Source organism: uncultured Maricaulis sp., assembly GCF_963975345.1.
GTDB lineage: Bacteria > Pseudomonadota > Alphaproteobacteria > Caulobacterales > Maricaulaceae > Maricaulis.
The window spans coordinates 1-55629 of sequence record NZ_CAXBGE010000010.1; the positions used below are offsets into that span (position 1 = coordinate 1).

60 protein-coding genes (1 of these 60 only partly in view) are annotated in these 55629 nt (G+C 61.9%); 36 read left to right on the forward strand and 24 right to left on the reverse strand.

The features are described 5' to 3' along the window. The first annotated feature begins 264 nt into the window (after positions 1 to 264). Positions 265 to 1380, forward strand: a complete 1116-nt coding sequence (locus AAC029_RS11420; RefSeq protein ID WP_339747750.1) for a beta-ketoacyl-ACP synthase III — start codon at positions 265 to 267, stop codon at positions 1378 to 1380. Here AAC029_RS11420 and AAC029_RS11425 read toward each other — a convergent pair. Continuing rightward, the gene (locus AAC029_RS11425; RefSeq protein WP_339747753.1) at positions 1377 to 2600 is read right to left on the reverse strand and encodes an ammonium transporter; all 1224 of its coding nucleotides are present in this window, start codon (positions 2598 to 2600) and stop codon (positions 1377 to 1379) included. The genes AAC029_RS11420 and AAC029_RS11425 overlap by 4 nt on opposite strands. Positions 2601 to 2802: 202 nt before the next feature. On the opposite strand from AAC029_RS11425, the gene AAC029_RS11430 reads away from it, so the two are divergent. Together AAC029_RS11430 and AAC029_RS11435 are read left to right on the forward strand one after the other, a co-directional pair. Then, entirely contained in the window at positions 2803 to 3945 is a 1143-nt protein-coding gene (locus AAC029_RS11430; protein ID WP_339747755.1) for a beta-ketoacyl-ACP synthase III, read from the forward strand. Continuing rightward, positions 3945 to 4964 carry a hypothetical protein gene (locus AAC029_RS11435; protein ID WP_339747758.1) on the forward strand — a complete coding sequence of 340 codons (1020 nt, stop codon included), beginning with the start codon at positions 3945 to 3947 and terminating at the stop codon, positions 4962 to 4964. Before AAC029_RS11430 ends, AAC029_RS11435 begins: the two co-directional genes overlap by 1 nt. Positions 4965 to 4973: 9 nt before the next feature. Here the strand turns inward: AAC029_RS11435 and AAC029_RS11440 are convergent, their stop codons facing one another. Further along, positions 4974 to 5348, reverse strand: coding sequence for a hypothetical protein (locus tag AAC029_RS11440; RefSeq protein ID WP_339747760.1), 375 nt, complete (start codon positions 5346 to 5348; stop codon positions 4974 to 4976). Between the two features lie 179 nt (positions 5349 to 5527). Between AAC029_RS11440 and AAC029_RS11445 the strand changes: the two genes are divergently transcribed. From AAC029_RS11445 to AAC029_RS11480, 8 genes are all read left to right on the forward strand, one after another. Beyond that, complete coding sequence (locus tag AAC029_RS11445; protein ID WP_339747763.1) at positions 5528 to 6145, forward strand: HD family hydrolase; 618 nt, start codon at positions 5528 to 5530, stop codon at positions 6143 to 6145. Next, positions 6145 to 7107 carry an NAD regulator gene (locus AAC029_RS11450; RefSeq protein WP_339747766.1) on the forward strand — a complete coding sequence of 321 codons (963 nt, stop codon included), beginning with the start codon at positions 6145 to 6147 and terminating at the stop codon, positions 7105 to 7107. The genes AAC029_RS11445 and AAC029_RS11450 overlap by 1 nt, the downstream gene beginning before the upstream one ends. A gap of 5 nt (positions 7108 to 7112) precedes the next feature. Further along, positions 7113 to 7787, forward strand: a complete 675-nt coding sequence (locus tag AAC029_RS11455) for an RluA family pseudouridine synthase (protein ID WP_339747769.1) — start codon at positions 7113 to 7115, stop codon at positions 7785 to 7787. 91 nt (positions 7788 to 7878) lie between these two features. Then, on the forward strand, positions 7879 to 8217 hold the full coding sequence (locus tag AAC029_RS11460) for a RebB family R body protein (RefSeq protein ID WP_339747772.1): 339 nt from the start codon (positions 7879 to 7881) through the stop codon (positions 8215 to 8217). Between the two features lie 160 nt (positions 8218 to 8377). Next, positions 8378 to 9517, forward strand: a complete 1140-nt coding sequence (nadA, locus tag AAC029_RS11465; protein WP_339747775.1) for a quinolinate synthase NadA — start codon at positions 8378 to 8380, stop codon at positions 9515 to 9517. A 3-nt stretch (positions 9518 to 9520) separates the two neighbouring features. Then, positions 9521 to 11065 (forward strand): L-aspartate oxidase, encoded by a 1545-nt coding sequence (locus AAC029_RS11470; RefSeq protein ID WP_339747778.1) that lies wholly within the window; start codon positions 9521 to 9523, stop codon positions 11063 to 11065. An 8-nt stretch (positions 11066 to 11073) separates the two neighbouring features. Continuing rightward, on the forward strand, positions 11074 to 11922 hold the full coding sequence (gene nadC, locus AAC029_RS11475) for a carboxylating nicotinate-nucleotide diphosphorylase (RefSeq protein WP_339747781.1): 849 nt from the start codon (positions 11074 to 11076) through the stop codon (positions 11920 to 11922). A gap of 41 nt (positions 11923 to 11963) precedes the next feature. Then, positions 11964 to 12356 (forward strand): VOC family protein, encoded by a 393-nt coding sequence (locus AAC029_RS11480; protein WP_339747783.1) that lies wholly within the window; start codon positions 11964 to 11966, stop codon positions 12354 to 12356. A gap of 39 nt (positions 12357 to 12395) precedes the next feature. On the opposite strand, the gene AAC029_RS11485 is transcribed toward AAC029_RS11480, so the two are convergent. Continuing rightward, positions 12396 to 12986, reverse strand: coding sequence for a hypothetical protein (locus AAC029_RS11485; protein ID WP_339747785.1), 591 nt, complete (start codon positions 12984 to 12986; stop codon positions 12396 to 12398). A 382-nt stretch (positions 12987 to 13368) separates the two neighbouring features. Here AAC029_RS11485 and AAC029_RS11490 point away from each other — a divergent pair, with 382 nt between their 5' ends. Both AAC029_RS11490 and AAC029_RS11495 read left to right on the forward strand, forming a co-directional pair. Then, complete coding sequence (locus tag AAC029_RS11490) at positions 13369 to 13611, forward strand: ribbon-helix-helix protein, CopG family (RefSeq protein WP_339747788.1); 243 nt, start codon at positions 13369 to 13371, stop codon at positions 13609 to 13611. Then, positions 13608 to 13889 (forward strand): type II toxin-antitoxin system RelE/ParE family toxin, encoded by a 282-nt coding sequence (locus AAC029_RS11495; protein WP_339747791.1) that lies wholly within the window; start codon positions 13608 to 13610, stop codon positions 13887 to 13889. Before AAC029_RS11490 ends, AAC029_RS11495 begins: the two co-directional genes overlap by 4 nt. 3 nt (positions 13890 to 13892) lie before the next feature. Here AAC029_RS11495 and AAC029_RS11500 read toward each other — a convergent pair whose 3' ends face one another. Next, on the reverse strand, positions 13893 to 14447 hold the full coding sequence (locus AAC029_RS11500; protein ID WP_339747794.1) for a phosphoribosyltransferase family protein: 555 nt from the start codon (positions 14445 to 14447) through the stop codon (positions 13893 to 13895). A gap of 155 nt (positions 14448 to 14602) precedes the next feature. Here AAC029_RS11500 and AAC029_RS11505 point away from each other — a divergent pair, with 155 nt between their 5' ends. Further along, a complete protein-coding gene (locus AAC029_RS11505; protein ID WP_339747796.1) occupies positions 14603 to 15613 on the forward strand; it encodes an alpha/beta hydrolase-fold protein in 1011 nt (336 codons plus the stop codon). Between the two features lie 9 nt (positions 15614 to 15622). Here AAC029_RS11505 and AAC029_RS11510 read toward each other — a convergent pair whose 3' ends face one another. From AAC029_RS11510 to AAC029_RS11530, 5 genes are all read right to left on the reverse strand, one after another. Next, on the reverse strand, positions 15623 to 16267 hold the full coding sequence (locus AAC029_RS11510) for a hypothetical protein (protein ID WP_339747798.1): 645 nt from the start codon (positions 16265 to 16267) through the stop codon (positions 15623 to 15625). Between the two features lie 178 nt (positions 16268 to 16445). After that, on the reverse strand, positions 16446 to 16805 hold the full coding sequence (locus AAC029_RS11515; RefSeq protein ID WP_339747801.1) for a hypothetical protein: 360 nt from the start codon (positions 16803 to 16805) through the stop codon (positions 16446 to 16448). 128 nt (positions 16806 to 16933) lie between these two features. Next, positions 16934 to 17404 carry a response regulator gene (locus tag AAC029_RS11520; protein WP_339747803.1) on the reverse strand — a complete coding sequence of 157 codons (471 nt, stop codon included), beginning with the start codon at positions 17402 to 17404 and terminating at the stop codon, positions 16934 to 16936. 444 nt (positions 17405 to 17848) lie between these two features. Then, positions 17849 to 20179 (reverse strand): ATP-binding protein, encoded by a 2331-nt coding sequence (locus AAC029_RS11525; protein WP_339747805.1) that lies wholly within the window; start codon positions 20177 to 20179, stop codon positions 17849 to 17851. Between the two features lie 121 nt (positions 20180 to 20300). Further along, positions 20301 to 20771, reverse strand: a complete 471-nt coding sequence (locus AAC029_RS11530; RefSeq protein WP_339747807.1) for an NUDIX domain-containing protein — start codon at positions 20769 to 20771, stop codon at positions 20301 to 20303. A gap of 187 nt (positions 20772 to 20958) precedes the next feature. Between AAC029_RS11530 and AAC029_RS11535 the strand changes: the two genes are divergently transcribed. Then, on the forward strand, positions 20959 to 21945 hold the full coding sequence (locus tag AAC029_RS11535; protein ID WP_339747810.1) for a calcium/sodium antiporter: 987 nt from the start codon (positions 20959 to 20961) through the stop codon (positions 21943 to 21945). On the opposite strand, the gene AAC029_RS11540 is transcribed toward AAC029_RS11535, so the two are convergent. Next, positions 21946 to 22347: a dihydroneopterin aldolase gene (locus tag AAC029_RS11540; RefSeq protein ID WP_339747812.1), complete on the reverse strand. Its 402-nt coding sequence runs from the start codon at positions 22345 to 22347 to the stop codon at positions 21946 to 21948. It abuts the gene before it with no gap. A gap of 5 nt (positions 22348 to 22352) precedes the next feature. Beyond that, complete coding sequence (locus AAC029_RS11545; RefSeq protein WP_339747814.1) at positions 22353 to 23111, reverse strand: SDR family oxidoreductase; 759 nt, start codon at positions 23109 to 23111, stop codon at positions 22353 to 22355. On the opposite strand from AAC029_RS11545, the gene uvrC reads away from it, so the two are divergent. The 4 genes from uvrC (at position 23110) to AAC029_RS11565 (ending at position 27744) form a co-directional block, all read left to right on the forward strand. After that, complete coding sequence (gene uvrC, locus AAC029_RS11550; protein ID WP_339747817.1) at positions 23110 to 25020, forward strand: excinuclease ABC subunit UvrC; 1911 nt, start codon at positions 23110 to 23112, stop codon at positions 25018 to 25020. The two genes, AAC029_RS11545 and uvrC, sit on opposite strands and share 2 nt — an antisense overlap. A gap of 4 nt (positions 25021 to 25024) precedes the next feature. Further along, a complete protein-coding gene (locus AAC029_RS11555; protein ID WP_339747820.1) occupies positions 25025 to 25636 on the forward strand; it encodes a CDP-alcohol phosphatidyltransferase family protein in 612 nt (203 codons plus the stop codon). Positions 25637 to 25715: 79 nt separating this feature from the next. Beyond that, positions 25716 to 26417 carry a response regulator transcription factor gene (locus AAC029_RS11560; RefSeq protein WP_339747823.1) on the forward strand — a complete coding sequence of 234 codons (702 nt, stop codon included), beginning with the start codon at positions 25716 to 25718 and terminating at the stop codon, positions 26415 to 26417. Between the two features lie 7 nt (positions 26418 to 26424). Further along, positions 26425 to 27744: an ATP-binding protein gene (locus AAC029_RS11565; RefSeq protein WP_339747826.1), complete on the forward strand. Its 1320-nt coding sequence runs from the start codon at positions 26425 to 26427 to the stop codon at positions 27742 to 27744. 145 nt (positions 27745 to 27889) lie between these two features. Here the strand turns inward: AAC029_RS11565 and proC are convergent, their stop codons facing one another. The 3 genes from proC to AAC029_RS11580 form a co-directional block, all read right to left on the reverse strand. Next, a complete protein-coding gene (gene proC, locus AAC029_RS11570; RefSeq protein WP_339747829.1) occupies positions 27890 to 28732 on the reverse strand; it encodes a pyrroline-5-carboxylate reductase in 843 nt (280 codons plus the stop codon). Positions 28733 to 28740: 8 nt separating this feature from the next. Beyond that, positions 28741 to 29244, reverse strand: a complete 504-nt coding sequence (locus AAC029_RS11575) for a YbjN domain-containing protein (RefSeq protein WP_339747831.1) — start codon at positions 29242 to 29244, stop codon at positions 28741 to 28743. A 94-nt stretch (positions 29245 to 29338) separates the two neighbouring features. Further along, positions 29339 to 29662 carry an accessory factor UbiK family protein gene (locus tag AAC029_RS11580; protein WP_339747834.1) on the reverse strand — a complete coding sequence of 108 codons (324 nt, stop codon included), beginning with the start codon at positions 29660 to 29662 and terminating at the stop codon, positions 29339 to 29341. Between the two features lie 105 nt (positions 29663 to 29767). Between AAC029_RS11580 and lgt the strand changes: the two genes are divergently transcribed. The 6 genes from lgt (at position 29768) to ychF (ending at position 35338) form a co-directional block, all read left to right on the forward strand. After that, positions 29768 to 30697, forward strand: coding sequence for a prolipoprotein diacylglyceryl transferase (gene lgt / locus AAC029_RS11585; RefSeq protein ID WP_339747836.1), 930 nt, complete (start codon positions 29768 to 29770; stop codon positions 30695 to 30697). Between the two features lie 2 nt (positions 30698 to 30699). Next, positions 30700 to 31788, forward strand: a complete 1089-nt coding sequence (locus AAC029_RS11590) for an SAM-dependent methyltransferase (RefSeq protein ID WP_339747839.1) — start codon at positions 30700 to 30702, stop codon at positions 31786 to 31788. A gap of 68 nt (positions 31789 to 31856) precedes the next feature. Beyond that, the gene (locus tag AAC029_RS11595; protein ID WP_339747842.1) at positions 31857 to 32789 is read left to right on the forward strand and encodes a ribose-phosphate pyrophosphokinase; all 933 of its coding nucleotides are present in this window, start codon (positions 31857 to 31859) and stop codon (positions 32787 to 32789) included. Positions 32790 to 32946: 157 nt separating this feature from the next. After that, on the forward strand, positions 32947 to 33585 hold the full coding sequence (locus AAC029_RS11600) for a 50S ribosomal protein L25/general stress protein Ctc (RefSeq protein ID WP_339747845.1): 639 nt from the start codon (positions 32947 to 32949) through the stop codon (positions 33583 to 33585). A 32-nt stretch (positions 33586 to 33617) separates the two neighbouring features. After that, a complete protein-coding gene (gene pth, locus AAC029_RS11605) occupies positions 33618 to 34202 on the forward strand; it encodes an aminoacyl-tRNA hydrolase (protein ID WP_339747847.1) in 585 nt (194 codons plus the stop codon). A gap of 38 nt (positions 34203 to 34240) precedes the next feature. Beyond that, complete coding sequence (gene ychF, locus AAC029_RS11610; RefSeq protein WP_339747850.1) at positions 34241 to 35338, forward strand: redox-regulated ATPase YchF; 1098 nt, start codon at positions 34241 to 34243, stop codon at positions 35336 to 35338. Positions 35339 to 35387: 49 nt separating this feature from the next. Here the strand turns inward: ychF and AAC029_RS11615 are convergent, their stop codons facing one another. The 3 genes from AAC029_RS11615 to AAC029_RS11625 all read right to left on the reverse strand — a co-directional run bounded on the left by AAC029_RS11615 (position 35388) and on the right by AAC029_RS11625 (position 37882). Beyond that, on the reverse strand, positions 35388 to 36761 hold the full coding sequence (locus tag AAC029_RS11615; protein ID WP_339747852.1) for a HAMP domain-containing sensor histidine kinase: 1374 nt from the start codon (positions 36759 to 36761) through the stop codon (positions 35388 to 35390). Then, on the reverse strand, positions 36761 to 37480 hold the full coding sequence (locus tag AAC029_RS11620) for a response regulator (protein ID WP_339747855.1): 720 nt from the start codon (positions 37478 to 37480) through the stop codon (positions 36761 to 36763). The genes AAC029_RS11615 and AAC029_RS11620 overlap by 1 nt, the downstream gene beginning before the upstream one ends. Before the next feature lie 180 nt (positions 37481 to 37660). Further along, positions 37661 to 37882, reverse strand: a complete 222-nt coding sequence (locus AAC029_RS11625; protein WP_339747857.1) for a hypothetical protein — start codon at positions 37880 to 37882, stop codon at positions 37661 to 37663. On the opposite strand from AAC029_RS11625, the gene AAC029_RS11630 reads away from it, so the two are divergent. From AAC029_RS11630 to AAC029_RS11665, 8 genes are all read left to right on the forward strand, one after another. Then, positions 37881 to 39812 (forward strand): TonB-dependent receptor, encoded by a 1932-nt coding sequence (locus AAC029_RS11630; RefSeq protein ID WP_339747860.1) that lies wholly within the window; start codon positions 37881 to 37883, stop codon positions 39810 to 39812. The genes AAC029_RS11625 and AAC029_RS11630 overlap by 2 nt on opposite strands. A 157-nt stretch (positions 39813 to 39969) precedes the next feature. Then, entirely contained in the window at positions 39970 to 40302 is a 333-nt protein-coding gene (locus tag AAC029_RS11635) for a zinc ribbon domain-containing protein YjdM (protein ID WP_339747862.1), read from the forward strand. 115 nt (positions 40303 to 40417) lie between these two features. Next, positions 40418 to 41128, forward strand: coding sequence for a DUF4197 domain-containing protein (locus tag AAC029_RS11640; RefSeq protein WP_339747864.1), 711 nt, complete (start codon positions 40418 to 40420; stop codon positions 41126 to 41128). A 32-nt stretch (positions 41129 to 41160) separates the two neighbouring features. Then, positions 41161 to 41544: a group III truncated hemoglobin gene (locus AAC029_RS11645; protein ID WP_339747866.1), complete on the forward strand. Its 384-nt coding sequence runs from the start codon at positions 41161 to 41163 to the stop codon at positions 41542 to 41544. Between the two features lie 92 nt (positions 41545 to 41636). Continuing rightward, the gene (locus AAC029_RS11650; RefSeq protein WP_339747868.1) at positions 41637 to 42890 is read left to right on the forward strand and encodes a multidrug effflux MFS transporter; all 1254 of its coding nucleotides are present in this window, start codon (positions 41637 to 41639) and stop codon (positions 42888 to 42890) included. 81 nt (positions 42891 to 42971) lie between these two features. Further along, positions 42972 to 43850 (forward strand): enoyl-CoA hydratase-related protein, encoded by an 879-nt coding sequence (locus AAC029_RS11655; protein WP_339747871.1) that lies wholly within the window; start codon positions 42972 to 42974, stop codon positions 43848 to 43850. 78 nt (positions 43851 to 43928) lie between these two features. Beyond that, positions 43929 to 45413, forward strand: a complete 1485-nt coding sequence (locus AAC029_RS11660; protein WP_339747874.1) for a hypothetical protein — start codon at positions 43929 to 43931, stop codon at positions 45411 to 45413. Between the two features lie 202 nt (positions 45414 to 45615). Next, positions 45616 to 46575, forward strand: a complete 960-nt coding sequence (locus tag AAC029_RS11665; protein WP_339747876.1) for a DUF6624 domain-containing protein — start codon at positions 45616 to 45618, stop codon at positions 46573 to 46575. Positions 46576 to 46598: 23 nt separating this feature from the next. Here the strand turns inward: AAC029_RS11665 and AAC029_RS11670 are convergent, their stop codons facing one another. Together AAC029_RS11670 and rlmJ are read right to left on the reverse strand one after the other, a co-directional pair. Then, positions 46599 to 47504, reverse strand: a complete 906-nt coding sequence (locus tag AAC029_RS11670; protein WP_339747879.1) for a PhzF family phenazine biosynthesis protein — start codon at positions 47502 to 47504, stop codon at positions 46599 to 46601. A 20-nt stretch (positions 47505 to 47524) separates the two neighbouring features. Then, positions 47525 to 48454, reverse strand: a complete 930-nt coding sequence (gene rlmJ, locus AAC029_RS11675; RefSeq protein ID WP_339747882.1) for a 23S rRNA (adenine(2030)-N(6))-methyltransferase RlmJ — start codon at positions 48452 to 48454, stop codon at positions 47525 to 47527. A gap of 108 nt (positions 48455 to 48562) precedes the next feature. On the opposite strand from rlmJ, the gene AAC029_RS11680 reads away from it, so the two are divergent. The 3 genes from AAC029_RS11680 (at position 48563) to AAC029_RS11690 (ending at position 52626) form a co-directional block, all read left to right on the forward strand. After that, the gene (locus tag AAC029_RS11680; protein WP_339747885.1) at positions 48563 to 49339 is read left to right on the forward strand and encodes a hypothetical protein; all 777 of its coding nucleotides are present in this window, start codon (positions 48563 to 48565) and stop codon (positions 49337 to 49339) included. Positions 49340 to 49418: 79 nt separating this feature from the next. After that, on the forward strand, positions 49419 to 50903 hold the full coding sequence (locus tag AAC029_RS11685; RefSeq protein WP_339747888.1) for a peptidase S10: 1485 nt from the start codon (positions 49419 to 49421) through the stop codon (positions 50901 to 50903). Between the two features lie 241 nt (positions 50904 to 51144). Further along, positions 51145 to 52626: a peptidase S10 gene (locus AAC029_RS11690; RefSeq protein ID WP_339747891.1), complete on the forward strand. Its 1482-nt coding sequence runs from the start codon at positions 51145 to 51147 to the stop codon at positions 52624 to 52626. Between the two features lie 3 nt (positions 52627 to 52629). Here AAC029_RS11690 and AAC029_RS11695 read toward each other — a convergent pair whose 3' ends face one another. The 5 genes from AAC029_RS11695 to AAC029_RS11715 form a co-directional block, all read right to left on the reverse strand. Continuing rightward, on the reverse strand, positions 52630 to 53289 hold the full coding sequence (locus tag AAC029_RS11695) for a hypothetical protein (protein ID WP_339747894.1): 660 nt from the start codon (positions 53287 to 53289) through the stop codon (positions 52630 to 52632). Positions 53290 to 53373: 84 nt separating this feature from the next. Beyond that, a complete protein-coding gene (locus tag AAC029_RS11700) occupies positions 53374 to 53901 on the reverse strand; it encodes an adenine phosphoribosyltransferase (protein WP_339747897.1) in 528 nt (175 codons plus the stop codon). 33 nt (positions 53902 to 53934) lie between these two features. Continuing rightward, a complete protein-coding gene (locus AAC029_RS11705; RefSeq protein ID WP_339747900.1) occupies positions 53935 to 54576 on the reverse strand; it encodes a glutathione S-transferase family protein in 642 nt (213 codons plus the stop codon). A gap of 1 nt (position 54577) precedes the next feature. Continuing rightward, the gene (locus tag AAC029_RS11710; RefSeq protein WP_339747903.1) at positions 54578 to 54976 is read right to left on the reverse strand and encodes a lysozyme inhibitor LprI family protein; all 399 of its coding nucleotides are present in this window, start codon (positions 54974 to 54976) and stop codon (positions 54578 to 54580) included. Positions 54977 to 55080: 104 nt separating this feature from the next. Next, on the reverse strand, positions 55081 to 55629 hold the 3' portion of the coding sequence (locus tag AAC029_RS11715) for an S-methyl-5'-thioadenosine phosphorylase (protein ID WP_339747906.1). 327 nt of this gene lie beyond the right edge of the window; only the last 549 of its 876 coding nucleotides appear in the window; its start codon lies beyond the right edge, outside the window; the stop codon is at positions 55081 to 55083.

Sequence of the window (55629 nt, forward strand, 5' to 3'; positions counted from 1 at the left end):
CGGGGTGGAGACAGCCCGAGAAAACTGCACGTGTGGGACGTCTCGGATGTCACACCTAAATCATACGCGTTACCCGGCATTCGCCGGCGTCCCACACCCTCCCATCCCTCCAGCGGCAAGCCGCGTGGAGATTTTGGTGCGGGTGGCAGCCGCCAATCCGTCACAACCGCCATCCCCACGTGACGCCACCGCCGCGCGCGACTAAGTTGCCGCGCTTGTAAGGTTCGAGTGCGGCCATGACTGGCCCCGTCTGGAGTTGCTCACATGAATGCGGTTATTCGGTCCACCGGCCTGTGGGTCCCCCAAGACACAATCTCGAATGAAGAGCTGGTCGAGTGCTATAACAGGCACGTCGAGCTTTATAATGCCGAGCATTCCGACGCGATCAAACGCGGCGCGGTAGAGCCGAAAAACCCATCCTCATCCGGCTTCATCGAAAAAGCCTCCGGCATCAAGTCGCGCTATTCGATCGACAAGGCGGGCGTGCTCGACGTCGACCGCATGCGTCCACGCGTCGCGCCGCGCCCGAATGATGAGATTTCCATGATGGCCGAAAGCGGCGTCGCCGCCGCCCGCCAAGCCTTGTCGAATGCCGGTCGCGATGCGGCCGATGTCGATGCGGTGATCTGCGCCGGCACTGCGATGCAGCGCACTTATCCGTGCATGGCAATCGAGATCCAGGACGCGCTGGGCATTGAGGGCTTTGCCTTCGACATGACCGTCGCCTGTTCCTCGGGCACATTCGCCATCATCAATGCCGTCAACATGATCAAGAGCGGCATGGCCAAATCAGTGCTGGTGGTCTGTCCGGAACTGACGACGGCGCAACTCAATTTCCGTGACCGCGACAGTCATTTCATCTTCGGCGATGTCGCTGTGGCGATGCTGATCGAGGCGGAGGATGTCGCCAATGGCGATGGCTGGCGCATTCTCGGCACCCGTATGATGACGAAATTCTCCAATAATATCCGCTCGAATTTCGGCTTCATGAATGCCTGCGAAGTGCCCGAACCGGCCTTTGAAGACCGCTATTTCGTGCAGGAGGGCCGCAAGGTTTACAAGGAAGTCTGCCCGATGGTCGCCGAGATGATCCTCGAGGACCTTGCCGCGATCGATCTGGCGCCGGCCGACATGAAACGGCTCTGGCTGCACCAGGCCAATATCAACATGAATATGATGGTCGCGCGCAAAGTGCTCGGCCGCGATGCCGAGCTGGAGGAAGCCCCGGTCATTCTCGACGAATTCGCCAATACCGCAGGCGCCGGCTCACTGGTCGCCTTCCACCGCCATCATGACGGCTTCACCGCCGGCGAGAAGGGCTTGATCTGCTCCTTCGGCGCCGGCTATTCAGCCGGAACTGTGTTCGTCGAAAAGCTCTAGGCGACGGATTCGCCGTGCAATGTGGTGTCGAGGCCGTTGATCTCGTCCTCTTCACCGACGCGCAGCGTCATGAATTTCGACAGCCCGAACAGGATCGCCCAACTCATCGCGCCGCAATACAGCGCCGCCGCCAAGGCGCCCCAGCTCTGAGTGAAGACCTGCATCGCATTGCCCTCGATCGCACCCGGCGCGCCGCCGATCGCCTCAGAGGCAAACACGCCGGTGAGGATGGCTCCAATCAGTCCACCAACGCCGTGCAGGCCGAAGGCGTCGAGCGTATCGTCCCACTGGCCCCAGCGCTTCAGCGAGGTGACGCCCCAATAGGCCCCCGCCGCACCGGCACCGCCGATGATGAAGGCTGCCCAGGCCGGCACGAAACCCGCAGCCGGGGTGATTGCAACCAGACCGGCAATTGCCCCTGAGGCGGCGCCGAGCACGCTGGCCTTGCCGCGTCGCAGCCACTCAATTCCAATCCAGGTGAGCAGCGCTGTCGCCGCCGCAAGTTGCGTCGTGACGACGGCGTGCGCCGCCGCACCATTGGCCGCCAGGGCAGAGCCACCATTGAAGCCAAACCACCCGACCCAGAGCAGGCCGGCACCGACCACCGTGAGCACCAGGTTGTCCGGCATCATCTGTGCGCCGGGATATCCGCGGCGCGGGCCGAGAAATTTCGCCAGCACCAGACCGGCGACACCGGCATTGATGTGAACCACCGCGCCGCCAGCGAAATCGAGCACGCCGGCTTCGGCGAGGAAACCGCCGCCCCAGACCCAGTGGCAGATCGGCGCGTAGACCAGGATCAACCAGATTGAGGCAAAGATCATGAAGGCAGAAAACCGGATCCGCTCAACGGCCGCACCGGCAATAATCGCGACGGTGATGATGGCGAAGGTGAGCTGGAAGATGAAGAACAGGTTTTCCGGCAAATCGCCCGCCATGGTCTCCGGCATGATGCCGCTCAGGCCAATCCGACTGAAGCCACCGACAAAGGCATTGAGCCCGCCGCCATCGGAGAAGGCCAGGCTATAGGCGATCAGGGCCCACAACACCGTCACCGCCGCCGTCGCGCCAAGGCTCTGCATCAGGGTCGAGAGCACATTCTTGCGCCGCACCATGCCGCCATAAAACAGGGCGAGTCCGGGAATTGTCATCATCAGGACCAAGGCGGTCGCGGTCAGTATCCACGCGATATTACCTGTGTCGATGCCAGCGTCTTCCATCGCGCCTCTCCAGAATGTTGCAGCGCATCATTGCTAGGCAAGCACAGGCGAGCTTGTCGATATCAAGACAAAATTTTTCTGCATTTCAGCTGTTCACGCCGCATGATGGTGCAGACATGCCCGATTGAGTGGCATTGACACACATTTCTGCCACGGTGCAGCGCCGCATTGATTAGACGCGTCCATGTATTAGGTTGGAAAGATGGATAGCAGGGATGAGGTCGGGATCGTGCAGACCAGCATTATTCGTTCTACCGGATTCTGGGCCCCGCCCGACGTCATCACCAATGCTGAGTTGGTGACAAGCTATAATGCCTATGCGGCGCGCTTCAACGCCGACAATGCCGAGGCCATCACTGCCGGCGAGATCGAGGCCGTCCCCCTATCCAGCGCCGAATTCATCTCACACGCCTCGGGCATAGAACGCCGGCATGTGTTCGAAAAATCAGGCATTCTCGACATCGACACTCTCGTGCCGCGCATCCCGCCGCGTGGATTCGATGACATTTCCGTACAAGCCGAATTTGCCATGCGTGCCGTCCGGCCCGCCTTGGAAAAGGCCGGCGTGGATGGCTCGGAGATCGATGGCGTCATCGTCGCCTCCTCGGCGCAGCAACGCAATTTCCCCGGCCTGTCCTGTGAGATCCAGAATCTGATCGGCGCGTCCGGCTGGTCCTTCGATCTGACGATGGCCTGCTCTTCGGCGCTGTACGGGCTCAATATCGCCAATGCGATGATCCGCTCCGGCCAAGCCAAGCGCATCCTGGTCTGCTCGCCGGAAATCATGACCTGCATCAATGTCCACTCACGCCGCGATGTGCATTTCATTTTCGGCGATGCCGCCTCTGCCATGCTGGTCGAGGCCGATGACGGCACGCCGGGCGGCTGGGAGGTGTTGGGCACCCACACCCAGAACAAATTCTCTAACCATTTGCGCTCCGATTACGGCTTCATCAATATCGCCGAGTGGACCGTCGATCCGGAGTTCAAGCCCGGTCTCGATCAGGACGGGCACCGCGTGTTCAAGGACGTCGTCTCCTTCGCCCCGATCGTGGCCCGCGATCTGATGGCGCAGCTGGAGCTGGAACCGGAGGCGGTCCGCCGCGCCTGGCTGCACCAGGCCAATATCCGCATGGTCGATCTGATCGCCAAACGCATTCTCGGCCGTGATCGTACAGAAGAGAATGCGCCCTCCATCCTCGAGGAATACGGCAATACCTCGTCCTCGAGCGTGGTGATGAATTTCGAGATGAATTCCGACGATATGAAGCCGGGCGAAACCGGCATTATGTGCGCCTATGGCGCCGGCTATGGCGTCGGTGCTGCGGCGATAAGGAAACGCTGATGCGCCAATTTTTCGCCCTCGCTGCCGCCGCAGGCCTGATCGCCTGCTCACCGCCTGAAACCGAGGCCCCGGCCGAGCGCGATGCGCCGGTCATCCCGGTCACCATGACCGAAACGGCCCCGGTTGCCGCCGACGAGGAAGAGGCCGGTCTTCCGGGTACCGACATCCACATTTTCGCGCTGAGCTGGCTCGATGGCCGTCCTGTGATCGGCGCCGCCTCTGGCGGGGTGATCCGGCCCGGCTATGACAATCAGCCTTTCTTCACGCCCGATGGCGGCGGCCTGCTCTACACCGCTGGCGACGAGACAGGCGAAACCGATATCTGGCACCTTGATCTGGCCAGCGGCGAGACCGCACCCATCACCCGCACGCCGGGCGAAAGCGAATACTCGCCACGCGTTCCGCCGGGTGAGGCGGCACTGTCCTACATTTACCAGCCACCCGGCGGCTATGCCGGCAATGCCTATCTCGCCAATGCGGATAATTCAGACCGCCATGCCGCCGAAGACTTGGCACCGGTCGGTTACTATCTGTTCAGCGGCGATATGCGTCAGGTCGTCACTTTCGCACTCGGCGAACCCAATTCGCTGCAGCTGATCGACCGGATGATGGATCCGCAAGAGCCAGTGCATGTCGCCGACAATCCCGGCCGCTCCTTCGCACGCACCCAGACCGGCGACGGTGCCTGGGTCACGTTGGAACGTGGGGATGGCGGCTATGCCGTCCACCGGCTGGATTTCGCCTCGGGCACCCTGCGCGATGGCTTCGATCTGCCCGGCGACAGCCAGGATTTCGCCAGCCTTGCCAGCCCGATGTCCGGCATGTTCGTCTTCGACGGGTTTTTCACGTCATCCAATGGCACGCTGTATTACGGCACAGTCTCGTCCGACCCATCCGCAACGACGCTTTCGCCCGCCTGGTTGGAAATTGCCGACCTTGGGGCGCTCGGTCTGTCGGATGTGACCCGCATCGCCGTCAGCCGGAATGCCGACCAGATCGCCTTTGTCACGGCTGAATAGAACGGCCTTCTAAAGGGAGGTCGCTTCGGTGATCTTATAAGTTAGATCATCGCCATCAGCTTCATGGATGGTGAGGTAGTCGCCGATCCGCATCGAATGGTCGCCAAGACGGTAGACCGGCTCGTCGGGGCCTTCCTCCTCCTCGTCATAACGGAAGAACCAGCGCGTCGCGCGGTGGGAGAGCCAGCCATCGGCGGCCTCGGTCGCGTCCGGCGAAAACCGGTTGACCGTGCAGGCCTCCTTGTTGGCGCGCCAAAGCTCGACGTCGAGTTTGCCGTCTGCATCGAGCGGAGCAATGACAACATAGCCATGATGATCGTCTCCATCGGGAAAGCCGGCATCCGGATTGCGCCCGAGGCGCATGACAACACGTGTAAGCGACATGGAATTCTCCCTTTATCCACCGCCATGCCATCCTGTAACCGGTCATGGGTCAATGCCCGCACGACTCATTTGGTTGTGACATGAGAGCGCATGCAGCTGTGGACGAATTTGCCACGAGAGTGGCGAAGCCACGGTCGGTCTGCTATTTCCGCAGCCCGCCGTGCCAAGAGGTCCCGACAATGCCGCCAGCCGCCAAGACCAAAAAGAAAGAGCCGCGCGCCTGGCAGCGCATGATTTCCGGGCGCCGGCTGGACCTGCTCGAGCCCTCACCCTTTGATGTCGAGATCGAGGATATCGCCCACGGTCTCGCCCGCGTTGCACGCTGGAATGGCCAGACGAAGGGCGATCACGCCTTCTCCGTCGCCGAGCACAGCGTCGTCGTGTTGGAGATTGTTGATCGCCTCTATCCGGGCCTCGATCACAAATGGCGCCTCGCCGCCCTGCTGCATGATAGCGCGGAATATGTGATCGGCGACATGATCAGCCCGTTCAAGGCGGCGCTGGGTGTCAATTACCGCGATTTCGAAGACCGGCTGGAAGCCGCGATCCACCTGCGTTTCGGCTTGCCGCCGAAGGCTCCGGCCGAGATCAAACGCAAGATCAAGCGTGCCGACATCATCTGCGCCTATTTCGAAGCGACTCAAATCGCCGGTTTCTCGCATGATGAATCCGTGAAATTCTTCTGCCGTCCGCCCGCTGGCCTGGAGATCGCCATCAAACCCCTGCCCGTCAAACAGGCCCAGATCCTTTTCCTCGACCGGTTCGAGACCGTGTTGTCGCAGCTCGAGACACGCTGATGCCGACGGCCGGGCAATCGATTGTTGTCGGCCTCAACGCGGTGATCCTCGCCGCCGATCCGGATCAGCCGCAAGTACTGATCGTGCCGCAAAAGGACAGCGATGTCGCTTTGCCCTTCGGCCCGTTTAACCCGGCCGAAGATCGCACATTCGAAATCGGCTTGCGGCGCTGGGTTGCCGAACAGGCCCGCTTCCAGCTCGGTTATGTCGAACAGCTCTACACCTTTGGTGATCGCGGCCGCGAGGCGCCGGTTGCGGCGATGTCAGGCCAGGAGAATTCGCGCATCATCTCGGTTGGTTATCTCGGCCTCACCCCGGTTGCAGCCCCGCCACCTGAAGGCGGCGGCCAATGGCGTGACTGGTACCGCTTCTTCCCCTGGGAAGACTGGCGCAATGGCAAGCCGGACATGATCGATTCCGAGATCGTCCCCCGCTTGCGGGCCTGGGCCGACGAAGCCGGGGCGCCCGGTGGCCGCGCATCGCGCCATGACCGGCTCAAACATGCTTTCGGCCTCGATGACGCCAACTGGAATGAACAACATGCGCTCGACCGCTTCGAACTGCTCTACGAGGCGGGGCTGGTCGATGAAGCGGCGCGCGATGGCCAGACCGAGGGGCCGCCGCCAGGACCCAAATTGGGGCAGCCGATGGCATCCGATCATCGCCGCATCCTCGCGACCGCTATTATGCGGCTGCGCGGCAAGGTGCGCTATCGCCCGATCGTGTTCGAATTAATGCCCGAATTCTTCACGCTCTCGGCGCTGCAACAGGTTGTCGAAGGCATTGTCGGCTATCGCCTGCACAAGCAGAACTTCCGGCGCGCCCTGGACCGGACCGGGTTTGTCGAGGGCACGGGCCGGATGGAAGTCAAGACCGGCGGACGCCCGGCTGAACTGTTCCGCTATCGCCGCATTGCGCTGGCCGGCCAGCCCTCGCTGGGCCTGGCAACGCCGCGGCTTTGAATAATATGTCCGGGCCGGCCAGTCCCAGGCCCTATACCTACAACCCGCCACCCGCCGGCCCGCTGCCTATCCTGCATGTCGATGACCACATCCTGGTGCTCGACAAGCCGGCCGGCCTGCTGACCGTGGCCGGCAATACGCCCCAGCTTGCCGACTGTCTCGAGGCCAGGGTCTTGGCCGAATACCCCGGCGCGACCATGATCCACCGGCTCGACAAGGATACGTCGGGCATCATCGTGCTGGCACTCAATGCGAGGGCCCACGCCCATATTGGCAAGCAGTTCGAGAAGCGCATGACGCGCAAATCCTACATGGCGCTGGTCTGGGGACAGATGGCGCAAGCGTCGGGCCGCGTCGACCAACCGATGAAATCCGACTGGCCCAACCGCCCGAAACAGCATGTCGATCCGGTGAATGGCCGCCCGGCGATTACCGACTGGCTCGTGCTGGAAACCGGCACTGACCGCACACGGGTCCAGCTTGCGCCGCTGACAGGACGGACGCATCAATTACGTGTCCACATGGCCTGGCTCGGCCATCCGGTGCTGGGCGATAATCTCTACGCGCCGGAGGAGGCCCTGACCGCCAGCGACCGGCTTTGCCTGCATGCCGAAACGCTGGAATTCCGCCATCCAGATGGCGGCGAACCGGTCAGCTTTCGCAGCCCGGCACCCTTCTAGCTCTCCCCGCCCGATCCCGGCAACGCACCCACTTAATCCCCGGGCAAGCTTCGCGCCCTTACAATCACAGTCCATCCAGCGGGAGTTCGCCATGCGCGCGTCATATCTGATTGCATCCAGCTTCATTCTTCTTGCAGGCGTCAGCGCTGCGGTCTGGGCCCAGGACACGGTCAATCCACAGGTCACCGATGCGGGGACCCAGGCCAATGTCGAAGAACTCGGCGATGCCCCCGCCCTGTCGGAGGGCGATCTCTACCAAGCGGAAAGCCAGGCGCTCAGCAATGCGGCGCACAATGCGACGGTCTCACAGCAGCAGACGAATGTAACCGCCCAGGCCGCGACCACGATGGGCGTGCCGACGCTGGAATCGGTCGACACAGAATCCACCGGGACGGCAACCGAGGAGATGTTCGGCTCTGCGCCCAACTAGTGCCGCGCCGACCCATCATTCGCTATTCCCTTGCCATGTGCTCAGTGTGAGCATATAAACACACCCTAGATAGGCTCATTTAGAGCAAAAGGTGATTTCAACAGACTGGAATCGCCCTTTATCAGGCCTCTGAAATGCTCATTTCGAGCAAAAGTGAGTGATGATGGAAATTCTTGATTTCACCCAAAGCCGCGACCGCCAGACTGGCAGTGACGGCTTCAGCCCGGCGATCAGCGATCGCCCTGCCCTGCCCTATACGGCAGAGGTCAAGGCCGCGACGGATCATCTTTATGAGCGTGTGAAAAACTTCGTCTCACCGCTGGAATGGCCGGCCAAGGCGCCGCTGATCCATGCGATCAACCAGCTGAAAAAAGAGAAGAAAGCCGTCATCCTGGCGCACAACTACATGACCGCCGACATCTTCCATTGCGTTGGCGATTTGATGGGCGACAGCCTGTCGCTGGCCCGAATGGCCGCGACCAGCGATGCCGAAATCATTGTCCAAGCCGGCGTCCACTTCATGGCCGAGACCGCCAAGATCATGGCGCCGAACAAAAAGGTTCTGATCCCCGATACGGAGGCTGGCTGTTCGCTCGCGGCCTCGATCACTGGCGAAGATGTGCGCCGGATCCGCGCCGCCTATCCCGGCGTTCCGATCGTCACCTATGTCAACACCTCCGCCGAAGTGAAGGCCGAGTGCGATATCTGCTGCACCTCGTCGAACGCCGTCCAGGTCGTCGAAAGCCTCGGCTCCGACACCGTCATCCTGCTGCCCGACGAATACCTGGCCAAGAATGTCGCGGCCCAGACCGATATCCGCATCCTGACCTGGAAGGGCTCGTGCGAAGTGCACGTGAAATTCACCGCCGAGGACGTGCAGGATCTGCGCGACGCCCATCCGGGCATCGTCATCATCACCCATCCGGAAAGCCCGCTGGAAGTGGTTCAGGCCGCTGACTTCGCTGGCTCAACGGCGGCGATGGCCGACTGGGCCAAGAAGAGCGGCGCCAAACAGGCCGTGCTGCTGACCGAGTGTTCGATGTCTGACAATGTCGCCATCGACGTGCCGGAAATCGAATTCATCCGCCCGTGCAATCTCTGCCCGCACATGAAGCGGATCACGCTGGAAAACATCTATGATGCCCTGCGTCTGGAACAGCATGAGATCCACACCGACCCACAGATCGCACCCCGCGCCCGCGCCGCCGTCCAGGCCATGCTCGACCTGCCCAGCCCGAAGACCCCGGCCCATTTCGACCCGGCCAAGCCGGCCAAATTCGTCGAGATTGTCTCGGTCTAGACGATGACCCGCCCCGTCCTCATCATCGGCGCCGGCATTGCCGGTCTCTGGGCCGCGCTGAAACTCGCACCGCGCCAAGTGATTTTGCTGACGGGTTCGCCGCTCGGTGAAGGTGCCGCGTCTGGCTGGGCCCAGGGCGGGGTTTCTGCGGCGCTGGCAGATGATGATACGCCGGCCTTGCACGCCCACGACACGATCGCGGCCGGTGCCGGTCTGGTCGATGCCGAGGCCGCCCAAGCGCTGGCCGCTGGCGCCGCCAAGCAGGTGCGCGAGCTGGCAGCGCTGGGCGCGCCGTTCGAACGCGAAGGTGACGCCTGGTCCCTCTCCCGCGAGGCCGCCCATTCACGCCACCGCGTCGCCCGTGTGACCGGCGACGGGGCTGGCGCCGCGATCATGCAGACCTTGATCGCCGCCGTGCGGGCCGCCGGGCATGTCGAGATCCGCGATGGCTGGGCAGCGGCGGGCTTGATCCCCGGCGAGGATGGTGATTGTGCCGGTGCGATCGCGCGCTCCCCCACGGGCGAAACGGTTGAAATCCAGGCCGATGAGACCATCCTCGCCATGGGCGGGGCTGGCGGTCTGTTCGCGCTGACCACGACGCCTGCCGGGGCTCAGGGCCAGGCGATGGCGATGGCCGCGCGGCTCGGTGCCGAAATCCAGGACCCGGAATTCATCCAATTCCACCCGACCGCGCTCAATGCGGGCCTCGACCCGGCGCCCTTGTGCACCGAAGCCCTGCGCGGCGAGGGGGCGATCCTGATCGACCGCTCTGGTCACCGATTCATGAAGGCGATTCATGACGATGCCGAGCTGGCGCCGCGCGATGTCGTGGCCCGTGCGGTACACCGCCAGAACCTTGCTGGAAAACAGGCATTACTTGACTGCAGGACTGCTATTGGTGAGGCCTTCCCCTCTCGTTTCCCTGCTGTTTTCGCCGCCTGTATGAGCGCCGGCGTCGATCCACGCACCCAGCCCATCCCGGTCGCGCCGACGGCGCATTATCACATGGGCGGCGTCGCGACCAATATTGATGGACGCACCTCGATCGCCGGCCTTTGGGCGATCGGCGAATGCGCCTCGAGCGGACTGCATGGGGCCAACCGCCTCGCCTCCAATTCACTAGCCGAGGGTCTGGTGAGTGCCGCGCGCGTGGCCGACGTGCTGAAAAAGGCTCCGCTCCGTCTCGCTGCGAGAGACACCGCCCCCAGTGCCCGTCGAGGCGTTATCCCGCCTGCTCTGCCGCCGCTGGCCCTGACCCGTTTGCGTCAGGCGATGAGCCGGCATTGCGGCGTCGAGCGCACCGGTGCCGGGCTGACGGAACTCGCTGGCCTGATCGACGACATGATCGCACGTCATGGCGAGGCCGATGCGCTGATCGCGGCGCGTTTCATCACCGCGGGCGCGCTGGCCCGCAATGAGAGCCGCGGCGGCCATTTCCGCAGTGATTTCCCGCAGACCAATGCTCTCGCCCGGCATACCCGCCTGTCGCTGGCCGATCTGGCCGGCACAACAGCCGACGCGCTCGCCCACACCATGCCCGCCGAATAGGACACGCCATGCCCGTTTCGCCGCTATCCGATTTCATCGTCAAGGATGCCGTCACCCGCGCCTTGGCCGAAGACCAGGGCGGACGTGGCGATATCACCTCGCTGGCCTGCATCCCGGCCGGGCAGGAGGCCAAATTCTACTTCAAGGCCCGTGATGCCGGCGTGTTGTGTGGCCTGCAGCCAGCCGTCGAGGCGATCTGGCAAATGGATCCCGACGCGATGATCAAGCTCCACATGGCCGATGGCGATGCTGTCGCGCCCGGCGACATCATCGCCACCGTCAATGGCCAAGCCCGCGCCTTGCTGGCGGCGGAACGGATCGCACTCAATTTCCTCGGCCGGATGAGCGGCATCGCCACCTTCACCCGCCGCTATGTCGACGCCGTTGAAGGCACCAAAGCCCGCATCGCCCACACCCGCAAGACCACACCAGGACTGCGCGCCTTCGAACTCCAGGCCGTCCAGGCTGGCGGTGGCGCATTGCACCGTTTCGGGCTCGATGACGCCATCCTGATCAAGGACAATCACGTCGCCGTCTGCATCAGTGTCGGCGCCGCCGTCCGCGCCGCCCGTCAACATGCCGGCCACATGACCCGCATTGCCGTCGAAGTTGACCGGCTGGATCAACTCGGCGAAGCCATCGAGGCCGGCGCCGAGAGCGTCCTGCTCGACAATTTCTCACTGGCCGATCTGCGATCCGCCGTTGCCCAAGCCGGCGGCAAGGTGACGCTGGAAGCTTCCGGCGGCGTCAATCTCGACACCGTGTCGGGGATTGCCGCGACCGGGGTCGATGTGATCTCGGTTGGCGCACTGACCCACTCGGCACCGAATTTCGACATCGGGCTTGACTGGGACTGATCCCGGCCCGACACGCGCTTAACTCAGGGAAGGATACCAGCATGTTCAATCACATCATGGTCGGTGCCAACGACATCGAAAAGTCCAAGACTTTCTATGACGCCTTGCTCGCCACGCTGGGAGCAGGCGAGGCTATCCGCAATGTCTCGGCGACCGGGCATGTCCGCTATTTCTACCGGCATGACGGCAATACATTCGGCATCACCGAGCCGATCAATGGCGAGCCTGCGAGCTGCGCCAATGGCGCCACCATCGGCTTCAAATGCGACAGCCCTGAGCAGGTCAAAACCTTCCACGATGCCGGCGTCGCCCATGGCGGCACCTCGATCGAGGACGCGCCCGGCCCGCGCACCAGCAGTGTGGGCGTGATGCACCTCTCCTATGTCCGCGATCCGGACGGCAACAAGTTGTGCGCGCTTTATCGGGAAAAATAGGCACGGCTTGGACGGTCTGCGGGGCGGGTGATCCCGCCCCTACCCGCCGCGACGCACTACCATCATGGAATAGCGACCGGTTTCCCAGCTAACGCCTTCGTCACGGGAAATCTCGGAATACATCCGGAAACTGTCGGCGGTGATGTCGGTATAGGTCTCGCGATTCAGCATCGGGCCCTCGGCGTCAATGCCCTCAATGGTAACGACCATCGCCTCATCGCTGCGCAGCGCCGTCGTCGGGCGCCAGCCATTGGGCAGGGTCGGGTAGATATTATAGCCCTCCCAATGCCCTTCTCGGAGGTTATAACCGCGGAACTCGGCGCCGGTCGCATAGGGCCCGCGCCATTCCTGCATCACGGCCAGACCGTCAAGAATCCAGTGATTATGCCAGCGCGCATCATAGGTGAAAGCTTGGCCATTGGGCGGCGTGAAGGTGATGGACACATCCCAGTCGCCGATGACGAAATCGAACTCGGCCAGTTGCGCCGGCCCGGCGGGATTGCGTGTGCCAATCGGCGAATCCGGATCGGGTTGATACTGGATCGGCGGCATCGTGTTCTGCGCCAAAGCGGGCGCGGCGCCAAGGGCCAGCACACTGAGCAGGCTGGCAGCGGCAAAAAGCGTTTTCATCGATGTCCCCTTGAATTCGGATCGGCAGCCATCGGCCACCGAAGGTTACCGGACCATAGATTCCCACCCGGTTCGCTCAACTCACAAAGCCGACAGGAAAATGAAAGGTCGGACAGGATCACATTCCCCCAAAGGGGAGATGGCCATCGGGCCTGGGCCACGGCCCGCCCTGAAACCCTTGCCAAGCAAGGCGCCAGACTGGAATTGTCTAGTCAAGGGTCCTGACCGCGGAGCGGCGCTTCGCGCCCTTGACTAGACAATTCCAGTCTGGCCGGAGCTCGGCATGGTTTTCAGGGCATGTTCTGCCCGGCGGGGCGGGGCCGTTTTTAGCTTCAATCATTCCGTGTTAAACTGTCCGCACAGTGAATACGGAATCATTTTTATGAGAAACATCTCCATACGCCTCGATGAAACAACGCGCGAGAAACTCGATGCGCTGGCGCAGAGCCAGGACCGGTCGCGCTCCTGGGTCGTCAATGATGCGATCCAAGCCTATTTCGAGCATCAGGACTGGATTGTTGAAGCGATCAAGGTCGGAATTGCCGACGCCGATGCGGGCGATTTCATCGAGCATGACGACCTGATGGCCGAGCTCAAGGCCCGCAATCTCGCCGCAAGAAAATGAAACGCGTCCGCTGGTCCAGCCGAGCCGGGCGGGACATGACCGAGGCGCATGATTTCATTGCGCAGGACGACGCGGATGCGGCACTGCGGATGATCCTGACTGTCGAGAGCGCGACGGAATATCTACTCACCTACCCTTCGATGGGGCGTCAAGGCCGACTCAAAAATACCCGCGAGCTCGTGATTCCGCATTTGCCCTATCTGATCGTATATCGAAGCGCTTCCTCCGAAGTCGAAATCCTGCGCCTGCTGCACACCTCGCGCGACCGGTCGAAATAGCCCTCACTCCCCCAGCGCCACCTTCCCCGCCTCGCCCTTCGCCGCGATTTCCTCCGGCGTCAGACCACACAGCTCGTGCGGGAAGACGAGCCAGTCGTCGGTTTCGTGCAGGAAATAGTCGGGCTTCAGATCGGTCTTGTTGCGGACAGGCTTGAAATAGACCGTGGCGATCTTTGCTTCGGTGGGGAAATTATTGCGGCATTTGGCGCGCAAGATTTTCAGCAGGGCCTCAATCGAACGGCCTGAATCGAACACATCATCGACGATCAGCAATCGGTCACCGGCATTGAGCGTGTCGACCAGATAGCCCTCACCAAACACCTTGACCTCGGCCTGCTCGCCAATGCCGGTATAGGAGGCCGTGCGGATCGCGATATGGTCTGTATCGAGGCCGCGATAGTCGAGATATTCCTGCACCGCAATGCCAATCGGCGCCCCGCCGCGCCAGACGCCGACGATATGGGTCGGCCGGAAACCGCTCTCATAGATCTGCCGGGCAAGGCGGAAACTGTCGGCGAGCAAGTGGTTGGCATTGAGATATGTTTTGAAAGTGGCCATGCCGGATGCTGGCGTGATTTGGGGGGCGGGCTCAAGAGGGATGCGGGCACGAAAAGGGGACAGGTATAATTAACGCAGCACTGACAGCTGCCGGCTCGCAAACGGCGCGAATGGCGTTAATTATACCTGTCCCCTTTTCGTCAGGAGTCCCCGCCATGCACAAATCCCACACCTGTCCCCGAGGCCGCGTCGTCCAGCACTGGATCGACTCCAAGGCCGTTGCCAACAACATGCTCGGCGATCCGACGCTGCGGCGGGTTGATGTCTATATCCCGGCGGGACATGACGGGTCTGGTCTGCCCTTGCTGGTCGATGTCGTCGGCTTTACCGGCGGTGGGCCCTACCATACGGCTTGGAAGAATTTCGGCGAGAACCTGCCTGAGCGGGCCGACCGGCTGATCGCGTCGGGCGAGATGGCGCCGTGCGTGATTGCCTTCCCCGATTGTTTCACCCGGCTGGGCGGCAATCAGTATGTGAACTCGATCGCGATGGGCAATTGGGATGATTTCCTGACCACCGAAGTGCTCGGTTTTGTCGAGGGCGAATATGGCTGCGGCGGGGCTGGCAAGCGCGGTCTGTTCGGCAAGAGCTCGGGCGGTTATGGCGCGATGATGCATGCGCTGATGCATCCCGATATCTGGTCAGCGGCGGCGAGCCATTCCGGCGATGTCGGCTTTGATCTGATGTTCGCGACCGATTTCGCCCACACCCTGCGCCGCATCGCCAAGCATGGTGGTTCCGTTGAGAGCTTCATGGCTGCCTTCGAGGCCAATCCGAAACCAGCCGGCGACGATATTCACGCGCTGATGATCCTGGCGATGGCCGCGACCTATGACCCCGACCCGAACGCTTTCCTCGGCATCAATCTACCGGTGACGATGGACACGTGCGAAATGGATCCGGTCGCCTGGAAACGCTGGAAGAAATGGGATCCGCTGGAGCTGGTCGAGACGCGTGGAGAGGGCCTCAAGACGATGAAGGCGCTCTATATCGATTGCGGCGATATCGACCAGTATAATTTGGTCTATGGCGCCCGGCGGATGACGAAACGGTTGACCGAAATGGGCGTCAAACACGTCTATCAGGAATTCCCCGATGATCACTCATCGGTCGATTACCGGATGGACGTCTCCCTGCCGATCCTGTCGAAAGCCCTGTCTGACTAGACGGGTTGGCTAGGTCCGCACCAGTTTTTCACGCCCGCTGCCGGTGACCGAACGCCAGGCCGAGCCGAAACTGGTCGCGAAGACGACGATCAGGGCGCGGGCGATGATGGTGAAGAACAAGAGCAGGATCTTGTCGTCGGAAACGACGAAGCGGACGCCAGATCGCCAGCGGCCGCCAATTGGCAAATGCGCCAGCTTGTCCTCGACCCAGTCGGAGGCATTGAGCATGTAGTGCAGGCCTGCCTCCCAGAACAGGGCGATGGCGGAGACCATCAGGATGGCGATCACGAAGGCGAGGAAGAGGGTCGAGATGGTCGAACCAATCTGGCCGAGAATTCCCTCTTCTGCGACTTTGACCTTCGGCTTCGGCATCACGGCGGTGAAGGCCTTGCCGACGAAGGCGAGCATGACGCGGGCGATAATGGTGAAGATCAACAGCACGATCTTGTCGTCGCTGGCGTAGATGCGAACCAGATTATTGATCTTTTCCGGCAGCGGTATCGCGGCGACGCCGTCCTCCAGCATGTCGGCCCCGTCCTGCACCCAGGAGAACCATTCCGGCAGGTAGAACCAGAGCGCGGCGAGCATCACCATCGCCAGGATCATCGACACGAACAGTGTCGCGGAAATTTTCCACAATCGCATCGCCAACATCACTCATTCCCCCCAAGGCGTGCCGCAAACTGCTGCACCCTTCCCGAAGGCTTATAGTGTGTGAATGCGGCAAGGTCTTGGCAAGACACGCCTCAGGGGAAATCCGACGCAAAAGGGCGGCGCCGCTGGCACCGCCCTTTGCCTGTTTTCAGCTGATCTTCACAGGCGCCGTTCGCGTCTACTGCGCCGCAATGATCTCAACCGTGATCGCAGTGCCGTCATCGGTCCAGCCAGTCGTGCTCCAGCTTTCACCGGGTTGGAGCGCGGAATTCCACGGTCCGCAGTTTTCCTGTGGTCCGGTTTCGGCCTGGACCGTAATGCATAATTGCTCGCCAACAGACCAGCTTCCGGTGATGCCGCGCGTGTCGGAATAGGCACCGCCTTCGACAAAGGTCGCATCGAAACTGGAGTCAGGACCGGTGACGCGGACAATATGGCCGTAGGTATTGGACATGTCGCCGTCGGCAAATGCGGCACCGGACAAGGCCAGCAGCGCTGCCGCAGCGACGGTCATGCTCTTGATCAGAGTGTTTTTCATGGAATTTCCCCGTTTCATGGCCCGTATCGGAGTCCGTATCGGGCCGACGCCCCCGGCGTAAAGCCAGATTACAAAATTCCCTCATTGAGGGAAACCAAATTCGGTGAGGACAGGGAAATCGCGCCGAATCAGTCGATCTCAGCCTGCGGTGTTCCATTGGGAACTTCGACGATCTGGACCCAGTATTCACCGATCGAATTGACCACCCGCATCAGCCGGTCGAGCGAAACCGGTTTGACGATGTAGGACGAGGCGCCGAGCCCATAGCTCGACAGGATATCATTCTCGTCCTTGGAGGTGGTCAGGACGATGATCGGAATATGGCGCAGCGCAGCGCTGGCCTTGATCTCCTCGAGCGCCTCACGGCCATCCTTGAGGGGCATGTTGAGGTCGAGCAGAATGATGCCCGGCAATGGCTGACCGTCAAGCTTGGCATAGGGGCCAACCCGGTTGAGATAATCGACCAGCTGCTCGCCATTCTCGAGGAATTCGACCGGGTTGCGCAGCCTGACTTCCTCGCAGGCTTCGCGGAACAGCATGCGGTCATCGGGGTCGTCATCAACCATCAAAAATGTGAACAGACGGTCTTCATTGCTCATGTTGAATAGCCTCATCACGGCTGCCGCGTGATCGCGACCGTTCCTTGGTGCGAGTTTCTCGCGTCACAGGAGCAAGATCAAGGTGAATACAGCGCCAGCCACTGCATCGATGGCCCGTGCAACCGGTTTGCCACGCCTATCGGCTGGCGCAAGGGACGACACCCCAGACGTCGGAAAGCGTAAGTCCGAGCGGAAAGGAGCGGGCGCGCGAGGGCCGGAGCGTCGATTTCTGACGCGTCACCAAATACGCAACGCTATGGTATATATAGCGATATTGTGTCGTCGCGACTCCGTTCGCCGCGACAGCATCCGAACCACCGGTCATCGGAAGGCTTAACGGTGCCGCGCCCAATGTCGGGCCTTTTTCACCGACCCGTTGACACAAACTCACAACTGCAACGTGTTTTGCCTTGCCAGCAATTCAGCCCGCTTTTGCCGTCAATCTCAGGCGTCAACGGTCTGACGAATCGGCAGCACGATGGTGAACACCGCGCCCGCATCGGGCTCGCCCCAGGCGGTCAGCGTGCCAGAATGGTGTTCGACGATTTTGCGGCAGGTCGCAAGGCCAACGCCGGTGCCGTCATACTCCTCGCGGCCGTGCAGCCGTTCAAACATGCCGAAAATCCGGTCGGCATGGCGCGCTTCAAAGCCAATGCCGTTATCAGTCACCGCGATGCGGGCCACGGCACCGGCATCGCCAACCTCAACACTGCCCTCGATCATGATCGAGGGGGCAATCCCGACGCGATGGAATTTGATTGAATTGGTCAGCAGGTTGAGAAACAGCTGATGCATCTGGCCGGAATCGGCCTCGACGGCGGGTAGTATGCCGACCTTTAGCTTTGCACCCTCGGCCGCGATTCTCGGTTCCAGATCGGACAGGACATCGGCCAACACGCCGGACAGGTCGACGGGCTGGAAACGCGTCGTCTTGGAATTGACCCGCGAATAGCTGAGGAGATCGTCAATTAGTCGCCGCATGCGCGTCGATGCATCCACCATTCGGTCGAGATAATGTTGACCGGTCTCGTCCAGATTAGCGTGGTATTTCTTGTTCAGCCGTTCGCCAAAAGCCTGGATTTTACGCAGGGGCTCCTGCAGGTCATGGGATGCGGCATAGGCAAATTCCTGCAGTTCCGCGTTGGAGCGCTTCAATTCCTGCGCATGGCGCAGCAGGGCCAGGTCGTCACGTTTGCGCTTGGTGATGTCACGAAAGGTGACGACGATGCCGGCGACGGGGTCGGCGGCATTGACCGGCGATTTCGAGAACTCGATCGGAATGCACTCGCCAGCCTTGGTCCAGAAAATATCCTCAACCCCGTCGGGCGGCGTCGCCACCGAGCTGAAAATTGGACATTCGTCGCCGGGGCAGGGCGAGCCGTCGCGGCGGGAGTGGTGGATAATCGGGTGCAATGGCTTGCCGATCAATTCGTCCTCGCCATAGCCGAGCATCTCGCAAGCGCGCGGATTGATGAAGGTGACAATGCCGTTGCCATCAAAGCCAAATATACCTTCGGCGGCCGTCATCAAAATCTGGCGAAACCGCAGTGTCGCCTCAAGCGTCTCGCGTGCGCGCCGGCGACTGAGCGTCCGATGAGCGTTAAACAAGACCGCAATCGTAATGAAGCAAAGCGCCATGGCGACGGCGAAAACGCGCAAAACGGCCCGCGCCCGATTGACCCCGGCGAGGGCTTCCCCGACCTCGACCTCTGTAATGATTCCAATCTCGCGCTGCGCATTCCAAGCCCAATTACCCATCACCAGAACACCGCGAAAATCGCGATAGCCGGTCATGTTCGCCCCTCGCGGGCCGTTGGAAACCATCTGGGCTGCCTCGGTCAACGGCCATTGGGCATAGGGCATCGACGGCACAGCGCCGTCGGTCAAATTTGTGCCAGGATCGCGGACCTCGACATGCAGCATGGACGGGTGTCCTTCGGCGAGCAGTCCAGCAGCTCGGAAGGTGTCGGCATACCGCGCTTCAGTGAGCAGGAGACCGTCCCGATCAACTGCGAAAGTGCCGCCCGATCTCCCGGCACGGCCGATGCTGAAGATCGCGGAATATTCGGCAAACGGATCGATCCGCAGCGCGAAATATCCCCGAACGCCCGTATCAGACATGATCGGAGCGATGGCATACATCGCCACTTCTTCTTCAAGTTCCGGCCAGTCGACCGCGCCCTCTCCAGCGGCAAGATTGACGATTTGCGGCCGTGTCAGAACACCGCGGCTCTGCCGCAGCTGGTCCCGGTCAACCAGGCTGAGAATCGGCGAGGCATGGCCAAGATCGGCATTGCGCAATGATGCGACCACCCGTCCGTTCTCGCCGAGGAGGAAAAAGCCGCGATAGCCATATTCGGTGAGCCAAGGCCCCAGCGTGGCGCGCAATTGTGCCTGCGCCGGCACGGCGGTGATCGAGGCCCCCATAGGCGCCTGCAGCAAATCCTCCAACGAGTCGCGCACGAGATCATTATCGGCCCAGACTTGGGCATTGCGCTCTTGGTGCTGCGCCCAATCCTCGAAGCGTTGCATCGTGCCGGCCAGGACCGAATGCAGCGTCGCGGCATTGGTCTCCCGCGCCGAGGCCACCAGCGCCCGATCACCCGCCATCACAGCCAGGAACACAATCAGAATGAAAGTGAGCGCCAGAATCCCGGGCAGAACCAGACTGGGCCAACCATCCGCTTCGATCGCGCGCTGCCACGCCGTGACACCGTCCGATGCGCTTGACCTCGTCGATCCTGAAGATGGCTCGCCCGCGGCGGTAGTTTTCATTCGAATCGATCCCAACGCGGCATGGTTGTATATATCGCACGAAAAGGCCCCTCAGTGCCGGGTTTTCGCGCAGGGTAGCGGCGAGCGCGTGCCGATAATGCATTGTAAGGCGTCTGCGACCTCACCACTGCCAACTCCTGGCGGCGCCGGCATAGATCTCCGCCAGCCGCCGCCGGGTCCCACCAGCGGTGTCGGTGGGCAGGTTCAGGGGCGAAAACCAGTCAACGCACTCGATTTCGCCCTGGCTTGCGGTCGCGCAATCAACCCAGTCGGTGGCGCGGAACAGCAACACGTGATCGCCGCGAAATGCCGTGTGATTGGCATAAACTCCGAGCAATTCCGGTTCACCACCCAGTGCGACGCCGGCTTCTTCGGCCAATTCACGGCCGACGGCAAAGGCAGCGGTCTCACCCGGCTCGACGCCGCCACCGGGCAAATGCCAGCCGTCGATATAGGTGTGTTTGACCAAGGCGATACAACCATCGGGCCGCTCGGCGATCGCGCGCACGCCGAGGGTCGCACCGCGTGTCAGCCGCCAATAAGCTTGCATGAAGGGCCGTGCCAGCGGCTCGATCCGCGCGCGCCACCTCATACCGATTCCGACACTGGCCACTCAAGCGACGGCGCGCTATGTACGAGCACTGTCCTTGCTTCTCTGGAGATATTTTCCATGTATGCCCTGATCGCTGTTGGCCTCGTCGTGGCCGTTTTCGCCATCCTTAATCTTATCGAATTTCGCCGCCTCGACTAACCCCTGATCCGCAGCGCACGGTAGCTTCATGTCCGCAATCCTCTACGCTCCGCTGATCCTGGCGGGAATCGTTATTTTGCTGTTCGGCGGCGACTTTCTCGTCCGTGGCGGGGCGGCGTTGGCGCGGCTGTGGCGATTACCCCCTTTGCTGGTCGGCTTGACGATTATTGCTTTCGGGACCTCGGCCCCGGAACTCCTCGTCAGTATCCAGTCGACCCTGAACGGCGCCCCCGGTCTGGCCGTCGGCAATATCGTTGGCTCGAACATCGCCAATTTCCTGCTGGTACTTGGTCTTCCAGCCCTGTTTGGAACCATCCACACGACGACGCCGGGGCTGCGACGCAATGCCATCTTTGCTCTGCTCGCGGCCATCGCGCTGATCCTGGTCGCTTGGGATCACCGGGTTACCCTGGTGGAAAGTCAAATTCTGTTGGCCGCGATCGTCGGCTATATCGCCCTGCTCGGCTTTCAGGCGCGCAAGAAGACAACCGATCCGACCCTGGCAGAACTGACCGATATCGACCATATGGAAGGCCTGCCCAAGACCCTGCCCACCATGTTGTTTGCCTTGGTCGCCGGCCTCGTCGCCCTGCCGGTCGGAGCCCAGATGGTCGTGACTGGCGCCGTCGCCGCCGCCCATGATCTCAATGTTGACCCGGCCTTGATCGGCCTGACCGCCGTCGCGCTTGGCACGTCCCTGCCAGAGCTGGCTACAGTCATAATGGCCTCGGTCCGCCGCCACGCCGATCTCGCGATCGGCAATGTGCTCGGCTCGAATATCTTCAACGTGTTTGCTGTCGGCGGTGCCGCCGGTGTCGCGGCCCACACGGTGGGCACGGAGCTTGTCGTTCAGGAGAGCTTCTTCCAGCTCGACCTTTGGGTGATGCTGGCAGCGAGTGTGTTGATCGCCGGCATCGTTCTGCTCAAGCGCCCAATCACCCGCTGGCTCGGGCTGGCCCTGACGCTGGGCTATCTGGGTTATATCGTGGTTCTGGCCCGGTCAGCCATGAGCTGATCAAGCCTTGCGGCGGAATCGGGTCAGTCCAACCGCAGCCGCGTCGGGATAGGCATCGATCTTGCGCGTCGTCACCTGCGCGGCGACCACCGAGTCCGGGCTCAGCGCGACGCTCAGTATCGCACCGCACAGGGTTTCTTGCAGATCGAACTGGGTGTCCGCCAGAGCCTTGATCCCGTCCATGATGTAATCATAGTCGATCACCGTCCCGATATCATCGGTACCGCACCAGGACTGATCAACCACGGTGATGACATCGACGAGGACGCGCTGGCGAACGCCACGCTCATGCGGGTGAATGCCGATCTCGACATCGAGCTTTACGCCCTCAAGCCGGTAGATGAACACATCTTCGCCCGTGGCGTTGGCGAGGGCATTCTCGATAACCTGGTCCAGTCTCACGGGCGTCAATCCTCAATCGGGCCAGCCGCATACATCACGTCGCCATTGCGGGCATCGAGGTGCTGGCCGCCATCGATAATGATGGTCTCGCCCGTCATGGCCGGTGTCGCAAGAATGAAGCGCACCGTGCGCACGATGTCCTCGGGCGTTGAGCCGCCACGCATTGGATTGAGCGCGTGGGCGCGTTCGAATTCCGCCGGCGATTGCCCGCCTGATGGCAGCGTCAGGCCCGGAGCGATCGCATTGACGCGCACCCGCGGCGCAAAGGCCATCGCCATCGTTGTCGTCGCGCCGAGCAGGGCGTGTTTGGCGAGGGTGTAGGAGAAGAAATCCGGGTTGAGATTATAGAGTTTCTGGTCGAGCAGATTGATGATGCAGCCCGAAGCGCGATCCTGATGATGGCGCGCCATGGCTGAAGACAGCAGCACCGGCGCCATCAGATTGACCCGCATCGCGAGGTCGAGCTCGGCCGCCGACACCGTCTCCGGCCGGTCCATCTCAAACACCGAGGCGGAATTGACCAGCAGATCGATCCGGCCGAGCCCTTGAGCGAAGGCATCGACGCCGGCGCTGTCGCCAAGGTCGAACTGCACCGTGCTCGCCGAGCCGCCGGCTTCGCGGATCGCCGCTTCAATCGCACGTGCCTGAGTGCCCGAGTTGTTATAGTGAATGACCACGTGCCAGCCATCCTCGGCCAAGGCGCGCGCTATTTTGGCACCCAGGCGCTTGCCGCCACCAGTAACGAGCGCGATCTTGTCTGACATGACACCCCCAAAAAAGACTCTTGGCGCTAAGCCACCTGCTGACCCGTTAAATGACCCGTCTGCGCCGCCGGCGCAATCGCGCAGCGGTGCGCAAATCATTGCGGACTATGTCAAACATCTGCCCTCAAAGCCTGGCGTCTATCGCATGTTCGCCGAGGACGGCACGGTTCTCTATGTCGGCAAGGCGCGCAATCTGAAGAATCGCGTCTCCAATTACGCCAATGGGCGTGGCCATTCCAATCGCATCGCGCTGATGATCGCGCTGACGCGGACGATGGAATTCGTCGTCACCGAGACCGAAACCGAAGCCCTGCTGCTCGAGGCCAATCTGATCAAGCGCCTCAAGCCGCGCTATAATGTGCTGCTGCGCGACGATAAGAGCTTCCCCTATATCCTGATCCGACGCGATCACGCCGCGCCGCAATTGCTCAAGCATCGCGGCGCCCACAAGGTGAAGGGCGATTATTTCGGTCCCTTCGCCTCCGTGGGTGCAGTGAACCAGACCCTGAACACACTTCAAAAGGCCTTTCTGGTGCGCACCTGTTCCGACAGCGTCTATGAGGGCCGCACGCGGCCCTGCATGTTGCACCAAATCAAGCGCTGCGCCGCGCCTTGCGTCGGCCTGGTCGAACCGGATGCCTATGACGAGCTGGTCTCCCAAGCGACGGACTTCCTGCGCGGCAAGTCCAATGCCCTGCGCGAGGATTTACAGGTGCGCATGGCAGAAGCCGCCGAGGCCCTCGATTATGAGAGCGCCGCGCGTCTGCGCGACCGGATCCGGGCGATTGCCGCTGTCACCACGGATCAGGGCATCAATCCGGACGGCGTCGAAGAGGCCGATGTGATCGCCGTCGCCCAGGATGGCGGGCGGTCCTGCGTCCAGGTCTTCTTCTTCCGCGCCGGCCAGAATTGGGGCAATCAGTCCTTCTTCCCGCGCCATGACAGCGAGGTTGAAACGCCCGAAGTCCTCGCCGCCTTCATCGCGCAATTCTATGACAACAAGCCACCGCCAGCCCTGATCCTGATCTCGGATGAGGTCGAGGACGCCGAACTGCTCGGCGAAGCCCTAAGCCTGAAGGCCGACCGCAAGGTCACGCTGCACCGGCCCGTTCGCGGCGAAAAGCGCAAGCTGGTCGAGCGCACTCTGGCCAATGCCCGCGAAGCCCTGGCGCGCAAATTGTCGGAGAGCGCTTCCCAGGCGCATCTGCTCAAGGGCGTACAGCGCATCTTCGCGCTCGAGGACTTGCCACAGCGCATCGAGGTTTATGACAATTCCCACATCCAGGGCACCAATGCGCTCGGCGCGATGATCGTCGCCGGGCCCGAAGGCTTCGAGAAAACCCATTATCGCCGCTTCAACATGACGGGTGTGGATGCCGCGACCGATGATGATTTCGCGATGATGGCGGCGATGCTCCGGCGGCGCTTCTCTCGGCTGATCAAGGAGCGCGAAGATGGCGCGCCTGTGCCCGATCTGATCCTGATCGATGGCGGCGCCGGGCAATTGTCCAAGGTGATGGGCGTGGTCGAGGAGCTTGGCATTACGGGCATCTGCATCGCGGCCATCGCCAAGGGTCCTGAGCGTGATGCCGGGCGTGAGGCGTTTTACCTACCGGGGAAGGCGCCATTCAAACTGCCGCAAAAAGACCCGGTGCTGTATTATCTGCAAAGGCTTCGCGACGAAGCCCACCGCTTCGCCATTGGCGGCCATCGGGCCAAACGCAAGAAACAGATGGCGGATAATCCGCTCGATGATGTGCCGGGCATCGGCCCGTCCCGCAAAAAATCCTTGCTGGCGCATTTCGGCTCGGCCAAATCTGTCCGCAATGCCGCTTTGGCTGATCTGGAAGCGGTTGACGGCGTTTCCAGAGCGATGGCCAAACGCATCCATGACTGGTTCCAGAGGTAGATCCATGCACCGGCGAATCCCCAACATATTGACGATCTTGCGCATTCTTTTGGCGCTCAGCGGCGCGGCCGCCCTGTGGACCTCCTATGACTGGTCACAGACCGGGCTGGTGCCACTCTGGCTCGGCGATCCGATGGTGGCAGCGCGTTCGTTGGCGGCCTTTGCACTGATCGCTTTCATCATCGCGGCGGCGACCGACTGGCTCGACGGCTGGCTCGCCCGGCGCTGGGAGGCGCACTCAAGCTTGGGCGAGATGCTCGACCCGATTGCCGACAAATTGCTCGTTGATGCCTATCTGATCGTCTACATGCTCATCCTCGGCACCCCGGTTGATATCGCCGTGCCTGTCTTCGCCATCGTCGCTCGCGATGCCATCATGACCGGCATGCGTCTTCTTCCCGGTGCCGACAGCGCAGGCAGTGGCGCCGCGACGCTGGCGGTCTCGCCGGCGGCGAAGCTGAAAACCGCGCTGGCGATGATCGTCGCCGGCTTCCCGCTGATCGCCCAACCGCTGGGCTGGCAGGCGCATGATTTCGTGCTCACCGGCTGGATCCTCGTCTTGTGGATCACCGCCGCGCTCAGCCTGCTCACCGCTTGGAATTATTTTCGCAAATAGACACGACGGAAATGCGAGCGATACCTTGAGCAAGTGGCCCACGCAGGCCATGCTGGCGTGATCGGTTTTGGGAGATGGCATGGGCGAGAGTGCTGGCGACGAAGCCCACATCCTGGTGGTCGATGATGATGACCGGATCCGGGCCCTCCTGAAGCGCTTCCTGCAGGGTCGCGGCTTTCGCGTCTCGACGGCACCGAATGCGATCAAGGCCCTCTCGACGCTGAACTCGCTGAGTTTTGACCTGTTGATCCTGGATGTCATGATGCCGGGCATGAACGGGTTCGAACTGACAACGGCGATCCGCAAGCATGCCGAAACGCCGATCATCCTGCTCACCGCGCGCGGCGATGCGGAAGATCGCATCAAGGGCCTCAGCCTCGGCGCCGATGATTACCTGCCCAAACCGTTCGAGCCGGAAGAGCTGGCGCTGCGTATCCATGCCATTCTGCGCCGGGCCCGCCCGACCGCAGCGGCGATCCAGCGGGTCAGTTTCGGGTCTTGGCATTTTGATATCGAGCGCGAAATCCTGCAGCGGGCCGGCGTGCCCGTCCGCCTGACCGGCGGTGAAGCGGCCCTGCTCGCCGCCCTCGCCGCCATGCCCGGCCAAGTCGTCTCGCGGCTGACCCTGTCGGACCGTACCGGCGGCGGCGAGCGCGCCGTCGACGTCCAGGTCACCCGTCTGCGCCGCAAGATCGAGGACGATCCCAAGGAGCCTATGCATCTGCAAACGGTCCGTGGTGAGGGCTATAAGCTCGCCGCCGACCCGATCTTCGACCCGTGAGGCGGCGATGAGCGTGTTGCGCCGTTTCCTGCCGCGAGGCCTGTTTGCCCGCACCCTGCTGATCTTCGTGCTGCCGGTGGCTCTGATGCAGATCGCGGTGGTGTGGTCGTTCTTCGAGCAGCATTGGGAGACGGTCACCAGCCGTCTGTCCGAGGGCGTCGCCGGCGATATCGCGATGATGACGACGCTCTATGAAGACGACGCGGCCAATCGCGAAGCCTTCCGGCGTCAGAGCGATATCGCGATGGCGACGATGCGGCTCTCGGTCGATTTCCGCCCCGGCGAAGCGCTGCCGACCGCGCGCCGCTCCTCCTTCTTCCGCACGCTCGACCGGACGCTGCAGCGCGCGCTGTCCGGCCAGCTCGACCAGAATTTCTGGTTCGATACGACGCGCTATCCCAATTATGTCGACGTCAGGGTCGAGGTCGATGGCGGCATATTGCGCTTCATCGCCCTGCGCGAACGGGTGTTTGCGACGACCGGGAATATCTTCCTGCTCTGGATTATCGGCGCCACCACCGTGTTGACCGCCATCTCCGTCGTCTTCATCCGCAACCAGGTCAAACCGATCCGGCGGCTGGCCGATGCGGCGGAGCAGTTCGGCCGTGGCCAGGATGTGGCGCATTTCCGCCCCGCCGGTGCGACCGAAGTGCGCCAAGCCGCCCACGCCTTCCTGAAAATGCGCGACCGCATAAGGCGTCAGCTCGAACAGCGCACTGCCTTGCTCGCCGGCGTCAGCCATGATTTGCGCACACCGCTCACCCGGCTGCGGCTGCAGCTCGCTTTGATGCCCGACACGCCGGAACGCGAGGACGCCAAGCGCGACATTACCGAGATGCAGGAGATGCTCGACGAGTATCTCGATTTCGCCCGTGGCCAGGCCAATGAGGAAACCGCGCGCACCGATCTCAACGCGCTGGTCGAAGACGTGATCGCCGATGCCCGCCGTGGCGGCAGCCATATCGATCTCGTCGCCGGCGAGCCGATCGAAGCGGATATCCGCCCCGGCTCGGTCAAACGCTCGCTCGGCAATCTGGTCAATAACGCCCGCGAACACGCCAAAAATGTCGCCATCTCGATCCGCCGCGCCGAAGCCGGCCGCATCGAAATCCTCGTCGATGATGACGGCCCCGGCATCCCGCCCGACCAATACGAAGACGCCCTCAAACCCTTCAACCGCCTCGACGAAAGCCGCAACCCCAACCGCAAGGGCGTCGGCCTCGGATTAGCCATCGCCCGCGATGTCGCGCGTGGACATGGCGGTGAGATCCGGTTGAGCGAGAGCCCGATGGGCGGGCTGAGGGCTTGTTTGAGTTTGCCAGGGTGATGGGGGGAGTTACCCCTACCGCCTCCAATTATCCCACGTCATCCTGACGAAAGTCAGGACCTCGATAGACCGGGCTCCGCACTTGTCACGTCGAGGTCCTGACTTTCGTCAGGATGACGTGTCTTAAACGAGCAAAGCCGTTCCGCTACCGTCCCGGAGGCTCGGCGCCCATTTGGCGGGAACGGCGTTCGGCGGCTGAAACGGCTTGGCGGACGAGTTCGGGGAGGCCGCCGCCGCCGCCCATCAGGACGTCGATTGCGGCCTGGGTGGTGCCGCCGGGTGAGGTGACGGAGCGGCGCAATTCCTGGGGGGTCATTTCGGACGCGGCGAGCAGGGCGCCGGCGCCGATAATGGTCTGGCGCGCCAGTTTTTCGGCGAGATCGCGCGGCAGGCCTTCGGCGAAACCGGCCCCGGCGAGCGCTTCGGCGAGCAGGAAGACATAGGCCGGGCCCGAGCCGGAGACCGCCGTGGCGGCCCCGATCAGGCGTTCATCGGTGACCCATTCCACCGGTCCGGCAGTTTTGAGCAGGCGGGTGGCCAGCTTGTCGATATCGGCGTTGGCATTATTGGTGACGCAGACGCTGATCCCGGCGCCAAGGGCGGCGGCCGTGTTTGACATGGCGCGCACGATCGGACGCTCACCGAACATTGTCGCCAGCCGGGTCATGGTGATGCCAGCCATCAGGGAGAGAATCGCGCAGCCGGCCGGCAGCATTGGCGCCAGGGCCAGAGCGGTTTTTTCGAGCGCTTGCGGCTTGAGGGCCAACACGACCAGATCGCATCCGGCGAGCAGTTTCGCGGTCGCGGCCGGTGCCTGTTGCAATTGATGCTGAGTGATCAGGGCCTGAATGGTATCGCCGGGCACCGGGTCAATGATCAGCAAATCCTGTGGCGCGACGCCACTCCGCTTGGAGCGCAGCCAGCCTGTTGCCAAAGCGCCGCCCATATTGCCGGCACCGATCAGTGCAATCTTGCTCGGGGTGTTCATCGCGTGTGTCAGGCCTCACCGGCAGTTTCGAACATCGCTGCCGCGGTTGCTTCTTCGACATTCTTTCCACCCCAGATCAGGAAATGGAAAGCGGGATAAAACCGTTCGCCGGCTTCTTGTGCCGCCGCAATCATCGTTGCCGCCTGGGCCGGCGAGACCGGCTCGCCCGTGGGCAGGGAAATCGCGTGGCGATAGACCACGCTGCCATCCTCGACCCAGACATCGAAATGGCCCAGCCAGAGCTTCTCATTCAGCCGCGCCACCAGTTCACAGACATCACGGAAGCGATTGCTGGTCACTTTCAGGTCGAGGCTGGAGCAAATATGCAGCGCATCCAGCTCGGGACGCCAGGCAAACCACATCTGATGGTCACGCCAGGCCCCGGGGACGGAAAGGTGCAGCTCGCCATTTTCTTCGCGGTCATAGGGGTACTGCTCGGCGATCACAGCCTGCTCGACAGCATCAAGCGGGTCAGAACTCGTCGGCGCGTATTCGTCTGACAACAGGTCCATGGCGTAGTCTCCTTCGTCTGCGCGGCGACTCACACCGTTAGTACGGTATGACCACGCCGCTGCAGGCGCAATTAAAAGCGCTGGATGCGCGGTATCAGTTCGTGGATTTCGGGGACGCGGTCTTTGCGGCGGGCTTGCGTTTGCGGGTCGCAGGCTTTGCGGCCGCTGGCTTGGCCGTGCCGGTCGCTTCAAGGGCCGCGAGGCGGGCATTGAGCGTTTCGATCTCTTGGCGCGCTGTCGCGAGTGCAGCTTTCACCACATCGAATTCCTCGCGGCTGACCAGATCCATATCAGCAATGAAGCGGTCTGCCTGGGCACGCATGGCGGTGCGCGCTTCATCGCCAACAGCCTGGGCGGCGCCAAAGGCATCCGTCATCAGTTCAGCGAAATCATTCAGAAGCGGGTTGCGCGTTTGCATCAAAGAAAGCCATTAGTGTGTATCACAGTCGCCTATATGCGGTGCCGAGCGCAAAAGCGCAACGCGTCCTTGCGTCACGTCTGCATCTAGTTTCCGGATACGCCCATGCAATATTGCCCCGCCAGCTTCGATCTGATCGACCCGATCCTGTTCACCCTCGGCCCGTTCGACGTATTCGGTCTCGATTTGCGGTTCGACCTGCGCTGGTATGCGCTGGCCTATATCGCCGGCCTGCTGCTGGGTTGGCGCTATATGACCCTGCTCTCGCGGCGTCCGGCGATCTGGCATGCACCGGGCACCAAGAAGCCGAAATCACCCTTCACCGAACTGCAGGTCGACGATCTTCTGGTCTGGGCGACGCTGGGCGTGATCGTCGGCGGCCGGCTGGGCTATGTCGTGTTCTATTCCTGGGAATACATGACGACCGGACTGCGCGGCGACATGATCATTGCCGACAGCGTGCTCGACCGGCTCGTCTGGTCTGTCGCCGGCATCACCCAAGGCGGCATGGCGTTTCATGGCGGGCTGATCGGGGTGGCGCTGGCGCTGTTCTTCTATGCCCGACGGCAAAAGCTCGACCTGATGCGGATTGGCGATGCTGCCGCCCTGGTGACACCGATCGGCCTGTTCTTCGGACGCTTGGCCAATTTCATCAATGGCGAGCTGTGGGGCCGCCCGACTGATTTGCCTTGGGCGATGACATTCGCCAATGACCGGCTGTGCCTGCCGCGCCATCCCAGCCAGCTCTACGAAGCGGCGCTGGAAGGGCTGGTACTGTTTGCGATCATCAATCTGGCGACCTGGAAATTCCGCTCGCTCGAAAAGCCGGGCCTGAATTCCGGTCTGTTCCTGATGTTTTACGGTCTGTTCCGGGCTGTGCTCGAGACCGTGCGCGAGCCCGATCTGCAAATGCCTGACTTCCTGCGCGGTCACATCACCATGGGCATGTTGCTGTCGATTCCGATGATCCTCGTCGGCATTTGGCTGGTCCGCAGGGCGCTCAGCCCAAGCCTGGCCCCCGCCAGCAAGGCCTGATCATGATTGCCGACCGGCTGCGTGAACGCATCGCAGAAGGCGGACCGATCTCAATCGCCGCCTTCATGACCCAGGCCCTATTCGATCCGATGGAAGGCTTTTACGCCACCAAGGATCCGATTGGCGCCGGTGCCGATTTCATCACCGCACCGGAGATCAGCCAGATGTTCGGCGAGCTGATTGGCCTATGGACGGCCCAGAGCTGGCTCGACATGGGCAAGCCCGACACGGTGCAACTGGTCGAGCTCGGCCCTGGACGCGGCACGATGATGGCCGATGCCTTGCGTGCCTGCCGTGCCGTGCCCGGCCTGTTGCCAGCAATACAGGTGACGCTGATCGAGGCGAGCGCTGCGCTCAAGGCGGTGCAGGCCCAGACACTGGGACCCAGCGGCGCCCAGATCCGCTGGGTCGACCGGCTGGAAAATGTCCCGCCCGGCCCGGCGATCATCATCGGCAATGAATTTCTCGACTGCCTGCCCCTCCGCCAAGCGGTGCGGCGGGACGGGCAATGGCATGAGCGGCTGGTCGCGCTGGATGAAGCCGATGACAGCACCTTCGTCTTCGTGCTCGGACCACCGCTTGGTGTCGATGAAAACCTGATCCCTGAGCGGCTGCGCGATGCGCCCGATAATAGCTTGGTCGAGCTGCGGCCCGGCGACCGGCAAATCGTCGACGCCATCGCCGACCGGTTTGCACAGCATCCAGGTCGCGCACTGCTGATCGATTACGGCCCGGCGACCAGCGAGATCGGTGATACGCTTCAGGCGATCCGCAGCCATCAAAAAGTGGCGCCGCTTGAACAGCCGGGCACGGCCGATCTGACCGCAAGAGTGGATTTCGAATCATTGATTGCCTCAGCGCGTCAATCCGGGCTGACGGCCTATGGCCCGGTCGAGCAGGGCGCGTTTTTGCTCGGCCTCGGCATGGAGGCCCGCGCCGCCGCGCTGTCGCAAGCGGCGCCCGGTCAACGCAGCGTGATCGCCCGCCAGGTCTGGCGTTTGACCGATGCCGAACAAATGGGCCAGCTATTCAAACTGGTCTGTCTCGACAGCGCCGACCTGCCCACACCGCCCGGATTCACCGCAGACTGAGTCTTTCGGCTTCAATCCGAGCGCTGCCTCTGTTAATCAGCCTCACGATTGACAAGGGGCCACACGCCATGAAGTTGCTGTCCGGCACATCCAACCGGCCACTCGCCCGCGCGATCGCCGACTATCTCGACGCGCCGCTGACGGCGAGCGAGATTGAGCGTTTCGCCGACGGCGAAATTTTCGTGCGCATCGACGAGAATGTTCGCGGCGAGGATGTTTTTATCATCCAGTCGACCTCCTGCCCCGCCAACGACCATCTGATGGAATTGCTGATCTGTACCGATGCACTGATGCGCGCCAGTGCCCGCCGGATCACCGCCGTCATCCCCTATTTTGGTTATGCCCGCCAGGATCGAAAGACAGGTGGGCGGACGCCAATTTCCGCCAAGCTGGTCGCGAATCTGATCGCCAAGTCTGGCGCCGACCGGGTTCTGACGATTGATCTGCATGCAGGCCAGATCCAGGGCTTTTTCGATATCCCAACCGACAATCTGTTCGCCACCAAGGTAATCGAAGACGATATCCGGCGTCACTATGATGTCGAAAACCTGCTGATCGTATCGCCCGACGTCGGTGGCGTCGTCCGTGCTCGGGCCCTGGCCAAACTGCTCGATGCCGAGATTGCGATTGTCGACAAGCGCCGCCCCAAGGCCGGTGTGTCGGAAGTGATGAATATCATCGGCGATGTCGAAGGCCGCCGCTGCATTCTGTTCGACGATATGTGCGATTCGGGCGGCACGCTGTGCAATGCCGCCGACGCCCTGATCAAATGCGGTGCAATCGAAGTGTCCGCCTATGCCACCCACGGTGTGATGTCGAACGATGCGCAGGGCCGGATCGCCAAGTCAGCACTGAAGGAAGTGGTCATCACCGACTCCATCACCGAGCTGCCCGGTTCAACGCAAACCAAGAAAGTGCGCCAGCTTTCAATTGCGCCGCTGTTGGGCGAAGCCATCCGCCGAATCGCCAATGACGAATCCGTCTCGAAACTGTTCGACTGAAGAAACTGCCCGATAGCTGACTCTTCCCGCCCCGCACAGTTGCGCGGCGTCCGGGGATCAGTTATAGCCCGCCGCTCGAAATAACACCGTGGCACGATGCCAAGAAAAATTGCCGCCCGCCTCGTCTGGCGGCGATTATATTTAAGGAAACAGGTCGATGAGCTCCAACATCGTTCTCACCGTTGACGTTCGTGAAGGCACTGGCAAGGGCGCGGCTCGCGCTGCCCGCCGTGAAGACCTGGTTCCAGGCGTCGTTTATGGCGGCACACTTGGTCCGGTCGCGATCAATCTGCGTGGCAATGAAATCCGCAAGGCGCTGCTGAGCGGCAATTTCCTCTCGCACATCATCGAGCTGAAGCATGACGGCAAGAACCAGAAGGTGATTGCCCGCGACATCCAGTTCCACCCGGTGTCCGACAAGGCGATGCATATCGACATGTACCGTGTCGAAGCCGGCACCAAGATCCGGGTGAATGTCGCCGTTCGCTTCGAAAATGAAGAGGCCTGCCCGGCCCTGAAGCGCGGCGGCGTCCTCAACATCGTCCGTCACGATCTTGAGCTGCTCTGCCCGGCCTCTGCCATTCCGGAATACATCGAGGTCGATCTGACCGGTCTGGAAATTGGCGATTCGGTCCATATGTCGGCGATTACCCTGCCGAAGGGTGTGAAGCCAACCATCTCTCGTGACTTTACGATTGCGACGCTGCAGGGCTCGCGCGCAGTTCTCACTGAGCTGGACGAAGAAGACGGCGAAGTCGAAGCTGAAGTCGAAGAAGAAGAAGGCGGCGAGGAGTAATCCTCGCCGGCCGATCCTGAGGGCGGCCGACGATGATGATCCTGGCAGGGCTCGGAAACCCCGAGCCCAAATACCTGCGCAATCGGCACAATGTCGGCTTCATGACGATGGACATCATCGCTGCGGCCTGGAGCGCTGGCCCCTGGCGCAAGCGCTTCAAGGGGCTGTGCGCCGAACTGACGGTATCCACCGCTGCTGGCCCGAAAAAACTCCTCCTGCTGAAGCCGCAGAACTTTTACAATAATTCCGGTGGTTGCGTCGCCGAGGCCGCTCACTTCTTCAAGGTCGCGCCGGAAAATGTCGTGGTTTTCCATGACGAGCTCGACCTCGACCCGGGCAAGTTCCGCCTCAAGACCGGCGGCGGCGCAGCCGGCAATAACGGCATCAAATCCATCACCAGCCAATTCGGTCCCGATTTTCGCCGCGGCCGGATCGGCATCGGTCATCCGGGCGATCGCAACCGCGTCACTGATTATGTCCTGTCCGATTTCGACAAGCATGACGAGCCCTGGCTGATTGACCTGCTTGACGCGATCGCGGATTCCATCGACCTGCTCGCATCAGGCGAGTTCGACGCCTTCCAGACACGCGTGACCCACAAGGCTCCCGCACCGTAACTCCGGCCTGTGGCCCCGACATCAAAAGGACGTGTATCATGGGTTTCAAATGCGGTATTGTTGGCCTGCCCAATGTCGGCAAATCGACCCTGTTCAACGCCCTGACGCAAACCGCTTCGGCTCAGGCTGCGAATTATCCCTTCTGCACCATCGAGCCGAATGTCGGTGATGTCGCTGTGCCCGAGCCGCGCCTGCTGAAACTGGCGGCGATTGCCGGCTCGAAGGAAATCCTGCCGGCCAAGATGAATTTCGTCGACATTGCTGGTCTCGTCGAAGGCGCTTCGAAGGGCGAAGGCCTGGGAAACAAATTCCTCGCCACGATCCGCGAGACCGATGCCATCGCCTATGTGCTGCGCTGCTTCGATGATGACGACATCACCCATGTTGCGGGCAAGATCGACCCGCTCGCCGATCTCGAAACCGTCGAGACCGAGCTGATGCTCGCCGATATGGAAAGCCTGGAAAAACGCAAGGCAGGCCTCGAGAAAAAGGCCAAGTCCGGCGACAAGGAGGCCAAGGCCATCCTGCCGCTGATCGATCTGGCGCTGGCGGAACTGGTCGAAGGCCGCCCGGCGCGCTTCGCCAAAGTGCCCAAGGATGAAGAGAAGGCCTGGCGTGGCCTACAGCTTCTGACCACCAAGCCGGTCCTCTTCATCGCCAATGTCGGCGAAGACGATGCGGCCACCGGCAATGCCTATTCCGAGATCGTCACCAAGCGGGCCGCCGAAGAAGGCGCCGAAGCCGTCGTCATCTCGGCCAAGATCGAGGCGGAGCTGGCGATGCTCGCCAATGAGGAGCGCGCCGAATATCTCGAAGAGCTCGGCCTACACGAAGCCGGCCTCGATCGCCTGATCCACACCGGCTACAAGCTGCTCGATCTGGTGACCTATTTCACCGTCGGCCCGAAAGAAGCGCGCGCCTGGACCATCCATGAAGGCTGGACCGCACCGCAGGCCGCCGGCGTCATCCATGGCGATTTCGAAAAAGGCTTCATCCGCGCCGAAACCATCGCCTATGAAGACTTCGTCGCCTGCAATGGCGAAGCCGGCGCCAAGGAAGCGGGCAAGATGCGCGCCGAAGGCAAGGAATACATCGTCCATGATGGCGACGTAATGCATTTCCGGTTCAACGTTTAGGCGTGGGATTGCGGTTGGGGCTGGGCGCTGCCCCGTTGCCATCCTGCCCTCAGTCCACGCCAACGCGTCCTGGAATCCGCAGGGTCACGGTGAACCCCGCCAGCCCCCGGCTCATCTCCACGGCAGCACCATGCCCTTTGGCCACGGCCTGAACCACGGCAAGGCCAAGTCCGAAGCCACCTGGACCCATGGTGCGCGCTTCCGACAATCGTTCAAAGGGTTCCAGCGCCCGCTTCATCTCAACTTCGGCAATCCCGGCGCCAGGATCGGTGACCGTGATTTCGACCCCCTCCCCAATCGCCTGCAACCTCACCTTGGCGCTGCCACCATATTTGACGGCATTGTCGATGAGGTTCCGGACGGCCCGCGCCAGCGCATCGGCACGGCATTCCAGATAGATGCCATGATCGCCGGTGAGCTCGACCTGATGACCCAGTTCGCAGAAATCCTCGCACTCACTCTCCAGCATTGAGTAGACATCAACGGTCCGCAGTGGCTCGGACAAGGATTTGGCCTGGAGAAAATCGAGGGCGGAAGTATTGATCCGCTCCAGCTTCTCGATACCGGTCAACAGATCGGCCCGTATCTGCTCGTCTTCGACGAGTTCAGCGCGAAGACGGAGCGCCGTGAGCGGGGTACGGATATCATGGCTGATGGCGGCCAGCGTCAGCGTGCGCCGCCTGAACTCCTCGGCGACGGTCTCCTGCATGGTATTGAAGGTGGTGATGGCGCGATGGATATCTTCCGGACCGCTGGGCTCGACCGGTGAGACCGTCAGTCCCGCGCCGAAGCGCTGAGCCGCTTCAGTGAGGTTGTGCAAGGGCCTGTTGAGCTGACGCAGAAGCACAAGGGCAACGGCAGCGGTAATCAGGAAGATCGCACCGACCTGTGTGATCCACCCGGCGATTTCCCGATAATGCCATTCATGGGGATGCACTTCCGCTTCAAACCAGCGCCCGTCCTGGAGCTGGGCACTGATGACAATACCTGTCTGGGGCAAGTCAATTTCCTCGAAAGAACATTCCGGAAAGGAAAAGTCCGGCCGATCCAGGGTCGCATATCTCGCCAGGACGCGATCCGCGCCCAGGCCGAGCCGGCTGGCGATAAACGCGCCGATCGCCCGGGTATCCGGCGTCTCGCCCGTGCCCGGGAAGGGCTGTGCACTGATCCGATAGCCGGCATGGCATTTCGACGTTCTGCGGACGAGCTCCTCGACTTCGCTAGCCGGCAAGGCCTCGACCAGCGGCACATAGGCTTCAAGCCGGTTGATGATGCGCTCATGCCCGGCGGTCTCGATCACCCCATCATGCTTGGCGATCTCGAGGATCGTCAGCGCCACAAGCTGCACCAGCAAGGCCCCGGCGAACAAGGCCGCCATCTGGCCCTCAATACTACGCGGTGTGAGGCGGAGAATGCGTTTCATCACAGCCAAGCCAGCTCACAGGCGAATTCATAGCCGCCACCCCAATGGGTCAGAATGATGCGTGGGTCTTTCGGATCGGCTTCCAGCTTCCGCCGCAGCCGGCTGATCTGGTTGTCGATACTGCGGTCGAATAACTGGGCATCGCGTCCGCGCGTCAAATCGAGCAATTGCTCGCGATTGAGGGCGAAACCGGCATGTTCAATCAATGCGGTCAGCAGCAAGTGTTCACCGGAACTCAATCTCACCATGACCGCGTCGGGGCCCACCAATTCCTTGCGTTTCAAATCAAAGGTCCAGCGGTCAAATTTCACCACCCCACGGACCTTTTTCTGGCGACGGGGCAACATCTCCGTCCGCCGCAGCACTGATTTGACCCGCGCCAATAGCTCGCGTGGATTGAACGGTTTGCCAAGATAGTCGTCGGCGCCGATCTCGAGCCCAACAATCCGGTCGGTTTCGTCCGACAGGGCAGTCAAGAGAATGATCGGGATGCGAGCGGTTTCCTGCAAGCGGCGGCAGATGCGCAAGCCATCTTCACCCGGCAGCATGACGTCCAGAATGACAAGGTCGATCGCCGAACTCGCGAGAATGCGATCCATCTCCCGGCCATCGGCGGCAAGACTGATTCTGTAGCCGTGTTTGGCCAGGTAATCCCCCAGCGGCTTTCGAATATCGAGCTCATCATCAACGACAAGGATGTGAAGCGATTGTTCGGGCATGGCCTCGGTCAAACAGAAAACGACAGGGATACTCTAGGTCATTTGCCGTTGCCGAGTCTGCCGGGACCTGCCGGGAAATTTGTAACAAGATGTCCCGACCGGCGGGCTGGCGACCTTGCGTTACCAATTGAACGACCGGGAGGGACACTTCGGGGCCCGCGCCGGTCTATTGCCTCATCATCAGTATTTTTTCTCAGGCGAGGCAATCATGATTTTTCGACCCTTGGCGCCGCTAGCGTGCGGAACCCTCCTTCTGGCGGCCATGGCAAATCCGGCCGTGATCGCGCAATCTCCCCGTCCATCTGGACCTGCCGCAGCAAGCGGGTCGTCGCCGGGCACCGATGGCCGGATATTCGAGGCCAATTTTTTTGCAGCCCATGCGCCCGTCTCGGCCTTGGACATGATCGCGCAACTTCCCGGATTTGTCCTGTCAGAGGGCGACACCTCCCGGCGCGGCCTGGCCGACAGCTTCGGCAACCTGCTTATTGATGGCGCCCGGCCTTCCAATAAATCCGTGCCGCTCAGCACGGTCTTGCGTCGCATTCCCGCCGCGACCGTTCTGCGCATCGAGCTGGTCCAGGGTGACATGTCCGGCATGGAACGGCACGGGCATGCCCGTCTGGCCAATATCGTCCTGAGGCAGAATTCCGGCCAGTCCGGTTCCTACCAATTCCTGCTGCAGCACATGGCTGATGGGCGCGTCATGCCCTTGGGGTCCGCCTCGATCACCCATCCCTTCGAGCGCGGTGAATTCACCGCTGGCCTGGAGATTTCGCTATGGTCGGCGCGCGAGAGCCGAAGACGCCTCGGCACGAACGCTACAGGCGCGCCCCTGTATCGCAGCGAAGAGACCGATCAGGTCCTTGATCGCGGCGTGACACCCACACTATCGCTTGATCTGGAGATGGAGGACGGGGCCAGTCTGAGGCTGGATGCCGACATGTATTTCTGGACGTATCATCGGGCCGTGTTTCGGACGGGAGAGTCGGCCGATCCCGGCGGATACACGCCGTCACAATTTCTGAGCAGCCAGACCCGCGATCACGGCGCGAACCACCGTCTGGCCGGCAGCTATGAACGCCGGATCTCCGCCAACCTGACATCGCAAACCATCGCGCTGGCCAGCCAGGAAATTATGGAAAATGGTCCGGAGCGGGTCGAGACCTTTCTGCCTGAAACCGGATTTCTTCGGGCCGAAATCGTCCGGTTTTCCGATCGTCAGGAAGAGTATGCGCTGCGCCAGAACTTCACCTGGCAACCGGCTGAGTATCATTCCGTCAGTTTCGGTGCCGAGACGGCGTTGAACCGGGGTGACACGCGGTTGGCGATCAGTCTGGAAACGCGCGGACCGTCATCCGCCACCGAACTGCCCGTCTCTGTCTCGCTGATCGAGGAGGTGCGCAGCGAAGTATTTGCCGAGCATGTGTGGACCATCAATCCGCGCGCTGCAATAACATCAGGCCTCCGTTGGGAATATTCACAATTATCGCTCGACGGCGACGCCCGTCAGGATCGGGACTTCGCGTATCTCAAACCCTCTGTCACGCTCGATTACAGCTGGAATGACCGGCATCGGGCGCGCCTGTCATTGCGACGGGATGTCGATCAACTGCGCTTCTCCAAATTCGCCAATTCCGTCGACCTCACCGACAATTCATCCACCATAGGCAATCCGGACTATGTCCCGCAAAACCTGTGGATTGCCGAACTCGAGTTCGAGCGGCGCTGGGGCGAGTCCGGCGCTGTCCTGCTCCGGCTTGACCGGAGCTGGGCCCGTGACCTCGACGACTGGATTCCCGTGCAATCCGGAACCCGCGTATTCGACGCTCCGGGCAATATCGGCGATGGAACGCGTTGGCGTGCGAAGCTTGAACTCTCCACCGATTTGGTGGCCTTCGGTCTCGACAATGCCCAGTTCGACCTGGCCTATACCTTCCAGCATACCAACGTCTCTGATCCACTCACACTGCAGGATCGCTCATGGTCGGGCACCCGGGATCACGTGGTCTCGCTCGAATTTCGCCAGTCGCTCCCGGCACGGCAGCTGGCTTGGGGCTGGGAATATGACTGGCGCACACCTGCCACCACCTATCGGGCTCAAGAGATCTGGCGTGACGGTTATCCAACAGGTGCGCTTGATATTTTTCTGGAAACTTCGCGCTGGGGCCATTCGACCCTGCGGGCCGGGGTCAGAGAGGTGATTGAGGCTGATCGCGACCGCCAACGCGTCTTCTTCGCCGGTTCCCGGGCATCAGGTCTTATTGCCCGGACGGAAAACCGAACCTCAACCCACGGCCCGCTTGTCTATCTCGAATTGACCGGTTCGTTTTAGTCGCATGGAGCCGCGCCGTCGCGGCTGGCGTTTGTCCGGGGACATCGGGATGGGAGGCGGCCCGGACCTCGGGGTCCGGGCCGCCTCCCCGCATCGACATCGCCGCCCGAACCGCCTAAGCCGCTTCCCAACACATCCCCGCCCACGGAGCCCGCCAATGTCCGACCTGCCCGCCTGCCCGAAATGCGCCTGTGTCTACACCTACGAAGACGGCCCGCTGCTGGTCTGTCCTGAGTGTGCGCATGAATGGCCGGCGCAGGCCGCTGCCGAGAGCGGCCCGGTCTGGCGTGATGCCAATGGGGCGGAGTTGGTGGATGGCGACAGCGTGACGGTGATCAAGGATCTCAAGGTCAAGGGCACCTCCCTTGTCGTCAAGGTCGGCACCAAGGTGAAGAATATCCGCCTGGTCGAGGGCGATCACGATATTGATTGCCGCATTGAGGGTGTCGGTGCGATGCAGCTGAAGTCGCAATTCGTCAAGAAGGCCTGAGCCTAAAAGGGGACAGGTATAATTAACGCGCTGGCGCGGCGGTGACAGTCTGGCGAACCACCCGAGACGCGTTAATTATACCTGTCCCCTTTTTCGCAAACGCTGGAGGATTATCATGCTGCGACGCCAATTTGTCATTTCCACCCTTGCCCTCACCCTCGCCGCGCCTGCCCTGGCGCAGGGCTTTGGCCGGTTGAGCCAGGGCGATGCGCGTTCGGGCATTCGCGCCGCGCTCGATACCGCCTCGCGCCTGGCGACCGAGCGGTTGGGACGGCCGGACGGTTTCTTCGCAGATCCAGCGGTTCATATTCCCTTGCCCCGCAATATCGCCACCCTGCAGACCCAGCTGCGCCGCGTCGGCATGTCGGGCCCGGTCGATGATCTGGAATTGCGCATCAACCGGTCTGCCGAAGCGGCGATGCCCGAGGCCGGTCGCATCTTCACCGATGCCGTGCAGTCGATCACGCTCAGCGATGCCGTCTCGATCGTGCGCGGCAGCGATACCGCAGCGACGGATTATCTGCGCGGCCGCAGCGAGAGCCGTCTGACCGGTCTGCTGCGCCCCGGCATGGAGAGCGCACTGACGGGATCGGGCGCCTATCAGGCCGTTGATGCCGTGGAACCGCAGATCTCACGCGGCCAGAACATGCTCGGTGGCCTGTTTGGCAATCGCAGCGCCACCGGCTCGCTCCGCGACATAGTGACCGATCATGCTGTCAGCCGGGCGATCGACGGCGTCTTCCACTATATAGGCTTGGAAGAACGTGCCATCCGCCAAGACCCGGTACGTCGCGGCACGGATTTGTTGCGACGGGTGTTTGGATAGCGAGACCGGACCCGTGTTGCAGGAGTGCACCGATGACTAAAGACCGCCCCATCGATGCGGCGTTGATTTCCGATCTGGTTGATGCGTTTTACGCCCACGTCCGCCTCGACCCGGTGCTGGGCCCGATCTTCGATGGTGAAATCGGCGATGGCTGGGATGCGCATCTGGACAAGCTGAAGAGCTTCTGGCGCTCGGTGATGATGCAGGAAGGCAGCTATTCCGGACGCCCGATGCCGGTCCATATGCGCCTGAAAGGCCTGACGCCGGAGCATTTCCAGCGCTGGCTTGGCCTGTTCGAGCAAACGCTCGGCGAGATCGGCGCCAGTGACGCAGCCGCGGCGGCCCTGATGGATCGCGCGCAGCGGATTGCGAAAAGCTTCCAGCTGAATATTTTCTACAATCCGGCACAGGGCTGAGCCCCTCCCACGCTCCCATTCCGGCTTGCATGAGCCGTCAGCCTTGTTAAGCACGATCCAGACGGGCTTCAGCCCCGAGTCTGGAGTTCCCGATGTCAGCAGCGATCAAACCCGCCGGCGATAGCCCAGCCATGTCGCTGGGTGAGTTGGTGGCGCTGCTGGTTGCGATGACAGCGGTCGTTGCGCTCGCCATCGACATGATGCTGCCGGCGCTGGACGAAATTGCCGCCGATCTCGGCACCGCTCACGCCAATGACCGCCAATATGTCATCACGACCTACCTGCTGGGCTTTGGCCTGGCGCAACTGATTTACGGGCCGCTCTCGGATGCCTATGGCCGCAAGCCGGTCATTCTTGGCGCGCTCGGCCTGTTCCTCGTCGCCACGTTGGCTTGCATGTTCGCCCAGACCTTCGAAGCGCTGTTGCTGGCGCGTCTGCTGCAGGGCTCGGCCGCGGCCGCATGCCGGGTGATCGCGACCGCCATCGCGCGCGATCTGACCTCCGGCCGGCGGATGGCGGAAGTGATGTCGATGGTGATGACCGTCTTCATGGCGGTCCCGGTGCTGGCGCCGGGTCTGGGACAACTGATCCTGTTCTACCTGCCTTGGCAGGGCGTGTTCGGTTTCCTGTTTCTGTTCGCGCTTGGCCTGGTGTTGTGGCTGCATTTCCGGATGCCCGAAACCCTGCACCCGGAATACCGGCAGAAGCTGGGCTTGGGCAGCTCGGTGCGCGCCTTCGCCGAGGCGATGACGACGCGGCTGATGCTCGGTTATACGCTGGCCGGCGCGGCCTTCTTCAGCGGCCTCTATGGTTTTCTCGGCTCTTCGGAACAGATTTTCGCCGAACACTTCCAGCTCGGTGACCGTTTCCCGCTTGCCTTCGCCGGGATTGCTTTCGGCATGGGCCTCACCAGCTACGCCAATTCCAAACTGGTGATGCGTTGGGGCCAGCGCCGGCTGTCTCACGGCGCCCTGATCGGCTTCACCGTGATCAGTGTCGTCCATTCTGCAGTGTTGATGTCCGGGGTCGATAATCTCGCGGTCTTCATGGTTCTGCTGGCTGCGGCGATGGCATTGCTCGGCCTGATCGGGGCCAATTTCAGCGCCATCGCGATGGAACCGGTGGGCCATATCGCCGGCACCGCCTCGGCGGCCTATGGCTTCGTCACCGGCGTCGCCGCCTCGCTGATTGGCGCTCTGATCGGCCAGCTCTATGACGGCACAGCGATACCCTTGGTCACCGGCCAGGCCCTGATGGGGGCATTGGCGATCGTGATCGTGCTGGTCACCGAGCGCGGGCGATTATTCGAAAATCATGAGGGCGAGGCCGCTATCGCCGACACCTAGCTTGCTACTGGTGCCGGGCGTGGCAGCCGGGGCGCGGTCTGTTAGCCTGACGCTCCAGTTTCAGGGAGGAGAGCGGGCATCATGTCATTTAACACCATCACCTATGCGGTCGAAGACCATGTCGCGACCATCACGCTGAACCGGCCGCACCGGCTCAATGCCTTCACCTATGAAATGGGCGATGAACTGATTGCCGCCTTCGATGCCAGCGACGCCGACGATGATGTGCGCGCCGTGATCGTCACCGGCGAGCCGCCAGCCTTTTGTGCCGGTGCCGATTTGTCGATGGGTGCGGAGACGTTCGATCTGATCGGACGCTCGCAGGAGAGCGGCGAGTTTGACGCTGCCGATCCGCAATGGCGCGATGCCGGCGGCAAGCTCAATTTGCGCATCTGGGACAGTCTCAAACCGGTGATCGGCGCGATCAATGGCGCCTCGGTCGGGATCGGCGCGACGATGATCCTGCCGATGGATATCCGGCTGGCCTCGATCGACGCCAAATTCGCCTACCCCTTCGCCAAGCGCGGCATTGTCTGGGATGGCTGCGCCAGCTGGTTCCTGCCGCGCGTGGTGGGCATTTCAACCGCGATGGACTGGGGCCTGACCGGGCGGACCTTCACCGCCGCTGAAGCGTTCGAGGCCGGACTGGTCGCACGCGTGGTACCTGCCGGAGACCTGATGCCCGAAGCGCGCAAGCGGGCGAAAGAGATCGTCGAGCGCTGTGCACCGATCTCCGTTGCCCTGATGCGCCGCATGGCCTGGCGCATGCTCGGTGCGAGCCACCCCATGGAAGCGCACCGGGTTGAAACCCGCGGCATTCTTCAAGCCGGCATCGGACCGGATGCGAAGGAGGGTGTGATGTCCTTTCTGGAAAAGCGCACGCCGGAGTTTCCGCTCAAAGTCTCGACCGACCTGCCCGACTGGCATCCCTGGTGGGATAGTGCCGAGGATGATTACTAGGCACCCCGGTTCGGAAATCCTCCCACACACCCTGTGGCTGTGCTAGTCTGGCGTCCTCATTGGCTGTGAGGTTTCGCCATGCCCGGACATGTATTGCTGATCCATGGTTGGAGTGCGCCCGATAAATCCATGGCCGAAGTCGGCCATTTCCTGACCGCTCACGGCTATCAGATCGCCGATCTCTTCCTGGGCGGTTATCCGTCCATGTCAGACGATGTGAGGGTCGAGGATTCGGCGCGGCGGATGCAGGCGGTGATCACTGAAATGCAGAGCGATGGGCGGCTGCCGGCCCGCTTCCACCTGATCGTGCACTCGACCGGTGCGCTGGTGGCGCGGCGCTGGCTCGCCGATATCTACCCGGAGGGCGGCGGCCCGGTCGACAATTTGCTGATGCTGGCACCGGCCAATTTTGGCTCGCCGCTGGCGACGCTGGGGCGTTCCCTGCTGACGCGGGTGATCAAGGGCTGGAATCGTGGCTTTCAGACCGGGACGGAATTTCTACACGCGCTCGAGCTTGGCTCACACCTGCAGCAGGACATCGCGCTGATCGACCGGCTTTCGCCGGATGGCGAGACTAAGAGCCCCTTCTCGGCCAGTGGCACACGGCCCTTCGTCATCGTCGGCGCCTGCCAGATCCCCGGCACCCAGATCCTCGGCGAGGAGGCTTGGGACGGCACGGTGCGCATCGCCAGCGCCAATATCGACCCACAAGGCCTGACCGTCGATTTCACTGACGGCTCGCTGACGGAACCAAAGCTGACACCCTGGACCCGGCGCGGCCCGGACAACACACCCTTCGCCGTCTTGCCCGACCGTCATCACCTCACTGTGTTGCGCCCCGATCCGGACCGGAGCGAATCGAAGGACCCGGCAACGGCGGGCCGCTTGTCGCAACTCATCCTTGACGCGCTGGCGGTGAATACTCCGGCCGGATATGAGCGGGTCGCGACGCAATGGACCGCAGTCTGCGATGAAACGCGGCGGCTGGCCCAAGACGGCGAGGAGGCCGACGCCCTGCGCGAGCGCATTCTCGGGCGGGCCAGTGCCGATAAAAGCCGCTTCAATGAATTCTACCAGATCGTGGTCGATGCCGTGGATGATAGCGGTCTGCCGGTGACCGATTACCAGGTCTGGCTGACGGCACCGAAAATCTCTGGCAAGAACAGCGTCAGCAGCGGCAAGGCGATCACCCGGATCGAGATCGATGCCCACAACAATCTGATCAAGGGCGCCCACCGCAATCGCCGCAATAGTGAAAGGCGGGTTCTGCACCTTGATCGCCGCGCCCTGTTGCAGAATGAGGGCTTTCTCAAGAAGACCCTCAGCCGGGCCTATGAGCCAGTCTTGGCAGCGGCGATCACCGCAGCATCGCCCGGCGAAAAGATTGCCTATTTCTCGAAGGATGCGCGCGAAGGCGGCGGCCTGATCCGGCTGCGTGCGCGCTCGCCGAGCGAGGCCGAAGACGGGGATCGTTTTCTGCGCCGCTATGCGACGCATTTCATCCGCGTCATCATTCCACGAGTGCTTGATGATGACGTGTTTACGGTCCGGCCGCTGGAGTAGCTTGCGCCCACATAGGGTGATTGGGAAGCTCACCCAATCGGCTGCACTGGATCGATCCTGCCGGAAACTGGATCCATTTGATTGCGCTAACAGCGCAGGGGCGAGACGTTCTGTTTCGAGTTCACATCAGAAGGTCAGCGGGCGTAGTTGGATCGAGCCGCTGATAACTACTCGGTTTCCATCTTGGTGGGGGAGGAACAACATGTCCCATATCGTGAAAAACAGGTCGCAATCTGGCGGCACGGTCATTCTGGCAGTTGTCGGAGCGTTGCTCTTTGGGCCGCCAGCCTGGGCCGCCTCTTCACTCGAAACACGAGCCTTGAGCGGCGAGTTCGATCTTGAAGCTCGCCTCCGCTCCTCACTGGAGACGGCTGCGTTGGAGGCCAGCGCGATCCCGGCTAGCGCCGAGCACCGGACCGGCGTTCCATCCGAGGAAGCATTGTTGGAGCTGATGGGTGACGATTGTCGCGCACCGGATGGGACCCAATACTTTACTCGATTTTCTGAGATGTTCGGACCGATTGCGGATGTCGACCTCGAAGGACTGGTGAATCAGGTTTACGACGGTCGAGCACAGCAAGGAGCATTCGGCGAAAGCAACCTTCCACCAGACACCTCCCTACCCTCCAAACTCGTGCAAGCCGCTGCGGTGGATACTGCGCTCAGCCGATGGCACGGCTCCCACATCGAAGCCCTGATAACAACGAGTGACACCCCCAGGACCCCGGTGGCGATCGTCGCTCGCGCCCGCTGTCAATTGGGGTCGCAGAATGCCGCCTTGCTCCAGCGTTTCATCGAGGAGGAGGGGTTTCCGAGTGCGGGGGTGTATGGGGATGCGGTCGCGCAGGCAGGCCTCCTGGCACTTAAACATGCCGACCCGGGTAGTGCGATAGTCGATGAGTATGCGGACTTGGCCGAGATCGCCTTTGAAGAGGGAAATATTGAGCGCGTCCCTTACGCATTCCTTCTGGACAGCCTCGCGAGACTTCGTGGTCAACCCATGATCTTCGGCACTTATATTCGGTGCGTGGAGGGCCATGCGACGGTGTCGGGTGAAATCGCCGAGCCGGACACCGTTGACGCTCGAAGAGCGGAATTCGGATTGTGGTCGCTGTCCGAACAGCTCGCACTCATTGAGCCGCACTGTGCTGAATGGGAATGATTCAGGACCCGCGGAGATTTACCTTAAAGCAACACGCCTTCAGCGACCTTGACGGCCTCGCCGCCGATCATCAATTCGGTCAACTTGCCGGCTTCGATCCGCAGCAACATCCGGATATGGCTGGGACGGCCCATTTCGAGGCCCTGGTAGAGGCTGATCGAGTGATCGCCATCGCCCAAGCCCCCCTGTTCGGCAATCAAGCCGGCGAAGGCTGCAGCCGCGCTGCCGGTTGCCGGGTCTTCCATCAGGCCGAGATTGGGGGCGAACATGCGGGCGCGCCAATCGGTGGTGTGGTCGGTCGATGAGGCCTTGGCGACCACGAAGGCCGCGATCGGCTCATCGCCGCCAAACGCATCGTCAAAGGCCACCGTATTGATGCGGATATTGGCCATCGTCTCGGCGAAGCGCACCGGCACGATGGCGTAGGGCACGCCGGCCGACCAGATGCCGCCCTGCACCGCAGTCTGCAGGAAATCGCCGGCCTTGAGACCGAGCGCTTCGACGATCGGGTCGAGCTCGGGCAGCTCGCCGAGATATTCCGGCAGCTTGGGCGCGAAGAAACGCGCCGAGCCCTGGACCGGGCTGGCATAGCGCGCATCGGTGGTGACATCGCCGACGGTCTCTTCGAGCACATAACGCCGGCGTTTGCCCGGCTCACCGCCAGCCTTGAGCGCGAGGGCGACAGCAGCACCGACCGTGGGATGTCCGGCGAAAGGCAATTCGGTTTTCGGCGTGAAGATGCGCAGGCCGTAATCGGCCTCTTGGCCTTTCGGCTCGGTGATGAAGACGGTTTCCGACAGGTTGAACTCGGCGGCGATCACCTGCATCGCGACATCGTCGAGATCATCGGCTTCGAGCACCACGGCGAGCGGATTGCCGGAAAAGGCCTGATCGGTGAAGACATCAAGGATGAGATAGGGATGCGGCATGGCTGAGCTCCTGGCGCGGACTAGTCTTCGTCAACCGCTTCAACGTCTTCTTCAGTCAGCCCGCCATCGAGGCGCCAGCCATAGCCATCGCCCTGGGCGAGGGTTTCGGCCAGCCAAGGCAGGAGCGCGAGGAGCTTTTCCTCCAGCTGCCAGGGCGGATTGATGATGATGACGCCGGCACCCGACAGCTTTCCCTCGCTGGCCAGATCGCGAATCCACAAATCGGCACGCAGGATTTTTTCCGGCTCGAAGCCCTGTTCGGTGATCAGCCATTCGGTCAGGCCGTTATCGAACCGGTCAGCGGCCCAGAGATTTTTCAGGGAACGCCAGAAGACATAGGTCCCGATGGGCCATTTCTTCAGCGCCGGCATCACCGCTTCGGCCAGATGCGCCAGCTCGTCGCGATCCTCAAAGGGCGGGTCGATCAGCACCAGGCCACGCTTTTCTTTCGGCGGCACCAGACCGGTGAGGGCCTTGTAGCCATCGCGATGCTCGACCTTGACGCGGCCATCGCGGGCGTAGCGCCGTTCCAGCGTGCGCGCATCGGCCTCGTGCAATTCGCACAACTGGATGCGGTCCATCGGCCGCGCGATACGGGCGGCGATTTCCGGCGAGCCGGGATATTCGGTCAGGGCGCCGGGATTCATCTCGGCCAACAGGTCGAGATAGGGCTTGAGCGCTGCGGCGACATCATCGGGCATGTCGGCACCGAGTATGCGGCCGATCCCGTCAACCCATTCCGGGCTGCGAGCCGCCTCGTCGGAGGTGAGGTCATAGGCCCCGATCCCGGCATGGGTGTCGATCACCCGATAGGGTTTGTCCTTGGCCCCGAGATGATCGAGGCAAAGCGCGAGGATGGCGTGCTTGACGACATCGGCGAAATTTCCGGCGTGGAAGGCGTGACGATAATTCATGGCCGGGCTATAGCGCGGACGCGGTCGCATTTCCATAACGCGCTGCGGCCATACAAAACGGGGGCAAGCCAAGCTGAATCGACGGTCGATTCGCCGGCGGGCTTGTCATAGGCTGAAGTCCTGTTTCAAAAGGGGTGAAACCGGATGTTCGTGAAGCTCTATCGGCAAATGCAACGCGATGCCGAGTTCGACACCCGCCGCCGCTACAAGATCGGCTGGTTGTTCAAGGAAGAGAAGGCGAGCCTGATCTGGGACGCGCCGCAGGCCGTCAGCTTCGATGTGCCCAAGCCGACAACGTCGAAATCGGCGACGGTGTGTCCAGCGGCAATCGAGTTCGACCGGCGTCATTTCGCGATCAATTGCCCGATCGATCTGCATCTGCGCATGCAGCCAAACGCCCAAGGCCAGCTGACGCTGACCAATGTCGACGGCCCGATGGCCTCGACCCGCCCGGCCGGCCTGCAGCAAATCCTCGCCCTGTCACCGCAAAATGAATGGCGCCATCCCAGCCGGCCAATGCTGCAGATCGCGACGCCTTTCGTCTTCGTCTCCGACGACCCGGTCTATGTGAACCAGTTCCCGCCCTTCCTGCACTACATGCCGGCGCAGCGGCCCGGTGTGATGCTGTGTGGCCGTTTCCCGATTGATGTCTGGCCGCGCCAGCATATGTGGGCCTTCGAGTGGCATGACCTGTCGAAGGATTTGATCCTCAAGCGCGGCGAACCGCTCTTCTATGTCCGCTTCGAGACGCCCGACCCGTCGGCGCCGGTCCGGCTGGTGGAAGCGGAACGCACGCCGGAACTGCTCAGCTTCATCGCCTCGCTCACCGACGTGACCAATTTCGTCAATCAGAGCTTCCAGCTGTTCAAGACCGCGCGCGAACGCCGGCCCAAGACGCTGCTGGTGGAGAAGACGCGCTAGCTGGCATCCATACAAACCGTAACTTCCCCTCCATCTGTGATCGTCCTAGTGTCCGGTCAAACATTTTGGGGAGATCATCATGATACGCATTCTGGCTCTGGCCTTGGCCATGACCTGTCTGACGGGCGGCGCTTTCGCCGACGACGACGCCAGCCCGATTCCTGAAGCGCGCAGCTTCGAATCCCACGCCCAGGTGACAGTCAACGGACAACGCATCCGCTATACCGCGACTGCCGGCGAGACCTATTTGCGCGATGAAGACGGCAATCCAACGGCCTCGATCTTTTCGACCACCTATATCGCGGACGGTCATGCCGATCCGCGTACGCGGCCTGTCGCCTTCATCTTCAATGGCGGCCCCGGCTCGGCCAGTCTCTGGCTGCATATGGGCGTGTTCGGCCCGCAACATCTGGTCTTGCCAAATGCCCAGGATGACGGCGCCGCACCCTTCGATGTCGTTGAAAACACCCGTTCCATTCTCGATGTCGCCGATCTGGTCTTCGTCGATCCGGTCGGCACCGGCTGGAGCCGCCCGCTTGGCGAGCATGAAGGTTCGGAATTCTGGGGCGTTGATGAGGATGGCGAGAGCTTGGCCCAGTTCATCCGGATCTGGCTGTCGGAACACCAGCGCTGGAACTCGCCGAAATACCTGCTCGGCGAAAGCTATGGCACGCTGCGGATCGGTTCCCTGCTGAACCAGCTGGAGGGCTCCTTCACCGATGTGTCGATCAATGGTGTCGTGCTGATTTCGACCGTGCTCGATTTCCGCTTTGACGACACCTCCGAGGGCAATGATATCGGCTATATCGGCCTGATGCCGGGCTATGCCGCGACCGCTTGGTATCATAACCGCGTCGACCACTCGGCCTGGAATAACGATATCGAAGCCTTCCTCGCCGAGGCCCGCACTTTCGCGGTTGAGGAATACATGCCCGCCCTGATTTATGGCGTGACGCTGCCGGCCGACCGCCGGGCGCATATCGTCAGCGAACTCGCACGCTTTACCGGCCTGTCCGAGCAATATCTCGACCGCTCGAATATGCGTGTCTCACTCGGCCGCTTCCAACGCGAACTCTTGAGGGATCAAGGCCTGTCGGTTGGACGTCTTGATGCGCGTTATACCGGCGTTGAAGTCGATGGTGTCGGCGAACGTCCCGACGAAGACCCCAGCTTTTACGGTATTGATGGCGGCTTCACCTCGGCCATGCTGGATTATTTCGGCCGGACGCTGGGCGTTGATCTGACGGAATATTATTCCACCATTGGCGGCGTTCGCGGCTGGAATTGGGAAACCCGGGAATCCGGTGGCAATAGCTATATCAATGTCGGCCCCTGGATCGCGCGTGCGATGCGGCAGAACTCCGATCTCCAGGTGATGGTGGCCCAGGGCTATTACGATCTGGCGACGCCCTTCATGGGCGCGGAAATGATGTTCCATCAGCCTGGATATGTGCAGGAGCGGGTCCATTTCCGTTATTATGACTCAGGTCACATGGTGTATCTCAACGATCCCTCGATGACGGCCCTGACCGAGGATGTGCGCGGCCTGATCAACGACCGCTAAAAGCGGCGCTTCGGCTCGCCGATAGCATCGGCTGCAGCCGCGAAAGCACGCTGGGCTCTTTTGACGCCTGTAAAGAAGGCCCCGGCAATTGTCAGGGCCTTCTTCATGTGCGCCGGCGGCGAAGATCAGCGACGCCCCTACCCCCAAGCGCGCCAAGGCGAATTTCCAGCCAACCAAACTGTAACTTTCCCTCAGGACCCCAGCGCTTTAGACCGCCGTGAAATTATTGGAAGGAAACACCATGATCCGCACACTTGTCGCCACGCTCAGCCTCGCCATGATTTCCGTCGGCGCTGTCGCTGAGGAGGCCGCGCCAATCCCCGAGGCGCGCAGCTATGAAACCAGCGGCCAGGTAACGGTCAACGGACAGCGCGTGCGATATACGGCAACGGCCGGTGAAACCTATCTGCGTGATAGTGACGGCAATCCAACGGCCTCGATTTTTGCCACAACCTACATCGCGGACGGCACCAGCGATCCTCGCACCCGCCCGGTGGCCTTCGTCTTCAATGGCGGCCCGGGCTCGGCCAGCCTGTGGCTCCATATGGGCGTATTCGGGCCTCAGCACCTGGTTCTCCCGGATGCCGGCGACGACGGCGCCGCGCCCTATGATATTGTTGAGAACACCCGCTCCATTCTGGATGTGGCCGATTTGGTATTTATCGACCCGGTCGGCACAGGCTGGAGCCGCCCACTCGGCGAGCATGAAGGCTCTGAATTCTGGGGCGTGAACGAGGACGCCGCAAGCCTGGACCAGTTCATCCGCATCTGGCTGTCGGAGCATCAACGCTGGAACTCCCCGAAATACCTGCTCGGCGAGAGCTATGGCACAACGCGTGTTGGCGCCCTGCTGAACCAGCTGGAAGGCGGCTACACCGACGTCGCCATCAACGGCGTCGTGTTGATCTCGACCGTTCTGGACTTCCGCTATAACGACACGTCGGACGGCAATGATGTCGGTTATGTCGCCTTGATGCCCGGCTACGCGGCGGCCGCCTGGCATCACAACCGTATCGACCGCTCCGCCTGGAACAATGACATCGACACATTCCTCGCCGATGCGCGCACCTTTGCCATTGAAGACTACATGCCCGCGCTGATGTATGGCGTCTCGCTGCCAGCCGAACGCCAGGCACAGATCGCCAGCGAATTGTCTCAGTTTATCGGCCTGCCCGCGGTCTATCTTCAGCGTTCCAATCTGCGCGTCCCGCTCAGCCGGTTCCAGCGCGAGCTGCTGCGCGACCAGGGCCTTTCAGTCGGTCGCTTCGATGCCCGCTATACCGGCATCGAGATTGATGGTGTCGGCGAACGGCCGGATGCTGATCCGAGCTTTTATGGCATTGATGGCGGATACACCGCCGCGATGCAGGACTATTTCGGACGCACCCTCGGGGTCGATCTGACCCAGCCCTACGCCACCCTCGGCGATGTCGGAGACTGGAACTGGGATACCGGTCGGATGGGCAATAACAGCTACATCAATACCGGCCCATGGATCGCCCGCGCCATGCGGCAGAATTCAGACCTGCAAGTACTGGTCGCCCAGGGTTATTACGATCTGGCCACCCCGTTCATGGGCGCGGAGCTAATGTTCCACCAGCCCGGCTTTGTGCAGGACCGGGTGCATATGCGCTATTATGACAGTGGCCATATGGTCTATCTCAACGATCCGTCGATGACGGCGCTCACCGACGATGTGCGCGGCCTGATCACCAACCGCTAAGGCCTATTTCGCCTCGCGCGTCAGATCAAAGCCGGCCGCGATGGCGCAGATCACAAAATACATCACCACTGCGGAGGATCCGGCGACAGCCAGGTCCTCCGGCGGTGGGGTGGTCATGCCGAGATAGAACAGACCCAGCATCAGGGCCGTAGCGATGAAGGGCCAGATCCGCCCCATAATGCCTTTGGCGCGCGTGCCCATCAGATAGATCGCCATGCTGCCGAGAAAGATCGTCAACTCGAGCCCCATGGCGACGGGGAAATTATTCCACAGGCCGAAGCCGAATTTGATGTCGGAGCCGGGATAGAGCAGCAGGTCGGGCACGTGCACAATCAAATCGGTGAGCCAGTGCGAAAAGACAGCCACGCCGACAACAATGCCTCCGAGACGCTTCTCCTTGCGGGCGATCAGGCTCCAGAGCAGGCCGGCACCGAGCGACCAGACCAATGCCATGAGCAGGCTGTGGGTCCAGGGCATGTCGTAGAGGTCGAGACTGTTGGAGGCCGTAAAGCCCTCAATGATCCGGACATGTTCAACGCCGGTCGCAATGAAAGCGCCCCAAGCGATATCGACCAGCTGCACGGCGGCGAACAACACCCAGAGCGGAACCGTTTTGGCGATGCGCTTGCCGATAAAGGCTGGCGCGTAATGGCCGATGAACATGGATGCCTCCCCCTGATGTCAGGGCTGCGACCCTAACAGGGCTGAGCGTGGCGGCGATACCGTTTTCTGAGGCCGCGCCCCTAATCAGTGCCCGTCATAGGACACAAGGCTGGAGACCGGCACGCCGAGCGCTTCGATCCGCGTAGCACCGCCCAGATCGGGCAGGTCGATGATGAAGGTGGCGCCAACCACCGTCGCACCGGCGCGCTGTAGCAGCTTGATCGAGGCCTCTGCCGTGCCGCCGGTGGCGATCAGATCATCGACCAGCAGGACGCGGTCGCCCTCGCACACAGCATCACTATGGATCTCGATCGTGTCGGTGCCGTATTCCAGCGCGTATTCCTCGGACAGGGTGCGCCAGGGCAGCTTGCCCTGTTTACGCACCGGCACGAAGCCGACCGATAATTGGTGCGCCACGGCACCGCCAAGGATGAAGCCCCGCGCCTCGGTGCCAGCCACCTTGTCGATCTTTGCCCCGGCCCAGGGCTGAACCATCTGGTCGATGGCGACGCGAAAGGCACGTGCATCGCCGATCAGGGTCGTCACATCGCGAAAGATGATGCCCGGCTTGGGAAAGTCGGGGATGCTGCGAATGGCGGCTTTGAGATCCATCAAATCGATTCCGTTTCAGTGTCAGGTCAAATGTCAGGCGTGCTGGTGGTCAGGCGGCAACAGGTCTTCGCGCTGGGCCGCGTCGAACCAGTCGCGATAGTCTTGATCGGCCAGCAGCGTATCGCAATAGACCTGCGATGCAGCATCCAGCGGGACGGCGAAATGATGGAATCGCGCCGCGACGGGGGTGAAGAAGGCATCGGCGATGGTCCAGCTGCCAAACAGGAACGGCCCCTCGCCGCTTCGCACCGCCGCCCACATCGCTTGAATGGTGGCGATATCCTTGCGGGTCGCGTCGTCGAGCGTGATCGCGGCGACCGGCCGGCACAAATCCATTGAACAGCTTCGGCGCAGGGCGAAGAAGCCGCTATGCATCGCCGCCGTCACGGAGCGGGCCTGACCGCGAATAGCGGGATCTGACGGCCAGAGCTGCGGTGCGCGCTCGGCAACCCATTCGCAGATCGCCAACGAATCCCAGATTGCCACGCCGCCCGTTTCCAGCACCGGCACCGTGCCGCCGGGCGATGCCGCCTCGAGCGCGGCGCGCGTGCCAGGCAGGTCGAGCGGGATCATGTGCTCGTCGAAATCAATCCCGCCTTTGCGCAGGGCGAGCCAGGGCCGCAGCGACCAGCTGGAAAGGCGTTTATTGCCGATATGCAGGATGGGCCGGCTCATCTCAGTGCTCCAGCAATTCCGCCGCCCGCGCCCGATCAAGAGCGATCTGGCAATCGAGCACGATTTCCTCACGCGATTCATCGCTGACAAACATCAACGACCCACGTCGTGCGCACTCGGCGTCCCGATACTGGATCCAGACAGTTTGGGCCTGATCGAGGCTCGCCTCGGCGTTGAACATGCTGCCGGAATCGAGATCGGATTCACGGGCATCTTCGCGAGCCTGTTCATGGGCGGCCTGCAGAGTCGTTTCCGCCTCACGCAACAGCGTATTCAGGCAGGCGCGGCGGGCGCGCGCATCGGTCACGTGCTCAGCGCATTCAAACGCCGGACGCGGATTGGGCGGCGCCAGCGCCGGCGCACCGCCCTGGACCAGCAAGGCCATCACAAAAACCAACATCACAAACTCCCGACAACAACAGCGGCCTTTATGGACGAGGGCAGGATCGCGGAAAAGGCCTGTCGGCTTCAACCGCGAAAATCAGTCGGCTCGGCCGTGCCACTTCAGCCAAGCACGCGCCCGGCAATCCCGGTCAGCCGTCGCACCATCTCAGGGTCGCGCGCCGCAGCGGGCGTGATGATCGCCGTATCGAGCACGGTCTCTATCCCGTCGGGGCTGGGTGTTCTGACTTTGCCGGACATGGCCGACGTCAGACGTTCGAGCAATTGCTTCGCCTTGACGGTGTTGGCGCGCATCACTGCGATCACTTGGGCGACATCGACACTGTCAGTGTGTTCGCGCCAGCAATCATAATCGGTGACCATGGCAATCGAGGCATAGGGCAGCTCGGCTTCGCGAGCGAGACGCGCTTCGGGCATATTGGTCATGCCGATCACATCCAGACCCCACTGCCGATAGAGCTCGCTCTCGGCGCGGGTCGAGAATTGCGGACCTTCCATCGCCAGATAGGTGCCACGCGGCGTCAGCGCGATGCCGGCCGCCGTCCCGGCCTCGGCCACGAGCCGTGAGAGGCGGCTACAGACCGGATCGGCCATCGGCACGTGTGCAACACAGCCCGGCGCGAAAAAGCTCCTCTCGCGTCCCTGAGTGTG

Coding starts and splice junctions, on each gene's coding strand:
- AAC029_RS11435 (WP_339747758.1), top strand. CDS start 3,945: ATGCGCCAATTTTTCGCCCTCGCTGCCGCCGCAGGCCTGATCGCCTGC.
- AAC029_RS11515 (WP_339747801.1), bottom strand. CDS start 16,805: ATGAAAAACACTCTGATCAAGAGCATGACCGTCGCTGCGGCAGCGCTG.
- AAC029_RS11455 (WP_339747769.1), top strand. CDS start 7,113: ATGTCCGGGCCGGCCAGTCCCAGGCCCTATACCTACAACCCGCCACCC.
- AAC029_RS11500 (WP_339747794.1), bottom strand. CDS start 14,447: ATGGCCACTTTCAAAACATATCTCAATGCCAACCACTTGCTCGCCGAC.
- proC (WP_339747829.1), bottom strand. CDS start 28,732: ATGAACACCCCGAGCAAGATTGCACTGATCGGTGCCGGCAATATGGGC.
- AAC029_RS11520 (WP_339747803.1), bottom strand. CDS start 17,404: ATGAGCAATGAAGACCGTCTGTTCACATTTTTGATGGTTGATGACGAC.
- rlmJ (WP_339747882.1), bottom strand. CDS start 48,454: ATGGAAATGCGACCGCGTCCGCGCTATAGCCCGGCCATGAATTATCGT.
- AAC029_RS11495 (WP_339747791.1), top strand. CDS start 13,608: ATGAAACGCGTCCGCTGGTCCAGCCGAGCCGGGCGGGACATGACCGAG.
- AAC029_RS11655 (WP_339747871.1), top strand. CDS start 42,972: ATGTCATTTAACACCATCACCTATGCGGTCGAAGACCATGTCGCGACC.
- ychF (WP_339747850.1), top strand. CDS start 34,241: ATGGGTTTCAAATGCGGTATTGTTGGCCTGCCCAATGTCGGCAAATCG.
- AAC029_RS11510 (WP_339747798.1), bottom strand. CDS start 16,267: ATGTTGGCGATGCGATTGTGGAAAATTTCCGCGACACTGTTCGTGTCG.
- AAC029_RS11625 (WP_339747857.1), bottom strand. CDS start 37,882: ATGTCCAAGGCCGAGACGGGCGCATGGGCTGCAAAAAAATTGGCCTCG.
- AAC029_RS11680 (WP_339747885.1), top strand. CDS start 48,563: ATGTTCGTGAAGCTCTATCGGCAAATGCAACGCGATGCCGAGTTCGAC.
- AAC029_RS11695 (WP_339747894.1), bottom strand. CDS start 53,289: ATGTTCATCGGCCATTACGCGCCAGCCTTTATCGGCAAGCGCATCGCC.
- AAC029_RS11565 (WP_339747826.1), top strand. CDS start 26,425: ATGAGCGTGTTGCGCCGTTTCCTGCCGCGAGGCCTGTTTGCCCGCACC.
- AAC029_RS11440 (WP_339747760.1), bottom strand. CDS start 5,348: ATGTCGCTTACACGTGTTGTCATGCGCCTCGGGCGCAATCCGGATGCC.
- AAC029_RS11700 (WP_339747897.1), bottom strand. CDS start 53,901: ATGGATCTCAAAGCCGCCATTCGCAGCATCCCCGACTTTCCCAAGCCG.
- AAC029_RS11420 (WP_339747750.1), top strand. CDS start 265: ATGAATGCGGTTATTCGGTCCACCGGCCTGTGGGTCCCCCAAGACACA.
- AAC029_RS11470 (WP_339747778.1), top strand. CDS start 9,521: ATGACCCGCCCCGTCCTCATCATCGGCGCCGGCATTGCCGGTCTCTGG.
- AAC029_RS11545 (WP_339747814.1), bottom strand. CDS start 23,111: ATGTCAGACAAGATCGCGCTCGTTACTGGTGGCGGCAAGCGCCTGGGT.
- AAC029_RS11670 (WP_339747879.1), bottom strand. CDS start 47,504: ATGCCGCATCCCTATCTCATCCTTGATGTCTTCACCGATCAGGCCTTT.
- AAC029_RS11525 (WP_339747805.1), bottom strand. CDS start 20,179: ATGAAAACTACCGCCGCGGGCGAGCCATCTTCAGGATCGACGAGGTCA.
- AAC029_RS11560 (WP_339747823.1), top strand. CDS start 25,716: ATGGGCGAGAGTGCTGGCGACGAAGCCCACATCCTGGTGGTCGATGAT.
- AAC029_RS11575 (WP_339747831.1), bottom strand. CDS start 29,244: ATGGACCTGTTGTCAGACGAATACGCGCCGACGAGTTCTGACCCGCTT.
- AAC029_RS11650 (WP_339747868.1), top strand. CDS start 41,637: ATGTCAGCAGCGATCAAACCCGCCGGCGATAGCCCAGCCATGTCGCTG.
- AAC029_RS11450 (WP_339747766.1), top strand. CDS start 6,145: ATGCCGACGGCCGGGCAATCGATTGTTGTCGGCCTCAACGCGGTGATC.
- AAC029_RS11615 (WP_339747852.1), bottom strand. CDS start 36,761: ATGAAACGCATTCTCCGCCTCACACCGCGTAGTATTGAGGGCCAGATG.
- uvrC (WP_339747817.1), top strand. CDS start 23,110: ATGACACCCCCAAAAAAGACTCTTGGCGCTAAGCCACCTGCTGACCCG.
- nadA (WP_339747775.1), top strand. CDS start 8,378: ATGATGGAAATTCTTGATTTCACCCAAAGCCGCGACCGCCAGACTGGC.
- AAC029_RS11640 (WP_339747864.1), top strand. CDS start 40,418: ATGCTGCGACGCCAATTTGTCATTTCCACCCTTGCCCTCACCCTCGCC.
- AAC029_RS11430 (WP_339747755.1), top strand. CDS start 2,803: ATGGATAGCAGGGATGAGGTCGGGATCGTGCAGACCAGCATTATTCGT.
- AAC029_RS11530 (WP_339747807.1), bottom strand. CDS start 20,771: ATGAGGTGGCGCGCGCGGATCGAGCCGCTGGCACGGCCCTTCATGCAA.
- AAC029_RS11600 (WP_339747845.1), top strand. CDS start 32,947: ATGAGCTCCAACATCGTTCTCACCGTTGACGTTCGTGAAGGCACTGGC.
- nadC (WP_339747781.1), top strand. CDS start 11,074: ATGCCCGTTTCGCCGCTATCCGATTTCATCGTCAAGGATGCCGTCACC.
- AAC029_RS11705 (WP_339747900.1), bottom strand. CDS start 54,576: ATGAGCCGGCCCATCCTGCATATCGGCAATAAACGCCTTTCCAGCTGG.
- AAC029_RS11480 (WP_339747783.1), top strand. CDS start 11,964: ATGTTCAATCACATCATGGTCGGTGCCAACGACATCGAAAAGTCCAAG.
- AAC029_RS11630 (WP_339747860.1), top strand. CDS start 37,881: ATGATCGCGCAACTTCCCGGATTTGTCCTGTCAGAGGGCGACACCTCC.
- AAC029_RS11580 (WP_339747834.1), bottom strand. CDS start 29,662: ATGCAAACGCGCAACCCGCTTCTGAATGATTTCGCTGAACTGATGACG.
- AAC029_RS11660 (WP_339747874.1), top strand. CDS start 43,929: ATGCCCGGACATGTATTGCTGATCCATGGTTGGAGTGCGCCCGATAAA.
- AAC029_RS11645 (WP_339747866.1), top strand. CDS start 41,161: ATGACTAAAGACCGCCCCATCGATGCGGCGTTGATTTCCGATCTGGTT.
- AAC029_RS11555 (WP_339747820.1), top strand. CDS start 25,025: ATGCACCGGCGAATCCCCAACATATTGACGATCTTGCGCATTCTTTTG.
- AAC029_RS11535 (WP_339747810.1), top strand. CDS start 20,959: ATGTCCGCAATCCTCTACGCTCCGCTGATCCTGGCGGGAATCGTTATT.
- AAC029_RS11445 (WP_339747763.1), top strand. CDS start 5,528: ATGCCGCCAGCCGCCAAGACCAAAAAGAAAGAGCCGCGCGCCTGGCAG.
- AAC029_RS11460 (WP_339747772.1), top strand. CDS start 7,879: ATGCGCGCGTCATATCTGATTGCATCCAGCTTCATTCTTCTTGCAGGC.
- AAC029_RS11635 (WP_339747862.1), top strand. CDS start 39,970: ATGTCCGACCTGCCCGCCTGCCCGAAATGCGCCTGTGTCTACACCTAC.
- AAC029_RS11685 (WP_339747888.1), top strand. CDS start 49,419: ATGATACGCATTCTGGCTCTGGCCTTGGCCATGACCTGTCTGACGGGC.
- AAC029_RS11620 (WP_339747855.1), bottom strand. CDS start 37,480: ATGCCCGAACAATCGCTTCACATCCTTGTCGTTGATGATGAGCTCGAT.
- AAC029_RS11425 (WP_339747753.1), bottom strand. CDS start 2,600: ATGGAAGACGCTGGCATCGACACAGGTAATATCGCGTGGATACTGACC.
- AAC029_RS11485 (WP_339747785.1), bottom strand. CDS start 12,986: ATGAAAACGCTTTTTGCCGCTGCCAGCCTGCTCAGTGTGCTGGCCCTT.
- AAC029_RS11590 (WP_339747839.1), top strand. CDS start 30,700: ATGATTGCCGACCGGCTGCGTGAACGCATCGCAGAAGGCGGACCGATC.
- AAC029_RS11595 (WP_339747842.1), top strand. CDS start 31,857: ATGAAGTTGCTGTCCGGCACATCCAACCGGCCACTCGCCCGCGCGATC.
- pth (WP_339747847.1), top strand. CDS start 33,618: ATGATGATCCTGGCAGGGCTCGGAAACCCCGAGCCCAAATACCTGCGC.
- AAC029_RS11710 (WP_339747903.1), bottom strand. CDS start 54,976: ATGTTGGTTTTTGTGATGGCCTTGCTGGTCCAGGGCGGTGCGCCGGCG.
- AAC029_RS11665 (WP_339747876.1), top strand. CDS start 45,616: ATGTCCCATATCGTGAAAAACAGGTCGCAATCTGGCGGCACGGTCATT.
- AAC029_RS11690 (WP_339747891.1), top strand. CDS start 51,145: ATGATCCGCACACTTGTCGCCACGCTCAGCCTCGCCATGATTTCCGTC.
- lgt (WP_339747836.1), top strand. CDS start 29,768: ATGCAATATTGCCCCGCCAGCTTCGATCTGATCGACCCGATCCTGTTC.
- AAC029_RS11490 (WP_339747788.1), top strand. CDS start 13,369: ATGAGAAACATCTCCATACGCCTCGATGAAACAACGCGCGAGAAACTC.
- AAC029_RS11505 (WP_339747796.1), top strand. CDS start 14,603: ATGCACAAATCCCACACCTGTCCCCGAGGCCGCGTCGTCCAGCACTGG.